Origin of the sequence: Streptomyces bullii (assembly GCF_042657145.1) — a bacterium.
GTDB classification, from domain to species: Bacteria; Actinomycetota; Actinomycetes; order Streptomycetales; family Streptomycetaceae; genus Streptomyces; species Streptomyces bullii.
This window is the reverse complement of sequence record NZ_JBHSNY010000004.1, coordinates 287613-341110: the sequence shown is the minus strand read 5'-3', so window position 1 is coordinate 341110 and position 53498 is coordinate 287613. Positions and strand designations below refer to the sequence as shown.

Annotated in this window: 43 protein-coding genes and 3 pseudogenes (1 of these 46 only partly in view); 15 read left to right on the top strand and 31 right to left on the bottom strand. The window is 69.3% G+C overall.

Annotated elements, in window-relative coordinates:
* Nucleotides 1–127: 127 nt before the first annotated feature.
* Nucleotides 128–523: a cell division protein SepF gene (locus ACFPZJ_RS12890; RefSeq protein ID WP_381020687.1), complete on the bottom strand. Its 396-nt coding sequence runs from the start codon at nt 521–523 to the stop codon at nt 128–130.
* Nucleotides 524–717: 194 nt separating this feature from the next.
* Between ACFPZJ_RS12890 and ACFPZJ_RS12885 the strand changes: the two genes are divergently transcribed.
* Both ACFPZJ_RS12885 and ACFPZJ_RS12880 read left to right on the top strand, forming a co-directional pair.
* On the top strand, nt 718–4776 hold the full coding sequence (locus ACFPZJ_RS12885; RefSeq protein WP_381020686.1) for a molybdopterin-dependent oxidoreductase: 4059 nt from the start codon (nt 718–720) through the stop codon (nt 4774–4776).
* A 143-nt stretch (nt 4777–4919) separates the two neighbouring features.
* Complete coding sequence (locus ACFPZJ_RS12880) at nt 4920–6623, top strand: hypothetical protein (RefSeq protein WP_381021302.1); 1704 nt, start codon at nt 4920–4922, stop codon at nt 6621–6623.
* Nucleotides 6624–6629: 6 nt separating this feature from the next.
* Here ACFPZJ_RS12880 and ACFPZJ_RS12875 read toward each other — a convergent pair whose 3' ends face one another.
* On the bottom strand, nt 6630–7145 hold the full coding sequence (locus tag ACFPZJ_RS12875) for a YceI family protein (RefSeq protein ID WP_381020683.1): 516 nt from the start codon (nt 7143–7145) through the stop codon (nt 6630–6632).
* A 139-nt stretch (nt 7146–7284) separates the two neighbouring features.
* On the opposite strand from ACFPZJ_RS12875, the gene ACFPZJ_RS12870 reads away from it, so the two are divergent.
* Together ACFPZJ_RS12870 and ACFPZJ_RS12865 are read left to right on the top strand one after the other, a co-directional pair.
* On the top strand, nt 7285–7776 hold the full coding sequence (locus ACFPZJ_RS12870) for a MarR family winged helix-turn-helix transcriptional regulator (RefSeq protein WP_381020681.1): 492 nt from the start codon (nt 7285–7287) through the stop codon (nt 7774–7776).
* Between the two features lie 80 nt (nt 7777–7856).
* Nucleotides 7857–8440 (top strand): annotated as a pseudogene (locus ACFPZJ_RS12865) (FAD-binding oxidoreductase); the annotation flags it as partial.
* A gap of 216 nt (nt 8441–8656) precedes the next feature.
* Here ACFPZJ_RS12865 and ACFPZJ_RS12860 read toward each other — a convergent pair.
* Nucleotides 8657–9364, bottom strand: coding sequence for a GNAT family N-acetyltransferase (locus ACFPZJ_RS12860; RefSeq protein ID WP_381020679.1), 708 nt, complete (start codon nt 9362–9364; stop codon nt 8657–8659).
* 540 nt (nt 9365–9904) lie between these two features.
* Between ACFPZJ_RS12860 and ACFPZJ_RS12855 the strand changes: the two genes are divergently transcribed.
* Nucleotides 9905–11167: an MFS transporter gene (locus ACFPZJ_RS12855; protein WP_381020677.1), complete on the top strand. Its 1263-nt coding sequence runs from the start codon at nt 9905–9907 to the stop codon at nt 11165–11167.
* A gap of 122 nt (nt 11168–11289) precedes the next feature.
* Here the strand turns inward: ACFPZJ_RS12855 and ACFPZJ_RS12850 are convergent, their stop codons facing one another.
* From ACFPZJ_RS12850 to ACFPZJ_RS12790, 13 genes are all read right to left on the bottom strand, one after another.
* Nucleotides 11290–11673: a hypothetical protein gene (locus ACFPZJ_RS12850; protein WP_381020676.1), complete on the bottom strand. Its 384-nt coding sequence runs from the start codon at nt 11671–11673 to the stop codon at nt 11290–11292.
* A 12-nt stretch (nt 11674–11685) separates the two neighbouring features.
* Nucleotides 11686–14193 carry a GH32 C-terminal domain-containing protein gene (locus ACFPZJ_RS12845; RefSeq protein ID WP_381020674.1) on the bottom strand — a complete coding sequence of 836 codons (2508 nt, stop codon included), beginning with the start codon at nt 14191–14193 and terminating at the stop codon, nt 11686–11688.
* Between the two features lie 149 nt (nt 14194–14342).
* The gene (locus ACFPZJ_RS12840) at nt 14343–15779 is read right to left on the bottom strand and encodes a glycoside hydrolase family 32 protein (RefSeq protein ID WP_381020664.1); all 1437 of its coding nucleotides are present in this window, start codon (nt 15777–15779) and stop codon (nt 14343–14345) included.
* Between the two features lie 117 nt (nt 15780–15896).
* Nucleotides 15897–16814: a carbohydrate ABC transporter permease gene (locus ACFPZJ_RS12835; protein WP_381020661.1), complete on the bottom strand. Its 918-nt coding sequence runs from the start codon at nt 16812–16814 to the stop codon at nt 15897–15899.
* 1 nt (nt 16815) lies between these two features.
* A complete protein-coding gene (locus tag ACFPZJ_RS12830) occupies nt 16816–17655 on the bottom strand; it encodes a carbohydrate ABC transporter permease (RefSeq protein WP_381020658.1) in 840 nt (279 codons plus the stop codon).
* Between the two features lie 193 nt (nt 17656–17848).
* Entirely contained in the window at nt 17849–19129 is a 1281-nt protein-coding gene (locus ACFPZJ_RS12825; RefSeq protein ID WP_381020655.1) for an ABC transporter substrate-binding protein, read from the bottom strand.
* 133 nt (nt 19130–19262) lie between these two features.
* Nucleotides 19263–20297 carry a LacI family DNA-binding transcriptional regulator gene (locus ACFPZJ_RS12820; protein ID WP_381020652.1) on the bottom strand — a complete coding sequence of 345 codons (1035 nt, stop codon included), beginning with the start codon at nt 20295–20297 and terminating at the stop codon, nt 19263–19265.
* Between the two features lie 246 nt (nt 20298–20543).
* Entirely contained in the window at nt 20544–21338 is a 795-nt protein-coding gene (locus ACFPZJ_RS12815; protein ID WP_381020649.1) for an SDR family oxidoreductase, read from the bottom strand.
* 325 nt (nt 21339–21663) lie between these two features.
* Nucleotides 21664–22869 (bottom strand): NosD domain-containing protein, encoded by a 1206-nt coding sequence (locus ACFPZJ_RS12810; RefSeq protein WP_381020646.1) that lies wholly within the window; start codon nt 22867–22869, stop codon nt 21664–21666.
* A 29-nt stretch (nt 22870–22898) separates the two neighbouring features.
* The gene (locus tag ACFPZJ_RS12805; RefSeq protein ID WP_381020643.1) at nt 22899–23084 is read right to left on the bottom strand and encodes a hypothetical protein; all 186 of its coding nucleotides are present in this window, start codon (nt 23082–23084) and stop codon (nt 22899–22901) included.
* Nucleotides 23085–23128: 44 nt separating this feature from the next.
* On the bottom strand, nt 23129–24067 hold the full coding sequence (locus tag ACFPZJ_RS12800; RefSeq protein WP_381020640.1) for a carbohydrate kinase family protein: 939 nt from the start codon (nt 24065–24067) through the stop codon (nt 23129–23131).
* Complete coding sequence (locus ACFPZJ_RS12795) at nt 24064–25545, bottom strand: glycoside hydrolase family 32 protein (protein WP_381020637.1); 1482 nt, start codon at nt 25543–25545, stop codon at nt 24064–24066. Before ACFPZJ_RS12795 ends, ACFPZJ_RS12800 begins: the two co-directional genes overlap by 4 nt.
* Nucleotides 25546–25572: 27 nt before the next feature.
* Entirely contained in the window at nt 25573–26949 is a 1377-nt protein-coding gene (locus tag ACFPZJ_RS12790) for a glycoside hydrolase family 172 protein (RefSeq protein ID WP_381020635.1), read from the bottom strand.
* A gap of 419 nt (nt 26950–27368) precedes the next feature.
* On the opposite strand from ACFPZJ_RS12790, the gene ACFPZJ_RS12785 reads away from it, so the two are divergent.
* The 5 genes from ACFPZJ_RS12785 to ACFPZJ_RS12765 all read left to right on the top strand — a co-directional run bounded on the left by ACFPZJ_RS12785 (nt 27369) and on the right by ACFPZJ_RS12765 (nt 33135).
* A complete protein-coding gene (locus ACFPZJ_RS12785) occupies nt 27369–28370 on the top strand; it encodes a LacI family DNA-binding transcriptional regulator (RefSeq protein ID WP_381020632.1) in 1002 nt (333 codons plus the stop codon).
* A 191-nt stretch (nt 28371–28561) separates the two neighbouring features.
* A complete protein-coding gene (locus ACFPZJ_RS12780) occupies nt 28562–29860 on the top strand; it encodes an ABC transporter substrate-binding protein (RefSeq protein WP_381020630.1) in 1299 nt (432 codons plus the stop codon).
* The gene (locus tag ACFPZJ_RS12775) at nt 29850–30812 is read left to right on the top strand and encodes a carbohydrate ABC transporter permease (protein ID WP_381020628.1); all 963 of its coding nucleotides are present in this window, start codon (nt 29850–29852) and stop codon (nt 30810–30812) included. Before ACFPZJ_RS12780 ends, ACFPZJ_RS12775 begins: the two co-directional genes overlap by 11 nt.
* Entirely contained in the window at nt 30809–31648 is an 840-nt protein-coding gene (locus tag ACFPZJ_RS12770) for a carbohydrate ABC transporter permease (RefSeq protein WP_381020625.1), read from the top strand. The genes ACFPZJ_RS12775 and ACFPZJ_RS12770 overlap by 4 nt, the downstream gene beginning before the upstream one ends.
* A gap of 89 nt (nt 31649–31737) precedes the next feature.
* Entirely contained in the window at nt 31738–33135 is a 1398-nt protein-coding gene (locus tag ACFPZJ_RS12765) for a glycoside hydrolase family 172 protein (RefSeq protein ID WP_381020623.1), read from the top strand.
* Nucleotides 33136–33453: 318 nt separating this feature from the next.
* On the opposite strand, the gene ACFPZJ_RS12760 is transcribed toward ACFPZJ_RS12765, so the two are convergent.
* Nucleotides 33454–33945, bottom strand: coding sequence for a nucleotidyltransferase domain-containing protein (locus tag ACFPZJ_RS12760; protein ID WP_381021301.1), 492 nt, complete (start codon nt 33943–33945; stop codon nt 33454–33456).
* A gap of 194 nt (nt 33946–34139) precedes the next feature.
* Nucleotides 34140–34337 (bottom strand): annotated as a pseudogene (locus ACFPZJ_RS12755) (diadenosine tetraphosphate hydrolase); the annotation flags it as partial.
* A gap of 559 nt (nt 34338–34896) precedes the next feature.
* Between ACFPZJ_RS12755 and ACFPZJ_RS12750 the strand changes: the two are divergent.
* The 5 genes and pseudogenes from ACFPZJ_RS12750 to ACFPZJ_RS12730 all read left to right on the top strand — a co-directional run bounded on the left by ACFPZJ_RS12750 (nt 34897) and on the right by ACFPZJ_RS12730 (nt 41724).
* Entirely contained in the window at nt 34897–35349 is a 453-nt protein-coding gene (locus ACFPZJ_RS12750) for a CU044_2847 family protein (RefSeq protein ID WP_381021300.1), read from the top strand.
* Nucleotides 35342–37441, top strand: a complete 2100-nt coding sequence (locus ACFPZJ_RS12745) for a VMAP-C domain-containing protein (RefSeq protein WP_381020621.1) — start codon at nt 35342–35344, stop codon at nt 37439–37441. The genes ACFPZJ_RS12750 and ACFPZJ_RS12745 overlap by 8 nt, the downstream gene beginning before the upstream one ends.
* 48 nt (nt 37442–37489) lie before the next feature.
* Nucleotides 37490–38494 carry a MoxR family ATPase gene (locus ACFPZJ_RS12740; protein WP_381020619.1) on the top strand — a complete coding sequence of 335 codons (1005 nt, stop codon included), beginning with the start codon at nt 37490–37492 and terminating at the stop codon, nt 38492–38494.
* Nucleotides 38491–39978: pseudogene (locus ACFPZJ_RS12735) on the top strand (SAV_2336 N-terminal domain-related protein); the annotation flags it as partial. The gene ACFPZJ_RS12740 and the pseudogene ACFPZJ_RS12735, both read left to right, overlap by 4 nt.
* 1134 nt (nt 39979–41112) lie before the next feature.
* Nucleotides 41113–41724, top strand: a complete 612-nt coding sequence (locus ACFPZJ_RS12730) for a molybdopterin-dependent oxidoreductase (RefSeq protein ID WP_381021298.1) — start codon at nt 41113–41115, stop codon at nt 41722–41724.
* Between the two features lie 137 nt (nt 41725–41861).
* Here ACFPZJ_RS12730 and ACFPZJ_RS12725 read toward each other — a convergent pair whose 3' ends face one another.
* The 13 genes from ACFPZJ_RS12725 to ACFPZJ_RS12665 form a co-directional block, all read right to left on the bottom strand.
* Nucleotides 41862–42086, bottom strand: a complete 225-nt coding sequence (locus ACFPZJ_RS12725) for a hypothetical protein (RefSeq protein WP_381020617.1) — start codon at nt 42084–42086, stop codon at nt 41862–41864.
* A 560-nt stretch (nt 42087–42646) separates the two neighbouring features.
* Nucleotides 42647–43012 carry an HhH-GDP family DNA glycosylase gene (locus ACFPZJ_RS12720; RefSeq protein ID WP_381020614.1) on the bottom strand — a complete coding sequence of 122 codons (366 nt, stop codon included), beginning with the start codon at nt 43010–43012 and terminating at the stop codon, nt 42647–42649.
* A gap of 365 nt (nt 43013–43377) precedes the next feature.
* Nucleotides 43378–44094: a DUF4839 domain-containing protein gene (locus ACFPZJ_RS12715; RefSeq protein WP_381020613.1), complete on the bottom strand. Its 717-nt coding sequence runs from the start codon at nt 44092–44094 to the stop codon at nt 43378–43380.
* Nucleotides 44095–44417: 323 nt separating this feature from the next.
* On the bottom strand, nt 44418–45377 hold the full coding sequence (locus tag ACFPZJ_RS12710) for a tyrosine-type recombinase/integrase (protein ID WP_381020611.1): 960 nt from the start codon (nt 45375–45377) through the stop codon (nt 44418–44420).
* Nucleotides 45378–45562: 185 nt separating this feature from the next.
* Nucleotides 45563–45769, bottom strand: a complete 207-nt coding sequence (locus tag ACFPZJ_RS12705) for a helix-turn-helix domain-containing protein (RefSeq protein ID WP_079080635.1) — start codon at nt 45767–45769, stop codon at nt 45563–45565.
* A 239-nt stretch (nt 45770–46008) separates the two neighbouring features.
* On the bottom strand, nt 46009–46638 hold the full coding sequence (locus ACFPZJ_RS12700) for a tyrosine-type recombinase/integrase (protein WP_381020608.1): 630 nt from the start codon (nt 46636–46638) through the stop codon (nt 46009–46011).
* A 636-nt stretch (nt 46639–47274) separates the two neighbouring features.
* Nucleotides 47275–48672: a tyrosine-type recombinase/integrase gene (locus tag ACFPZJ_RS12695; protein WP_381020607.1), complete on the bottom strand. Its 1398-nt coding sequence runs from the start codon at nt 48670–48672 to the stop codon at nt 47275–47277.
* Nucleotides 48669–48866 carry a helix-turn-helix transcriptional regulator gene (locus ACFPZJ_RS12690; RefSeq protein WP_381020604.1) on the bottom strand — a complete coding sequence of 66 codons (198 nt, stop codon included), beginning with the start codon at nt 48864–48866 and terminating at the stop codon, nt 48669–48671. The genes ACFPZJ_RS12695 and ACFPZJ_RS12690 overlap by 4 nt, the downstream gene beginning before the upstream one ends.
* 361 nt (nt 48867–49227) lie before the next feature.
* A complete protein-coding gene (locus tag ACFPZJ_RS12685) occupies nt 49228–49587 on the bottom strand; it encodes a MarR family transcriptional regulator (RefSeq protein WP_381020601.1) in 360 nt (119 codons plus the stop codon).
* A 539-nt stretch (nt 49588–50126) separates the two neighbouring features.
* A complete protein-coding gene (locus ACFPZJ_RS12680; RefSeq protein WP_381020598.1) occupies nt 50127–50672 on the bottom strand; it encodes a GNAT family N-acetyltransferase in 546 nt (181 codons plus the stop codon).
* A 9-nt stretch (nt 50673–50681) separates the two neighbouring features.
* Complete coding sequence (locus ACFPZJ_RS12675) at nt 50682–51446, bottom strand: hypothetical protein (RefSeq protein ID WP_381020596.1); 765 nt, start codon at nt 51444–51446, stop codon at nt 50682–50684.
* Between the two features lie 879 nt (nt 51447–52325).
* Nucleotides 52326–53246, bottom strand: coding sequence for an SUMF1/EgtB/PvdO family nonheme iron enzyme (locus ACFPZJ_RS12670; RefSeq protein WP_381020595.1), 921 nt, complete (start codon nt 53244–53246; stop codon nt 52326–52328).
* 15 nt (nt 53247–53261) lie between these two features.
* Nucleotides 53262–53498, bottom strand: partial view of an aminotransferase class IV family protein gene (locus ACFPZJ_RS12665; RefSeq protein WP_381020592.1) — the 3' end only. 567 nt of this gene lie beyond the right edge of the window; 237 of the gene's 804 nt are visible here — the last part of the coding sequence; the start codon falls outside the window, past its right edge — the gene reads right to left on this strand; the stop codon is at nt 53262–53264.

Genomic DNA, 53498 nt, shown 5'->3' with positions numbered 1-53498 from the left:
CGGACGGGCGGACGCGGCACCGCGACGCATGTCTCCGCTGGCCGGCCGAGCTGTGGCAGGGGACAGCGGCGGACCGGCGCGGGCGCAGGACCACGCCGTGCCGCCGCCCGCACCCATGCCGGGCGCGTCACACCCCGGGCACCCCGGCCTGTTCCATGAGCCCGGTCACCTCGGTGCCGGCCGGGGACAGCAGGAAGACGTTGCGGTCGACGCGGTGCATGCCGCTGGCCAGGCCGAAGACGACCCCGGTGCTGAAGTCGAGGACCCGCTTGGCGACATCGGTCTCCGCGCCGGTCAGGTCGAGCAGCACGGGCACACCCGCCATCAGTGTCTCGGCGACCTCGCGGGCGTCCGCGAAGACGTTCACGCGCAGCACGACGAAGCGTCGCCGCGCCTCCGTCTCGGCCTCGGGCACGGCCCGGTGGTCGACCGCGGACGGCCAGGCGTCCCGGCCCCGCAACGGCACGACCTGGGCGAGCCCCTCCCACTGTTCGTCGGTGACATCGTGGCTGTTCACCGGCATGCTCCGTCCTGGGTCGTACTGGCTGTCTGCATCGGGCAATTCTTGCGCATCGTCACCCGTTCGGCCCAACAGCGACACGTTGCGCCATCTCGGTGCACCTCACACCGGCCTCGGGGCCGGTGTGTGACGGGCGTAACCCCTCATGATCGAGCCGTGTGACAGTGGCGTAACGGGCGATTCGTACCGTCGGGGGCATGACCTCGACGCCCCGGCCCCAGCAGGAGACGCAGCAGGTACGCACCGTCTGCTCGTACTGCGGTGTGGGCTGCGGCCTCGTGCTCGACATCGGCAGGGGCCCGGACGGGCGGCGCACCGTCCTGAAGGCGTCCGGCGACAAGGCGCACCCGGCGAACGAAGGCAGGCTGTGCACCAAGGGCGCGACGACGGCCGAGATGCTGGCCGCGCCCGGCCGGCTGACCACCGCGCTGGTCCGGGACGACCGGGGCGAGGAGCCGGTTCCGGCGCCGTTGGCCGACGCGATCGCCGAGACCGCGGCACGGCTGCGGGCGATCGTCGACGAGCACGGGCCGGACGCGGTCGCCTTCTACGTCTCCGGGCAGATGAGCCTGGAGGCGCAGTACCTGGCGAACAAGCTGGCCAAGGGGTTCGTGCGGACGAACCGAATCGAGTCGAACTCGCGGCTGTGCATGGCGAGCGCGGGCATGGGCTACAAGCTGTCGCTGGGCGCGGACGGGCCGCCGGGATCGTACGAGGACTTCGACCGGGCCGACGCCTTCCTGGTGATCGGCTCGAACATGGCCGACTGCCACCCGATTCTCTTCCTGCGGATGATGGAGCGGGTCAAGGCGGGTGCCCAGCTGATCGTCGTCGACCCGCGCCGCACCGCGACCGCCGCGAAGGCGGACCTCTTCCTTCAGGTCAGGCCGGGGACCGACCTGGCCCTGCTGAACGGCCTGCTGCACCTCCTGCACACGAACGGGCACACCGACGCCGAGTTCGTCGCCGCGCACACCGAGGGCTGGGAGGCGCTGCCCGGGTTCCTCGCCGACTACACCCCGGCGGCGGTCGCGGAGATCACCGGGCTCGCCGAGGACGACCTGCGCGAGGCGGCCCGGCTGATCGGCGCGGCGGGCAGGCAGTGGATGAGCTGCTGGACGATGGGACTCAACCAGTCCACGCACGGCACCTGGAACACCAACGCCCTGGTCAACCTGCACCTGGCCACCGGGGCGATCTGCCGCCCCGGCGCCGGGCCCTTCTCCCTGACCGGCCAGCCCAACGCCATGGGCGGACGCGAGATGGGTTACATGGGTCCGGGGCTGCCGGGCCAGCGGTCCGTCCTCGTCGAGGAGGAGCGGGCGTTCGTCGAGGAGCTGTGGGAGCTGCCGCCCGGCACGCTGCGCGCCGACGGGGTGGGCCAGGGCACCGTGGAGATGTTCCGGAAGATGGCCGACGGCGAGATCAAGGCGTGCTGGATCATCTGCACCAACCCGGTGGCGTCCGTGGCCAACCGCCGTACGGTCATCGAGGGGCTGGAGGCCGCCGAGTTCGTCGTCACGCAGGACGTCTTCGCCGAGACCGAGACCAACGCGTACGCCGACGTCGTGCTGCCGGGCGCGATGTGGACCGAGGCGGAGGGCGTCTTCGTCAACAGCGAGCGCAACCTCACGCTGACCGGGGCCGCCGCGGACCCGCCCGGGGAGGCGACGGCCGACTGGCGGATCATCGCCGAGGTCGCCCGCGCGATGGGGTACGAGAAGGGGTTCTCGTACGACAGTGCCGAGCAGGTCTTCGAGGAAATCCGGCGGGCCTGGAACCCGAAGACGGGCTGGGATCTGCGCGGGGTGACGTACGAGCGGCTGCGGGAGATACCCGTGCAGTGGCCGGCCGCGAGCGAGGACGGGCCGGAGCGGAACCCGATCCGGTACGTCGGCGAGGGCGGGCTGCGCTTTCCGACCGCCTCCGGGCGTGCCGTCTTCTTCGCGCGGCCGCATCTGCCCGCCGCCGAAATGCCGGACGACGACTACCCGTTCACGCTGAACACCGGCCGGGTGCAGCACCAGTGGCACACCCTGACCAAGACGGGCAAGGTCGCCAAGCTCGGCAAGCTGAACTCCGGGCCGTTCGTGGAGCTGCACCCCGAGGACGCCGCCGCGCTCGGCGTCGCCGAGGGCGATCTGGTGGAGGTGGCCTCGCGGCGCGGGCGGGCCGTGCTGCCGGCGGTGGTGACGGACCGGGTGCGGCCGGGGTGCTGTTTCGCGCCGTTCCACTGGAACGACCTGTTCGGCGAGTACCTGAGCATCAACGCGGTGACCAGCGACGCGGTGGATCCGGTGTCGTTCCAGCCGGAGTTCAAGGTGTGCGCGGTGTCGCTGGCGAAGGTCTCGACGCCCGTACGGCAGGCACCCGTACGGGAAGCGCCTGTACGGGAGACGCCCGTTGAGGCGCTGGCGCCGACGGCCGTCACCCCGGGCGCCGCGAACCCGTTCGGCCTCGAACCGTCCCCTCCCCCGGTCCTGTCCGCGCAGGAACGCCAGTACCTGACCGGCTTCCTCGCCGGGCTCGGCTCGGGCGCCCCCGGTGTGCCGGTCCTGCCGCCGGACGCGCCGTTCTCCCCCGAGCACGCGCTGTGGGTCAACGGCGTGCTCGCCGGGATGTACTCGCGGACGGCGGCCGCCCCCGAGCGGGAACGGACCGGCCGCGAGGTGGTCGTGCTGTGGGCCTCGCAGACCGGCACGGCCGAGGAGTTCGCCGCCGCGACCGCCGAGCGGCTGGGCGCGGCCGGGCACCGGGCGACGCTGGTCGGCATGGACGAGGCCGATGTCGCCGGCCTCGCCCGCACGGCGGACCTGCTCTTCATCACCAGCACCTTCGGCGACGGCGACGCCCCCGACAACGGCGCCGGCTTCTGGGACGCGCTGTCCACGGAGCGGGCCCCTCGGCTGGAGGGACTGCGGTACGCGGTGCTGGCCTTCGGGGACTCCTCGTACGACGACTTCTGCGGGCACGGGCGGCGGCTGGACGCGCGCCTCGACGAGCTGGGCGCGGTGCGGCTGGCGCCCCGTACGGACTGCGAGCCGGACTACGAGCCGTCGGCGGGCGCGTGGCTGGACCAGGTGCTCACCGCGCTCGGCGGCACGCGGGCCGCCCCCGTCGAGAAGCCGGCGGGCAGGCCCAGGCCCGCCCCCGCCACCGCCCGTCTCGTCGGCAACCGGCTGCTCAGCCTGCCGGGGGCGGGCAAGGAGGTGCGGCGCTTCACGTTCGACACGAGCGGGACGGACCTGACGTACGAGGCCGGGGACGCGCTCGGTGTGCGGCCGGTCAACTCGCCCGCCCTGGTGGACGAGTGGCTGGCGGTGACCGGGCTGGAGGCCTCGACGGCCGTGGAGGTCGCGGGCGTCGGCGAGGTCCCCTTCGCGCAGGCCCTGCTCCGGCACCTCGACATCACGAGGATCACCTCTGACCTTCTCCGGTTCGTCGCCGACCGCACCCGGGACGACCACGCGCTGCGCAGGCTGCTGCGGCCGGACAACAAGGACGGTCTCGCGCAGTGGAGTTGGGGCCGGCAGGCCGTGGACCTGGTCACCGAGTACGGGGTGCGGGCGCGTGCCGAGGAGTGGGCCGGGGTGCTGAAGAAGCTCCAGCCGCGCCTGTACTCCATATCGTCCAGCCCGCTGGTGGACCCGCACCAGGTGGCGTTGACGGTCTCCGTGGTGCGCTACGAGAACGTGGACGGCCGGCCGCGCGGCGGTGTCTGCTCGTCCTTCCTCGCGGACGCCGCACCGGGCACCGAGGTACCGGTGTTCGTGCAGCGCTCGCCGCACTTCCGGCCCCCGGCCGACGCCGCCACGCCGATGGTCATGGTCGGCCCGGGCACCGGGGTGGCGCCGTTCATCGGCTTCCTCCAGCAGCGGCGGGCGCTCGGCCACCGGGCCCCGAACTGGCTGTTCTTCGGGGAGCAGCACCGCGCGAGCGACTTCTACTACGAGGACGAGCTGTCGGAGTTGCTGGCCGAGGGGGTTCTCACCCGCCTGGACACCGCCTTCTCCCGCGACCAGCGCAACAAGGTGTACGTGCAGGACCGGATGCGTGAGCACGGGCCGGAACTGTGGCACTGGCTCCAGGACGGCGCGCGTCTCTACGTCTGCGGCGACGCCTCGCGCATGGCGAAGGACGTCGACCGGGCGCTGCGGGACATCGCGGTCGCGCACGGCGGTCTGGGCGAGGCGGAGGCGGCGGCGTACGTGAAGCAACTCGCGGCGGACAAGCGGTACCTGCGGGACGTGTACTGAGGGGTGCCTCCTTACTCGCCTCCTACCGGACTCTTCACCTCCGTCCGCACTACGCTCACCGGCGGTCGCTAGCGTCCGACGGCGTGTACTCGGCAGAAACCACGCTGGTGGCGGCCGGCGGCCGGCAGTCGCGTCCCACCACGGTGTCCGCCCCGGAAGCCCCGGCTCCCGCGCAGTGGCACCGTGTCCTGACCCTGCTCGCCGACATCAGCCTGCTCATCGGCACGCGTGCGGTGTGGACGCAGGCGGCCGGTCACCGGCCGGCCGTCGCCGCGGTGATCTCGGTGTGCTACGCCTCGGTCCTCGTGTGCGGGGTGCTGGCGCTGGTCGTGCGCCGGACGCGGTCACTGGCACGTCTGGACGGGTGCGTGCTTCTGACGGCGGTGACGCTCGCCGTGTGCGCGTGGGTGATGCTGCACGGCGGCTCCGACGAGGCGGACCTGACCGCCCAGGCCGCCAGGGAACTCGTCGCGGGCCGCCCGGTGTACGGGCAGCCCTGGCCGTGGCTGTTCGGGCACGGTGTGGCGCGTACCCCCACGGTGTACGGCGGCTACGACTACACGTACGGCTATCCACCGCTGGCCCCGCTGCTGGCCGCGCCGCTGCTGTGGCTGGGGCACGGCGGCGCCCCCGCTACCGCGGTGAGCACCGGTGCCCTGATCGCCGGCACGGTGGTGCTGTGGCGGATGCTGCCGGTGCCGTGGCGGCCGGCGGCGACGATGGTGTGCCTCGGCTTCGGAATGCTGCCCTCGTACGGCCGGCTCGGCTACCCGGCGGTCCTCGCGATGGCCCTGCTGATCCCGGTGGTGGTGCGCTGGTCGCGCACCGGGGCGGGCGGACGGCTCGGCACGGCCGGTCTGGCGCGGGCCGCCTGTCTGGGCGCGGCGTGCGCGGCCCAGCAACTGCCGTGGTTCCTGGCGCCGTTCCTGCTCGCCGGGATCTTCGCGGTGCGGCGCGGCGAGCTGGGCGGGCCGGCGGCGGCCCGGGTGGTGCTGCGGTTCGCCGGAGCCGCGGGCACCGTGTGGCTGCTGGTGAACACGTACTTCATCGTGAGCCTGCCGCGTGCCTGGCTGTCCGGGATCGCGCTGCCGCTGACGCAGGGCGCGGTGCTGCACGGCCAGGGCCTGGTGGGCGTCTCGCTGTACCTGACGAACGGCAGCGACCGGCTCGACTGGTACTCCCGCGCCAGCCTGCTGCTGGCCGCGGCCCTGCTCGTGCTGTTCGTGCTGTTCGTACGGCGGCTGGGGTCCGCCGCGACCGTGCTGCCCTGGTGTGCCTTCTGGCTGGCGACCCGGTCGCAGGACGGCTACTACCTGATGATGACGCCGTTGTGGCTGGCGGCGGCGGTGACCGCGCCGGCGTCGGCGTTCGCCACGGCGTGGCAGCCGCGCCTGCGGCCGCTGTCCGGCGCGCGCCGCCCGGCGCGGATCGCGGCGGCGGTGCTGCTGCTCACCCCGGCCCTGGCGAGCGCCGCTGCGGCGGCGACGGGCACCCCGCCGCTGCGCATGCGCGTCACCGCGGTCCGCCACGCCACACCGGCGGCGGTGTCCCGTCTGACCGTCCGGGTCACCAACACCGACGACCGCCCGCTGAGCCCGCACTTCACCCTCACCACGGGCCAGGGCATGGACCCGTACTGGTCCGTCGTCCGGGGCCCTGCCGACGTGCCCGCGCACACCACTGCCTCCTACGAACTCCGGCCGCCCTCGGGCCGGTTCCCGTTGCCCCGGCCGGGTGTCCGCATCCGTCTGCGGGCGTTCACGGCGTCGCCGCAGACGCTGTCGAGCGCGGATGTGCAGCGGGAGGTGCGGCGGCAGGTGCGGCCGGAGGTGCCGCGACCGCGCTGACCGGCCTCAGGCCGTCGCCCGGGTGAAGCGGAGGGTGGCGCTGACGCTGGTCAGGCCGCGCATCATGCCCAGCTGGTTCCATCCCATGCCGAACTGGGTCCGGTCCACGCTGAACTCCGTGTCCAGGGTGAGTCCTTGGGCGTCCGCGTCCTTCAGGCGCGCGGTGAGGGACAGCGGCCTGCTGATGCCGCGCACGGTCAGCTGACCGATGACGTGCACCTGGTCGCCGTCGCGCAGTTCGGCGCTGCGGAGCGCGAAGGTGATCTCCGGGTGGTGGTCGGCGTCGAAGAAGTCGGCGGAGCGCAGGTGCGTGTCGCGCTTGGCGTGCCCGGTGTCGAGGGAGACGACGTCGAGGGTCAGGGTGCCGACGGCGGACCCGTCGGGCCGGACCTCGCCCCGTCCGCTGACGGCGGCGAAGGTGCCCTTCACGGTGACCAGGCCCCACATGGTCCGGTGCCGGATGCCGACGGTGGACGCACTCGCGTCGAGCTGCCACAGGCCTGTCTCCACGGCGACGGTCATGATCTTTCTCCTGTCTGTCAGAGCTGAAGCAGAGCTCCAGTGAGGTGTAGTTCAAATTTGGATGACATGACGCTAGCGGGTAATCCAAATCTGAACAACCCCCCTGGTGTGCACGTGGCCGACCGATAGACTCGAAGTCATGACCGACCCCGAGGAGCACGCCGCCGACCTGCCCGAATGCACGGGCGGCGGCCTGCTGCCGCCCGAGCTGCGCGCCTGGATGCTCGTCCTGGCCGCCACGGGAGCGGTGGAGCAGCGGCTGCGCTCGGTCGTCAAGGACACGCTGGACGTCTCCCACGACGAGTTCCTGGTCCTGTGCCTGCTCGCCGAGCAGCCCGAAGGCGGCCTGCGCATGACGCGCGTCGCGGAACTCCTGGGCCGCCCCAAGACCCGCCTCACCTACCAGATCGCCTGCCTGCAGCACGCCGGCCTCGTCACCCGCAGGTCGGTGTGCGGCGACAAGCGGGGCGTCGAGGTCGCCCTCACCGACAAGGCCCGCCGCCTGCTGGAGGAGGCCTCCCGCCCGCTCGCCGGCACGGTCGTCGAGGCACTGGCCCGGTTCGTGGGCCCGGCCCAGCGCGAGGCACTCTGCGCGCTGGTGCCTGACCTCGCCGAGGAACCCCAGGAGTAAGCGCCTGGAGACCGGCAGTTGCCGGGAGGGTGCTCGGGGTACCCGGCGTCTGCCGTGCGCCGACACGCGAAGGAGGGCCCATGGGCGCGCCGGCCCCGCCCGATCCCGTCGTACGCGCCCCGGACGGACCGCCCGTCGACGCGGCGGCGCTGGCGGCGGCGCTCGCGGAGGCGCTGCGTGAACGGGTCGACGGCGCGGTCCGGTTCGGCGCCGGGAGCCGGGCGGCGTACTCCACGGATGCCTCCAACTTCCGGCAGACCCCGATCGGTGTGGTCCTCCCGCGCACCACCGAGGCGGCGGCGGAGGCGGTCACGGTGGCGCGGGAGCACGAAGCGCCCGTGCTGTCCCGGGGCGGCGGGCCTCGCTGGCCGGGCAGTGCACCAACGCGGCCGTGGTGCTCGACTGGTCCAAGTACTGTGACCGGCTGGAGTCGGTGGACGAGGACGCCCGTACCTGCGTGATGCAGCCCGGCATCGTCCTGGACGAGCTCAACCGGCGGCTGGCGCCGACCGGTCTGCGCTTCGGCCCGGAGCCCGCCACCCACGCCAACTGCGCCATCGGCGGCATGATCGGCAACAACGCGTGCGGCGCCACCGCGCAGGCGCACGGCAAGGCCGTCGACAACATGTCCCGCCTGGAGGTGCTGCTGTACGACGGCACACAGCCCCGGGCACCCGTCCCACGCCCCCAGGACGGACGGCCAGGGCCCTCGCGCTGGCCGGCGCGGGTCTCGCGGCGACGGCCACCACGGCCGGTGTGATCCAGGGGCCGTGGCGCTGACACCGGAGGCCGCGGGCCGGGTGACGGAGCCCGAGCGGGCGGTGGCCCGAGGCGCCGCCGGGGCCGGGCGCGCGCCGGTGGCACCGGGGCCGGCCCCGCGTCACGGGGTGCGGAAGCCGCGGAACCTCACGTGCCTCCGGCTTGCGAAGCCGAGCCGTTCGTAGAGCGCGATCGCGCCGGTGTTGGTCTCGGCCACGTGCAGGAAGGGGCGCTCGCCCCGTGCCAGGATGCGTGCGGCGAGGGCACTGACCAGGCGGGCGGCGTGGCCTCGCCCGCGGGCCTCGGGGGCCGTGCAGACGGCGCTGATCTCGGTCCATCCCGGTGGACGGAGCCGTTCGCCCGCCATGGCCACCAGTCTGCCGCCGTCGCGGATGCCGAGGTAGGTGCCGAGTTCGCGGGTGCGCGGCCAGAACGGTCCCGGTTGGGTCCGGGCTGTCAGGTCGAGCATCTCGGGCACGTCGGCCGCACCCAGTTCGACCACGTCGGTGCCGGTCGCGGCACTCGCCTGGTCGGGGCGGCGGCTGTCGGCGGGCCAGATCATCTGGCGGCCTTCGAGGACGAAGACCGGCTCCCAGTCGGGAGGAGGGAGCGCCGGGCAGCTGAACATGTCGGCGAACGCGGCGCGACCGAGGAGCCGCGCGAGGCCGGTCCAGTCCGCCGGGTCCGCGTCGGCAGGCACCGCGGAGAAGGTCGTGACCCCCGGCAGATAGGTGGCCGCGCGGCCGAGCCGGCGCCCCAGATCTGCGTGGCGGCCGCGCAGCGACTCCCCCACCGGGTCGTCGAGTGCCGCGGTGTCACCGCTCGTCATCGTGCTGTGCCCTTCCCTCCGCGCGCGATCGGCCGAGCGGCGCGCTACCGCCCTGGGCGCCTTTCCCGGTCTGGGTTCCACCGACGGCTCCGGTGGGGACGCCGGTGGCTCCGGTGAGAACGCCGTGTGGTGCAGTCATCACCGCTGTCAGTCTCCTGCGCCCCGGTCGTAGCACCCGCGCCATGCCGTTCTTGCCCCCGCATGGCCATAGCCATCCTTTATACGCACATCCCTCATGATCCTCTACACGGAGCCCTCGGGGCACCCTACGGTGGGGCTGCGTCGTCCCCACTGCTCTCGGGCTTCCTTCGGACATCCCGGCAGCCTCGCCGGGGCGGCGGTCGGCAGAACCGGCCCGTTACGGTACTGCACGACATGTCCGGCCCCGACGGGCGCCCCGCCGCGCTGTTCGTACACCAGCGTCGACGGCTGCCTCGTCGTCGATGTCTCATAGGAGAGTTACGCGACATCCGCACGAACCGCGCGATGACGCTCCCCCTCCCCTCAGCCAGCCGCCGCACCGGAAATGAGAACCGCGCCGTGACCAGCACCGGCCCAGCCACCACCGCCGGGACACCACCCCGCCCCGAGGTGCAGCGCCGCATCCTCACCGTGCTGGTCGCCAGCCAGATCCTCAGCGGGGCGGGGCTCGCGGCGGGCGTCACCGTCGGGGCGCTGCTCGCGCAGGACATGCTCGGCTCCACCGATCTCGCGGGGCTCCCGAGCGCGCTGTTCACGGCCGGTTCGGCCCTCGCCGCTGTCGCGGTGGGCCGCATCTCCCAGGCCCGGGGCCGTCGACCGGGTCTGACCGCCGGGTACCTGACGGGCGCCGTCGGCAGCGCGGGCGTGGTCGCCGCCGCCGTCGCCGACATCCCCGTCCTGCTGTTCATCGCCCTGTTCGTCTACGGCGCCGGCACCGCCACCAACCTCCAGGCCCGGTACGCCGGAGCCGACCTCGCCGCGTCCGGCCACCAGGCCCGCGCCGTGTCCACCGTCCTGGTCGCCACCACCCTCGGCGGCGTCACCGGCCCCAACCTCGCCGCCCCCACGGGCGCCTTCGCCGAACACCTCGGCATCCCCCACCTCGCCGGGCCGTTCCTCCTCTCCGGCGCCGCCTACGCGCTGGCCGCGCTCGTCCTCGCCCTCCGGCTCCGCCCCGACCCGCTCCTCCTGGCCCGCACCCTGGCCGAGGAGAAGGAAGCCGCCGCCGCGACCGACCCGGCGCCCGGCAGCGCCGACGACACGACGGACGGCCGCGCGGGCGTCGTCCTCGGCGCGCTGGTCATGGTGGTCACGCAGCTCGTCATGGTCGCGATCATGACGATGACGCCGGTGCACATACACGACCACGGCCACGGCACCGCCGCCTCCGGCCTCGTCATCGCCCTCCACATCGGCGCCATGTACCTGCCCTCACCGCTGACCGGCTGGCTCGTCGACCGCCACGGCCACAGGAAGGTCGCCGCCGCCTCCGGCATCACCCTCCTCGCCTCCGGCATCCTCGCCGCGATCGCCCCCGGCGACTCCGTCGCCCTCCTCGCGCTCGCCCTGGTCCTGCTCGGACTCGGCTGGAACCTCGGCCTCGTCTCCGGCACCGCGATCATCAACGACACCGTCCCGCTCGCCACGCGCGCCAAGACCCAGGGCCTGGTCGACGTCTCCATCGCCGTCGCCGGAGCCACCGGCGGCATGGCCTCCGGCATCATGGTCGCCGCGACCAGCTACCCCGCCCTCGCCCTGACCGGCGGCGTCCTCTCCCTGGCCCTCCTGCCGGCCGTCGCCGCCACCGCCTACCGCCGATGAGCCCGACGAACCCGGGCACCTCGGGCCGAAACCGGCGCTGTCTGTGGACTGTCGCCCGCCCGGCGGTCGGGGCCGGCCCGTGACCGCCGCTCCAGCCCGTCGGACCGCTGTGCCGACGGCCGTCAGGCCAGGGCGGTGTCGATGGCGGTGAGCCAGTGGTCGACGGGGCCGAGGGTGACCAGTCCGCTGCCCGCGCCGGCGAGTTGGCCCGAGGCCGGCAGCAGACGGGCGCGCACTGTCGTCAGCACGCTCCGGTCGCCGAGCTCCAGGGCGACCGCGGCCTGGAGGCAGCACAGCGCCTCGTAGAGCAGGTCCGCGGGCGGCTCCGGCAGGGCACGCAGCCCGGTGCCGGCATCGGCACGGCAGCCGCCGCGCAGATCGCTCCTTGCCTGCGGGCCAGAGCCGACTGCGGCACGGCCCGAGGCGCCGTGCTGTGCGGTCGGCCCACCGCTGGGCGATGGGCCGACCGGGTGTGCTGTCCGGCACCTCCGTGTCGGACAGCACACCCGGAAGGGCGGTCACTTCCAGATGGATGCCAGTTGCCAGGCCCGCATACCGTTGAGGGTGGCGGTTCCGTTTTCGGCGAAGACGTCGATGCCGGTGCTGGAGGGGTCGGGGAAGACCTGGTCGGTGAGGACGACCTGTTCGCCGCGCTCGTTCTCGGCGTAGACCTCGACCGAGGAGGTGTCGACGAGGACGTGCAGGCGCAGCCGGCCGCCATGGAGCGGGAGGGGGGCGTGCTCGGTGCTGGAGAAGGTGGGGTCGAAGTCGACCGCGCCGGAGGCGGTGCGGTCCAGGTAGACCTCGCCGGTGCTGGTGTCGTAGCCGATCCGGGTGCGTTGTCCGGCGCCGGTGCGGACGTCGAGGCCGGACCGGTCGGCGCTGCCCGGGGTGAGGTCGGCCTGGAGTTCGAGGGTGCTGCCGTGGATGCCGAGCGGGGAGGTGGCGTTCGTGACGGTTGTCGCCGGGACGGTCGTGCCGGTGTCGCGGAGGGTGTTCAGTTCGCTGACCGGCTGCTGGACGAGCTGGACCGTGCCGTTCACCGTGCGCAGGGACAGCTGGCGGGGGAAGGTGTCGGCGCTGCGCCAGGGGCTGGTGGGGATGTTCCCGCCGTAGTTCCAGTTGTTCATCCAGGCGATCATGACGCGCCGTCCGCCGGGGGCGTCGTTGAAGCTGTTGGCGGCGTAGAAGTCCTGGCCGTAGTCGAGCCAGTGGGCGCGTTGGACGCTGGAGAGGGCGGGCTGGTCCGCGGCGGTGAACTGGTCGGCGAGGACATGTCCCCAGCCGGCGGTGTTGGCGTCGACGATCTGTATCCGGACCTGCTTGCCCTTGTAGGCGGTGGTGTCGAAGGAGGCCCAGTCGAGGTTCTCGGAGTTGGAGCCGGTGGCGCTCTGCACGACCTTGCCGTCGACGAGGAGGTTGACGCCGGTCTCGGTGGACTTGGCGTGGGCCTGGGTGTCGGAGAGGACGACCTGGTCGAGGTTGATGTGGCCCCAGCCGCCGGTGTTGTCGTCCACGACCTTGATCTGGGCCTGCTTGCCCTGGAGGTCGGACAGGTCCCAGGACGCCCAGTTCAGGGCCTCGCCGTTGGCGCCGGTGGCAGAGCGCACCACCTTGCCGTCGACGATCAGCTCTACGGCCGTGGGGGCCTCTGAACTCGCGGGGTGGTAGCCGCCGCCGATGAGGAAGTCCAGGTATTTCTTGTCGATGGTGAACGTCGGCGAGGTCAGCGTGCCCGTGGTGGCGTCCCCGTTCAGGTAGGAGTTGACCAGTCCGTTGCCGAGGTAGCCGGACACCTGCTGCTGGTTGGGCAGGGTGCCCTGGGCCGGTCCGGTGCCGAAGGCGTCGCCGGTGGTGGTCCAGTCGCCGATGGGGCTGGTGTAGGTGCTGCCCTCGAAGTCGGCGAGGACTTCGCCGGTCGGTGCCGGCTCGTCACCCAGGACGGCGTTGGGGTCGTACGGGTGGTTGCCGCCGCCTATCCTGAAATTGATGTAGTCGCTGGACACCGTGAACGCGGGCGAGGTCAGCGTGCCGGTGGAGGCGTCACCGCCGTGGAAGCTGTTGGCGACGTACTGCCCGTCGAAGCCGGTGACGGTTCCCTGGCCGTCCAGCGGGCCGGTGGCCGGTGCGGAGCCGAAAGCCGTGCCGGTGGTGGTCCAGTTCCCGTACGAGCCTGACTCGAAGTCCTGCAGCACCGAGCCGCTGGGCGGGGTGTAGGTGCCGTTGTCGTCGGCGGTGAAGCGCTTGCCGTCGAAGTCGCCGATGAAGTACTGGGCGCCGGAGCCACCGGCGATGGCACCGGGGCTGAGGTTGACTGCCAGCACCCACTTGGTCCTCTTCGGGTTGCCGTCCACGGGCAGTGGGAACAGGTCCGGGCACTCCCACACCCCGCCGGTGGCGCCGGCTGGGCCGAAGTCGCTCTGGTGGGTCCAGTGCTTGAGGTCCGGGGAGCTGTAGAAGGCGATCTTGTGCTGGTCGGAAAGGGCGACGGCCATCAGCCAGCTGCGCGTGGGCGCGTACCAGAAGACCTTGGGGTCACGGAAGTTGACCGAGTTGAGGTCGAGGACCGGGTTGCCTGAGTACTTGGTCCAGGTGGTGCCGCCGTCGGTGCTGTACGCCAGGGACTGCCGCTGGATGCCGGTGGCCTTCACCAGGCTGGTGTAGACGGCGACCAGCGGTGGGTTGTCCTTGGTCCCGAAGCCGCTGGTGTTGTTCTTGTCCAGCACGACGCTGCCGGAGAAGACCATCTCGTCGTCGTCCTGAGGGATGGCCACCGGCAGCTGCTTCCAGTGGACGAGGTCGGTGCTCACCGCGTGGCCCCAGGACATGTTGCCCCAGCTGTTGCCGGACGGGTTGTACTGGAAGAACAGGTGATACTGGCCCTTGTACCAGATCAGGCCGTTGGGGTCGTTCATCCAGTTCTGGGCCGGGGTGAAGTGGAACTGGGGCCGGTACTGCTCGTGGTAAGGGGTGTCGGCGGCGGCCGGCGAGGCGGCGAGCACGGCGAGGCCGGACAGAACGGCCATTGCTGCGAGAAGCGTCCGGCGTGGCCGGAGAGTTTTGGACATGGTGGTGCCCTTTCTTCGCGGTCCAGGCCAAGGCGCCGTGGGCTTCTGCGCCTTGATGGGTGCTCTGGGGGTTTGGTCAAGCGAGGCAGGGTGGGGGCTTCAGCTGGTCAGGCGTCCCGTAGATGGCTTGCCACGAGTGGCTGTCGATCGGTGGGACGGGGGCTCAGATCCCATGCCTCCACGGCGAAGTCGCTGCCGCGTCTGCCTGTGACGCGGGCTTGCAGTCGCCATGGTGCGTCGCCGAGCGGATAGAACCTGATCGTGAGGACCTGGCCGGTGGCCAGGTAGATCTCGGCGATCGAACCGTCCACGATGACGCGGAGTTCGACAGGTGTGCCGGGGAACTGCGCGTCCGGGCAGGGCATGGTGTACGTGCCTGTCCGTACGCGCGGATCCAGCGAGGCGTGGCTGCGGTCTACCGTGAGCTGACCGGCGGTCGGGTCGAGGCTGATGTCGAGGTGTTCCGTGCCGTCCGCGGAGGTGACCAGCCGCAGACCGGTCGTACCGGTGGGGTCGGGGGTCAGCACGGCGGTGACGTCGACGGCACGGCTGACCTGCCCCAGCTCAACGGGCCCGGACTCGGTGACGCGTCCGGTGCTGTGCAGGACGCGTTCGCCGCGCAGGGCGAGCAGTTCGCGGGCGGGGCGCTGGCCGACCGTGCCGTCGTCGGCCAGGGTCACCTCGCGCGGGAGGGTGAGGACTCCGGCCCAGCCGGCTTCGTGCGCCCAGGCGTCGTCACGGGCCTCCCATGCCCAGCCCCACAGCAGCCACCGGTCTTCTTCGGGGGCCTTGAGCAGGGCAGGGGCGTAGAAATCCGGGCCGTGGTCCAGCCGTACGGGGGGTGCGGCCGCGGCGAAGCGGCCCTGTTCCTCGCGACCGGTATGGACCGTCACGTGGCTGGGGCCGCCCTGGGGGGTCCAGTCGCTGACGATCAGGACGGCACGGTCGCCGAAGGTGGCGTACTGGGGGCATTCCCAGCCAACCGGGTCGGCGGTGGCGGCTGCGCCGCTGGTGTGGAAGGGGCCTCGATAGGTCCAGTGCTCCAGGTCGCCGGACTCGTAGAGCAGCGCCGCGCCGCGGCCGTCGGCGAGGGCCGAGCCGACCAGCATCCGCCAGCGGCCGTCCTGCTGCCAGACGTAGGGGTCCCGGTACATGGTGGTGCCGGAGGGTGGCTGCGCAATGAGCAGCTGAGGCCGTTTGGCCCAGGTGTGGCCGTCGTCGGGGGATTCGGCGGTGGTGACCGGCTGCCACCAGCGGCCGGTGCGGTTGGCGGAGTAGAAGGCCACCATGCGGCCCTCGACGGAGACTGCGTTGCCGGAGTAGCAACCGTCCGCGTCGTCACCGCCGGGGGTGGGTGTGAGGGCGACGGGCAGCTCTTCCCAGGTGATCAGGTCGGGGCTGCGGAAGTGGCCCCAGTGCATGTTCGCGTGTTGCGGGCCGTACGGGTTGTACTGGAAGAACACGTGGTAGTGGCCGTCGTGGAAGACCAGGCCGTTGGGGTCGTTGATCCAGTTGCGGGGCGGTCGCAAGTGTACGGCGGGCAAGTGGGGGTCGATGGGCAGCGTGGACACGCGAAGCCTTTCAAAGGGTGCGCGAAAGCACAGCGTGGGGGCAGAGAGGAAAGGTGAACGGGCCGAAGGGGCGGGCATACGCTCCCGCTGTCAGCCCTTGACGCCGCTGGAGGCGATGCTGTTGACGAAGGCCCGCTGGAAGGCCACGAACAGCGCCAGCACCGGCACGGTGATCATCGACGAGTAGGCCATGATCTCGCCCCACGAGGGGTTGGTCTGGAAGAAGTACTGGATGCCGATCATGACCGGTCGCAGGTCCTCGCTCTGCACGACCATCAGCGGCCACAGGTAGGCGTTCCACATCGGCAGGAAGGTCAGGATGGCCACCGTGGCGACCGCCGGACCGGACAGTGGCATGACGATGCGCCGGTAGATGCCGAACCAGCTCGCCCCGTCGATGACAGCTGCTTCGTCGAGTTCCTTGGGGATGCTCCGGAAGTACTGGTGGAACAGGAAGATGGAGAAGGCGTTGCCGACGAAGGGCAGGATCTGCACCTGGTAGGTGTCCAGCCAGCCCTCGGTGATGGTGACGTGGAAGCCGTTCACCTGCAGCCAGGGCAGTTTGTTGACCCACCAGACCATCGGTACGGCGAAGACCTCGATCGGCACGATCAGCGTCGCGATGACGGCGGTGAGCACGATCTTCCTGCCGCGCCAGCGCATCCGGGACAGGGCGAACGCCGCGAGGCTGTTGACGAAGATGCCCAGGGCCACAGTGATGACGGAGATCCCGATGGAGTTGAACAGGAAGCGGGCGGCGGGCACCCGGTCGAAGACGCCGGTGTAGTTGTCCAGGGACAGATGGCCGACCGGCAGGAACGCCTTGATGCTGCCGAGGTCGGCGAAGATCTGCTGGTCGGGCTTGAGCGACGACACCAGCATGAACACGATCGGAAAGGCGAAGAACAGCGCGAGCGCGATACGGATCGCGTACAGGCCGATCGGGCGCAGCACGGACTTGCGACGGCGCCGGGGCACCTGGGCGGAGGCGGGGGATGCTGAAGTCATGTCAGTCCTTCTCCCGGGTGAGGAAGCGCTGCACGAGGGAGACCGCCAGCACCAGTACGAAGAACGCGAGGGAGATCACCGACGCGTAGCCGATCTGCTGCTGCGCGTATCCGGTGCGCAGGGCTTGGTAGATGACCGTGCTGGTGGAGTCCAGGGGGCCGCCCTGCGTCATCACGTTGACCTGTGTGAACAGACCGAACGCGGCGATGGTGATGGTGATGAGCACGAAGGTGCGGGTGGCGCGCAGGCCCGGCCATGTCACATACCAGAAGCGCACCCAGCGGGTGGCTCCGTCGATGTCGGCGGCCTCGTACAAGTCCTTCGGGATGGTCTGGAGACCGGCCAGCCAGATGATCATGTGGAAGCCGACGCCCTGCCAGACCGACATGAGGATGATGGCGGGCATGGCTGTGGAGGGGTTGTTCAGCCAGTCGGGTCCGTGTACATGGCCGAAGGTGAGCTGGGAGATGAGGTGGTTGATCAGCCCGGTCCGCTGGTACAGGAAGGTCCACATGATGGACACGACCACCATCGAGGTGACGACCGGGATGAAGTAGATGGTGCGGAAGAAGTTGACGCCCTTGATCTTGGCGTTGACGAGCAGCGCCAGAACCAGCGCCAGACCGCCCTGCAGCGGGACGATGACGGCGGCGAAGTAGAAGGTGTTGCGCAGCGACTTGTAGAACTCCGGGTCGTCGAGCAGGGTGCGGAAGTTCTGCAGGCCGGTGAACTGCGCCGGGACCGGGGAGACCAGGCGGGCGTTGGTGAAAGCCAGCGCGAAGGTCAGCACCACCGGGATGACGAAGAACAGCATCAGCAGGAAGACGGCGGGGCTCACCATGCCGAGGGCGGTGAGGCTTTCCCTGCGGCGTGCGTGGATGCGCGTCGTTCGTCGGGCCGGGGTGTCATCCCGGGCGGCGCCGGGTCGGGTGGGAATTTTGGACAGTGTGGCGGTCATGGGACATCCAGGCAGGTCATGCGTCCCGGCGGAGGCGGAGGGGAGGAGCCGCGACCGCCGGGACGGGCGGGGGCGGTCAGCTGCCGGAGTAGTGGTTGTTCTGCTTCAGGTTGTTGTCGATCTGGCTGACCGCCTCGTCGAGGGCACCCTTGACGTCGGCGCCGGCCAGGATGTCCTGGGCCGTCTTGGTGAAGACCGTGGAGATGTAGGGGTAGGCCGGGGTGACGGGCCGGACCACCGCGAACTTCTGGGCTTCCTGCACGAAGAAGTTGAACTTGTCACCCGGCTTGTAGCCCGGCACTTGTGCCGCTGCCGCGTTGGTGGCCGGCACAGTGTTGGTGGCCTTGGCGAAGTCCACGAAGTACTTGGTCTGCCGGGAGAAGTTCAGGTAAGCCTGGGCGCCTGCCTTGTTGGAGCACGTCGAGCTCATCCCCCACTGCCAGGACGCTCCGCCGATCTTCGGACCGTTGCCGAAGTCCACCGGCGGGAGGATCGCCAGGTCGTCGCCGAGCTTGGCGGTGTCGCCCGCGGCGGACCAGCTGCCGTCCCAGGAGATGGCGCTCTTGCCGTTGAGGAAGTCGTCGTTGGGGCTCTTGCCGGACTTCTGCGCGGTGTAGCCCTTCGTGACCAGCGAGCGGAACCACTTGCCCCACTCGATCGCCTTGTCGCCGTTCAGCGCGCCCTCGGCTGTCTTGTAGGTCGACCGGTCGATCAGGTCGCCGCCGAAGCTCTGCAGCATCGGGGAGTAGGCGTACGGCCACCACTCACCGGTGTTCCCCGTCGCCAGCTCCAGCGGATAGGCGAACTTGCCGCTCGCCTTCAGCTTGGCGAGCGCCGCCATGAACTCGCTCTTCGTCCAGGGCTTGTCGATGGTGGGAATGCGGATGCCGTACTTGTTCAGCACCGACTTGCGGGCGTACAGGGTCAGCGCCACATCGTAGAAACCGAAGGCGTAGGTCTTGTTCTGGTACCTGCCGACTGTGCTGGGCAGCTGGTCCTTCACGGCGACCTTCCCCGAGGAGAGGTCCAGCGGCGCGAGGTATCCGCCCCAGGCCCAGTTGGGCACGTTGGGCCCGTCGACGTCGAGAATGCAGGGCAGCTTCTTGGCGGAAGCGGCGGCCACGACCGAGTCGTTGTACGAGTCCTGCGGGAACGCCTGGATCTTGACCTTGTACTTGCTCTGACTGGCGTTGAAGTCCTTGACGATCTGCTGGACGACCCCGTACTCGGCGGCGTTGCCGGCGTTGTGCGTCCACAGGGTCAGGGTGTTGCCGTCGGCACCCGACGAGCCGGCACTGCCACTGCCGCCACAACCGGCCACGAGCGCCGCCGCGGCCAGGGCGGCTATGCTCGACACCGCGAGGCGCCTGGTTCTCGATTTCGCAGGGTTCACTGGGGTCCTCCAATTTCACTGGGCACGGTCCGGCAAGACCGCGCCGGCGGCCGGTGCTGACGGCCGCCTGTATCGGTGGTGCTTCGCCGTTCCGGGGTCAGAGTCGGGGCGGCGAAGCGACCGATGCCCGTGCCACCAGCGGGCAGGGCAGCTTTTCCTGGGCGGCCGGGCCGACTTCCTGTCCGGGTGCGCCGGTGAGCGCGAGCAGCTGTGCGACGGCGCGCGCCCCCATCTCGTAGTGCGGCAGGGCCACGGTGGTCAGTCCGGGGAACATGCCGTCGCAGATCAGTTCCTGGTTGTCGAAGCCGATGACGGACAGGTCCCCGGGGATCGACAGCCCCAGTTCGGCGACGGCGTGGTAGGCGCCCATCGCCATCCGGTCGGCGAAGCAGAAGAGCGCGGTGGGCCGTGGCGTGGCCCGCAGCAGCCTGAGTGCCGCCCGGTAGCCGCCGGCGGCGTCGCTGATCTCCGACACCACCAGCCGGCGGTCCTCGGCGATGCCTGCCTCGGCGAGCGCACGCCGGTAGCCCTCGAGGCGCCCGTGGGTGGCAGGGATGTCGTCGACGTTGTTGATGAAGCCGATGCGGCGGTGGCCGTGGCGGATCAGTTCGCTCACCGCCGTCCACCCGCCCTGGACCTCGTCCGGCACCACCGAGGGCACAGTCGGGTCGTCCGTGCGGGCGTCCAGCAGCACCGTGGGAACCGAGCGCAGCCGCTCCGGCACCGATACGACCCGGTGGTACATGGACGCGTAGAGCACTCCGTCGACCTGGCGCTGCAGCAGCAGGTCGATCTCCTTGCGCTCCAGCTCCGAATCGCCCCCCGTGTTCAGCATGAGCAGCAGCAGGCCGTGCTTGGCCGCCTCCTCCTGGGCTCCCAGGATGATCCGCCCGGCGTGCGGGGTGGTGGCGATCTGGTCGCTGACGAAGCCGAAGGTGTTCGACCGATTCAGCCGCAGTCCGCGGGCCAGACCGTTGGGCGCGTAGCCGAGTTTCCGGGCCGTCTCGAGGACCCGCTGCCGGGTCTCGGGGTTGATGCGCTTGCCCTCGACCTCGTTGAGGATGTGGGAGACGGTCGTGGTCGAGACGCCGGCGGCTGCCGCCACGTCCTTGATCCCGATCCGCCTGCCCATGTCGTGCCCAATCGTTTTGGCCAGTGAGTGCGGGACGAGAATGCGCCCTCTCAGGCACCCCTGTCAACGGCTCGTTACGAACTCGTGGCCCGGAGATGTCGGTCGACCGGGCCCGAAAGTGCGCGGCGGGGGTCGGGCCGATCGGCACGCAAGCTTGGGCGGTCAGCGGCCTGCTACGGTCCTGGCGATGCTTTCGGGCTGCTGTGGGGACCAGCCTTCGGGATCTGCCGGCCTTGAGCGGCTCGCTCAGAGAGCCGAGCGGAAGCCGCCGTTGCTGAAGAGATGCTGGCCGTTGATCCACTGGCCCCGCGGGGAACAGAGAAAGGCGACGAGGTTGGCGGGCTCTTCGGGGCCCGCGAGGTGCCCAGCGGGTGTCTGCTTGGTTCCAGAGGCACGGATCTCGTCCGTCATCCATCCCGTGTCGATGGGGCCTGGGTTGATGATGTTGGCGCGGACGCCGAGATGGGCGAACTCATGGGCGGCGGCGAGGGTGATGCGGTCCAGAGCAGCTTTGCTGGCCCCGTAGGGGAGGTTACCGACGACGTGGTCGCTGGTGAAGGCGATGATGCGCCCGGGTTCGGCATCGTCGGTCGTTCCTTGGAAGCGCCGTCCGAACTCTCGGATGAGAAGCCACGTGGCCCGGGCGTTGATGGCGAAGTGCCGGTCGAAGCTCTCCACGGTCGTGGTCAAGAGGTTCAGGTCGCGCTGTTCACAGTGGCACATCACCAGAGCCCTGACGGGTCCGAGGTGCCTCTCGGTCGAGTCGAAGACGGCCGCCGGGACGGCCGGGTCGGCGAGATCTGCCTCGACACCGCTGCACCGTGCGCCCAGGCCCTCCAACTCGCGTGCGAGCGCGGCGGGTGCGTCCGGCTCGGTCGCCCAGGGCCTTTCGTCGTCGTAGGGGCGCCAGTAAGTGAAGGCGACGTCCCAGCCGGTCTCGGCAAGGCGGCGGGTCACGGCGGCGCCGATGTTGGTGGTGCGTCCGCCGGCACCGGTCACGAGGGCTACGGGTCGGGGGCTGGAGGGCGTGTTGTCTCGCATGAGGTGGGATCCTGGTCCGCCAAGGCAGTCGCCTCAACTGGATATCGGCCCCTGCTTCGTGGCACGGGACAAAGACGATCTGCGTCCTGAAGGTGCCGGCGGTATCGCGGGGCACCTTCACATCTCACCCGGCCGCCAAGGGGGGCACGGCCTTTGAACGCGTCTGCCTTCCAGAGCGGACTCCATTGACCGGGAGGGCGGGCCTCATCGGTCCGCCCTCCCGGTCGTCTTCTGTCCGCCCCAAGGCCCAACGGCGGACTCGGGCCTCGTGCACGGCTCTCCTGAGCCGGATCCCCCGTTGATTGGACGCTTGCTGACTCGGTCGTCAGGGCGTGGGCCGCAGGGTGTAGCTGTCGGTGTCGGACCGAATCTGCGAGGTCGTGCCGCAGTCGAGGATCTTGGTGTTCGTCGTGCTGGCGTCGAGGACGACGTGGTTGGTCGCGATGTTGGTGACGCAGTGGTTGTTGGAGATGAAGTTGGCGTCCCCGCCGGCGACCAGGATGAGGGTGGGCGTGGCCCCCGAGGGCTTGACCGAGTCGGCGGGCACGTTGTAGTCGATGAGGTTGGTGGAGATCATGTTGTTGTCGCCGACCAGGTGGATCAGGCCGTAGAGGTCGTCCTTGCCGTTGTCGTTGCCCTGCATGGGCGGGTAGCCCTCCGGGACGCGGTAGAAGTGGTTGGAGCTGATCAGGTTCTCCTTGTTGGTCCCCTCGGTGTCGATCATGCCGGGGTAGAAGGCTTGGAACCGGTTCGCGGTGATGACACAGCGGTTCGAGTTCTTCAGGTGGACGACGCTGCGTCCCCGGGGGAACACGTTGTTGCCGGTGACCAGGAGTCCCTCGGCGCCTTCGGCGAAGACGGAGTAGCCGGTGAAGCCGCCCCCGATGTGGTTGTTCGTGACCTTGACCGCCTGGGACGCCCCGGTCAGCTCGATACAGCTTCCGCACTCGACGATGAAGTTGTCCGTCGCGTCGAAGGCGTCCGCGCCGTTGTTGACCAGGGCGCGTTCCAGGTAGACGAAGCCCATGCCGGTGACCTTGCACGCGTCGTTGTCGGACGCGAAGCGGATACCGATCTTGCCGTTGGTGTAGGAGTTCTGCGTGGGTGTGAAGCTCACGCCGTCGAGGCAGAAGTCGCGGAACTCGATCGAACTCAGCCGGGGGTCTCCCGTCCGCTGGACGATGAACGCCTCTGAGTTGCCGTCCGTGTTCTCCACCTTGATGTGGCTGGCACCCGGCCATATCTCCCACCAGCCGGAGGTGTCCGAGGTGTTGTACCGGATGTTCAGGGACGTGAAGCCGTGTCCGGATCCCTTGATCTGGAGGAAGCTGATGTCGACGGTGACCCGGGTCTTGAGCGAGTAGTGGCCCGGCGGGATGTAGATGACCGCACCCGGCCTCGAGGACTGCGTGGTCTGCTGCGCCTTCACGTCGGCGATGATGCTGTTGATGATCTTGCCGATGTCGGTGTGGGCGGTGGTGGCGGGGTCGTCCGGAATTCTCCAGGTCGTGACGTCGTAGACGGTGGACATGACTTACCGGCCTTTCAGCTGACTCTGTTTCAGAGGACGCCGATGAGGTGCTGGTGCGATCGCTGCGCGGCGATGGGGGTCACCGGAGTAGGGGCGTGGGAGGCGGCGGGAACGATCGTGTCGGTCCGGGCCGTGTGCAGCAGGGCGACGGCCGGCACGGCGGTGAGGGCTCGCAGGACGGTACGGCGGGGCAGGGAATCGCGTGGTGTTGGCATGACTCCTCCGGTTGTCGGGGCACGGTTACGCCCGCACGGGCGCGCTAGCGGGCGACGGCTGCGGTGCGCAGTTCGTCGAGGGTTGGCGGCTGGGCGCCGGCGCGCGTGGTGGCGAGCGAGCCGGTCACGACGCACTCCCGTAGCACCCGTTCCAATTCCTGCGGGCCGGTCGGGATCCGTGCACCTTGGGTGCCGTCGGGGTGCGGGCCGAGCAGGGCGGTGAGCAGTGCGGACTGGAAGGCGTCTCCGGCACCGATGGTGTCGATCACCGCTGTTGGTGAGGCGGGGTCCGAGACCTCGGTGGCTGCGCTGAAGGCGATGGCGCCTCGGGCGCCTCGAGTCAGCACTACCAGGCGCGGGCCGTGCGCGAGCAGTGCCCGGGCCGCCTCCTGCGGGGCGTGCTGCGGCCACAGCCAGGCCAGGTCCTCGTCGCTGGCCTTGACGACGTCAGCGGCGCGGGCAAGTCGCTCAACAGCGGCGCGACAGGCCGCGCGGTCGGGCTGTACGGCTGGGCGGACGTTGAGATCCGCGGCCACCACCCGGCCCGGACGGCCATGCAGCTGCTTGCAGGCGTGGAGCACCTGGGCGGCGTCGGGCTCCACCACGACGGCCAGCGACCCGGTGTGCAGCAGGGCGGTGTCCGGTTCGATCGGGATGTGCTCCGGGTCCCAGGCGGCGAGGAAGTCGTACGCCGCCGAGCCGGTCGCGTCGTCCACGTAGGCCAGCGCGACCGTGGTGCGCCCCGAGGCGGCCGGGACGCGGAGCACGTCCAGGCCGGTGACGGCCAGCTGCCGGCGCACCAGTGCTCCAGGCGGGTCGTCGCCCCAGCTGGTGATCAGGGTGACGGGATGACCGAGCCGGTGCAGAGCTATAGCCACATTGGCGGGGCTGCCGCCGGGAATGGGCCGGATCGCGTCGGCACCGGCGCGCCAGACCAGGTCGACGAGGCTCTCTCCGACGACCACGTTCGGGCAGGCTGTCACGATGACCTACCGTTGCCGTCGCTTTTGTCCTCGATGCTGAGCGGGTTCAACTGCCACCCGTGAATCTCGAAGTCTGCGGCCCCCTGTCCGGCCGACCGGGCCTGCAGGTGCCAGGGCTCCTCGCCCAGGGGATAGAAGCGCAGGGTGAGTGCCTCGCCGGTGCCGAGGAAGATTTCGGCGATCGAGCGGTCGACGACGACGCGCAGCTCGGCGAAGTCGCCGGGCTCGGTCGTGCGTGGGATGCGCCAGGAGCCGTGCTGGGCTCGTGGCTCGCGTGAGGCGTGGGTGCGGTCGACGACGAGCTCGCCGGTGGCGGCATCGAGGGCGATGTCCAGGTACTCGCTGCCGTCGGGCGAGGTCACCAGGCGCAGGCCGGCCGTAGCGCCGCCGTCGGCGGAGCGGTGCAGGCGGGCCGTCAGGTCGAAGCTGCGTCCCGTGGTGCCCAGGTCGCACGGCGACCCGGTGGTGACCTGGCCCTTCGCCTGGAGGATCTGCTCGCCGCGCAGCGCGTCGAGTTCGCGTGCGGGGCGCTGGCGGACGCTGCCGTCCGGGTCCAGGGTGACCTCGCGGGGCAGGCTGAGCAGCCCGGCCCATCCGACCTCGTCCGTCCAGGTGCTGGGGGCGCCGACCTGGGCCGCGTCGCGGGCCTCCCAGGCCCAGCCCCACATCAGCCACCTGCCGTCCGGGGCGTGCAGCAGTGCGGGGGCGTAGAACTCGGGCCCGTGGTCGAGGCGTTGCGGAGTCTCGGCGGCGAAGTGGGTGCCGTGGTCGCGGCCCGGGTAGGCCGCGGTGTGGGAGGCGCCGCCCTGCGGGTCCCAGGCGCTGAGCAGCAGCACGCCGCGGCCGTCGCCGAAGTCGGCGTACTGCACGCACTCCCAGCCCTCTTCGGTGTCGCCCTCGCCGGGCAGCGGCTCGGGAGCGCGGGCGAGGAAGGGACCGGCGTACTCCCACTGCTCCAGGTCGTCGGAGAGGTACTGCTGAGCCGCGCCCCGGCCGTCGGTGAGGCCGGAGCCGACGAGCATGCGCCAGCGCTCGCCGTCCCGCCACACATAGGGGTCGCGGAACATGGAGGTGCCGTCGGCCGGCTGGGGGATGAGCAGGCCGGGGTGCTTGGTGAAGGTCAGCCCGCCGTCGTGGGAGACGGCCGAGGTGACCGGCTGCCACCAGCGGTCGTCCCGCTTGGCCGAGTAGAAGGCGATGAGCTTGCCGTCGGTGCTGACGGCGTTGCCGGACCAGACCCCGCCCTCGTCGTCGCCGCCCGGGGTGGGAGCCAGGGCCACCGGCAGGAGCTCCCAGCGGATGAGGTCGGGGCTGCGGAAGTGGGCCCAGTGCATGTCGGCGTGGCGGGCGCTGTGCGGGTTGTACTGGAAGTAGACGTGGTAGTGGCCGTCGTGGAAGACCAGACCGTTGGGGTCGTTGATCCAGTGTGCCGGCGGGCGGAGGTGGGCCGCCGGGAAGTGCGGATCAGATGCGGGCACTGGGTGCGCCTTTCCTGCTTCGGCGGGTCAGCGGTTGGTGCGCTCGTCGTAGCGGCGGCGGACGGCGGCGGCCTGCTGGACGTTGGCCTCGGACTCCTGTAGCGAGCGCTCGCCGCGCTGCCGGGTGCGTTCGGCCAGGCGCTCCATGTGGCGCTCGAAGCGGGCCCGGTACTTCTCGCGCATCACGGCGATCTCCTCGGCGACCCGGCCGGTACGCGGCGCAGGAGTCGGCATGGGCTGGCCGGCCGGGCGCACGGGCAGGCGCTGCTCCAGCGGCAGGATGGTGGCCTTGGGGGAGGGCAGGGTCTGGTACCAGTACGCGGTCGAGGCCCAGTCGTCGGCGAGGTGGTTGCCGTGGCCGTGCTCGATGGAGACCTTGATGCGTTCCTCGAAGCGGATCGGATCGGCCACGTGGAAGCGGTAGTTGACGGAGTAGCCGGGGACGTCGGCCTCGTGGAGGATCGCGCCGTGGTAGAGGTAGGCGTTCTTCTGCATCCCCCAGGCGTGGTTGAAGTAGTCCTCGGTGCCGGTGCCGTGCAGGGAGGGCGGCCAGCTGGTGGAGCCGTCGGGCAGGAAGTCGTCGTCGATCCAGATCATGTCGTTGCCCTCGCCCCACCAACTGCCCTGCCGGTGGTGGACGGAGAGGTTGCAGCCGACGTAGTGGCCCTTGCCCTCGGTGTCGAGGATGACGTAGTTGTCCTCGCCGGTGACGTCGACGATATTGACCTCGGGGCTGTTGGTCTGGATGTCCGGGGCCCAGCCGTTGCAGGGGTTGCTGCGGCTCCAGCGGGCGTGGAAGTAGAGCGTGTCCTCGGGCAGTTCCTGCGGAAACAGCTCGTAGTCGATGTAGAAGTACTGCTGGATCGGCAGGTCGTTCTCGTTGACCAGCTCGATGCGGGCACGCTTGTCGAACGGCATCGGCGCCCAGCAGTTCAGAGCCGCGCTGCCGCCGAAGATCAGGGACTCCTCCGGTTTGGCGGAGACGGTGAACAAGGCCGACTGGTAGCTGTTGGGCATGCAGTGGCCGATGCCGAAGAAGTCGCCGAGCGGGACGAGTACGGCGGGCTCCTCCTCGTCGTCCCAGGTGATCCGGATGAGGACCTTGCGGTAGTAGTCCGGGTCCGGCTCCTCCCAGTTCACGCCGAGCGCGTTGTGGATCTCCATCACCGGGGCCACGGTGTCGGCCTCCAGCGGGTCGATCAGACCGGGGCCGAGGGTCTTGCGGCAGAACTGGGTCATCCAGATGTGCGTGATCTGCCCCGGTCCCTCCAGGTCGGCCAGTACGCGCGAGGAGTGCGCGGGGGTGGTCCAGTAGTCCTGGTTGCGACCCCTCTGGTCCCAGCTGGAGACCCGCGCTGTGCGGGCGGCCTGGTGACTGGTCAGATGGGCGAGCGGCATGGACATGGCCGAGCCTTTCGGTGGGGTGGGGCGAGTGGGGCGCCAGGACGCCTGGCGAAGCCGGGTCTTCGAGACCCTTCGGGCGCGTGGGCGCCTGGTGGCTCAGCCAAGCCGGGGTCGAAGTGCGATAGAGGTGGCCTCGCCCGGCTGGCCCGGGCAGGGTCAGTGGTCATTCGTCGGCGCATCGAAACGTTTGCGCGAAACGTTTGTATGTCCGGATCACGGAGGTGTCAATGCCTTCGCCGAAGCTTTACGGCACCGACCGGAACGTGCTCCGAGGTCGACTCCCCCTCGTGTCGCCCCCCTCGTGTCCACCACCGCTCGGAAAGTCTCCGCAGGCTTATTGACACCCCCGGATGCCGGTGAGAACGTGACGCAAACGTTTCACGCAAACGTTTCGATGCGCCGTGTGAAGGAGGTGCCTGATGGCCACCATCGTGGATGTCGCCCGGCTCGCCGGCGTCTCCACGTCGACGGTGTCCCATGTGGTCAACGGCACCAGGCCGGTGAGCGAGGACACCCGGCAGCGCGTGCTGCATGCAATCCAGGTCACCGGCTACCGGCAGGACAGCGTGGCACGGTCCCTGCGCCGTGCGCGAACCGACTCGGTCGGCCTGGTGGTCTCCGACGTCGGCCAGCCGGTCTTCGCCGACATGGTCCGCGGGGTCGAACACGAGGCCACCGCCGCGGGCTACACGCTGCTGCTCGCCAACTCCGGAGAACAGCCGGAGCGCGAGGCGCGCTCGCTGGACGCCCTGGTCTCCCGCAAGGTCGACGGACTGATCGTGGCGCCGGTGGCCCACTCGTCCGGTCAGGAACTGGACGCCATCAGGCGCCAGGGCACCCCTGTCGTGCTCATGGATCGCCTCGGAGGCGTCCGCACCGACCAGGTGGGAGTGGAGAACACCGGCCCACTGCGTGACCTGGTCCTGCACATGATCGACCACGGGCACCGCCGTATTGCGCTGGCCGCCGGCGACCTGGCAGTTCCCACCATGGCCGAGCGGCACCAGGGCTATCTGGAGGCACTGGAAGAGGCCGGTATCGAGCCGGACCCGCGCTTGGTGGTCACCGGCCCCGGGCTAGCAGACGACACGCGGGCCGCCGTACGGGCCCTGCTGGAGGGTTCCGACCGGGTCCCCGCCGTCATCGCCAGCAGCACGGAGACGGCGACCGGCGTACTGCAGGCCGCCGCCGACTTGGGCCTGCGCATCCCCGACGATCTCCGGTTCGCGATGTTCGACGGCTTCCCCCACGTCGACCTCGTGCAGCCACGGATCACCACGATCACTCAGCCGGCCTTCGAAGTCGGGAGCACCGCCATGCAGCTGCTCCTACGCCGGCTGAACGGCAAGTCAGTCAAGAACAAGACCATCCGCCTCAATCCCACCATCACCTACCGCGATTCCTGCGGCTGCGGACGCTGACCCGCGGCGCTGACCGCCGCGGGGGCGATGCCGGCACCCGCCCCACACCCTGACCTCTGCGGGAAACCTCCCACGCGCCCTCTGGCTCCCCGCCGAACTCCCCCCGCTCCAGGCTTCCTTCGGCGCTCCCCACCTCTGCCGACGGCTTGCCTCCTCTCCCTCCCTTCTTGCCCAAGAGCACGGAGACCACCATGAACAGAACGACTCCGGGACTGTCCCGGCGAGGCTTCCTGCAGATCACCGGCGCCACCGGGCTGGCCGCCGCAGTCACCGCCTGCGGTGCCGGCGGGAGCTCGTCCGGCGGCTCCACTGGCAAGCTGACCGTGCTGTGCGAGTCGGGAGGCCACGCCGAACTGACCAAGATCGCTGCAGCGTTCAAGAAGCAGACGGGACACGGCGTCACCTTCGTCGAGCTGCCCTACGACGGCCTGTACAACCGGCTCAACAGCGAACTCTCCGCGGGCTCCGTGTCGTTCGACCTGGCCGCGCTCGACGCGATATGGCTGCCGACCTTCGCCAACGCCCTCCAGCCGCTCGACGACCTGTTCACCTCCGCCGTGCGGGCCGATCTGTTTCCGTCCCTGGTGGACGGGGCCCGGATCAAGGGCAAGTACGTCGGCATGCCGGCGTGGACCAACACGGAGATCCTCTTCTACCGCAGGGACCTCTTCGAGAACGCCGCCGAGAAGGCGGCCTTCCAGAAGAAGTACGGCTACGAACTCGCGCCGCCGAAGACCTGGCAGCAGTTCCAGGACACGGCGAGCTTCTTCACCCGGGGCACGAAGCTCTACGGCACCGACGTCAAGGGCGCCGTGGAGACCGAGTGGCTCGCCCACGTGCTGCAAGCCGGATCCCCCGGCGTCGTGCTCGACGACTCCGGGAAGGTGATCATCGACAACGCGCAGCACGTCGCCGCGCTGAAGTTCTACTCCGACCTCAACAACCGCCTGAAGGTGAGCCCGCCCGGCGCCGCACAGATGGACTGGGCCGGTGCGCAGAACCTGTTCAACCAGGGCAAGACCGCGATGATGCGGTTCTGGGCGCACGCCTACCCTCTGATCCCCAAGGACTCCCCCGTCCACGGCAAGGTCGGCGTCGCGCCGATGATCGAGGGCAGCGCCGGGATCGGCGCCATCCCGGGCCCCTACTACCTGTCCATCCCGAACGCGGGCAAGAACAACGACCTGGCCAAGCAGTTCATCAAGTTCGCCTACGACAACAACAAGCTGGCCATCGACTCCTCGCTCGGCCTCGCGGCCCGCAAGTCCGCGTACACCGCCTACGCCGGCAAGCCCGGTTACGAGCACTTCAAGGCCCTGCTGACCACGCTGGACGGCCCGGCCACCAAGTCGCGCCCCGCAAGCCCGAAGTGGCAGCAGATCGTGGACACGGTCCTGGTGCCCACCATCCAGAAGTCCCTCACCGCCGGCGCGGACTACGCCGCGCTGCTCGCCAAGGCTCGTCAGGAGGTGGAGAGGCTTGTCCAGTAGCACCCAGCCCCTGGTACGCAAAGTGGTCTCGCCACCGGCGAAGGCCGCGGGGCGCCCGCGCAGGCGGCCGATGACGGACAAGCAGTTCGCCCTCGCGCTCATCCTGCCGGCGGCCGCGTTCCTCGCCATCTTCGTCGCCTGGCCGCTGGTCAAGCTCGTCATCGACAGCTTCTACGACATCGCCCCCCTGGCGGGCACCCGCCGCTTCATCGGCCTCGCCAACTACACCGATGCCCTGACTTCGCCGGATTTCCTGCACGCGTCACTGCGCACCCTCGCCTACACGGTGATCGTCGTGACACTGGAGTTCGCCCTCGGGCTCGGTGCCGCCCTGCTGTTCAACTCCCTCGGACAGCGGTCCCGGGTGCTGCGTACCGTTTTCCTGTACCCGCTGATGATCGCCCCCGTGGTCGCCGGTCTGCTCTGGCGGTTCCTGCTGATCGACAACTTCGGGCTCGTCAACGCGCTCCTCGTGAAGATCGGCATTCTGAACAGTCCCTCCGACATCGGCTGGCTGTCGGATCCGCACATCGTGCTGGCGTCGGTCTCGATCCCCGATATCTGGCTGACCACGTCGTTCATGACCCTCGCGCTCTTCGCGGGCCTGCAGAACATCCCCGGCGACGTCCTGGAAGCGGCCCGCCTCGACGGCGCCAACTACCGCCAGCAGCTGTTTCGGATCATCCTGCCGCTGCTGCGGCCGGTCATCGCCGTCGCGCTGATCGTCCGCGGCATCGACGCGGCCCGCGCTTTCGACACCATCGTCATCCAGACCAACGGCGGCCCGGAGTCGGCGTCGACCACGCTGAGCCTGCTGATCTACCGCACGACCGTGCGCTTCGGGGAGCAGGGTCTGGCCTCGGCGATGGGCACCCTCTACTTGCTGGCCGTGCTCGCCGTCGCCTTCGTGGCGATGCGCATGATCTGGCGGCCCGGAAAGGGAGAGTCATGACCGCCGTACTGGACCGGATCGCCACCAAACGGTCGCTGCTGTGGGCGCTGCTGTTCGTGGTGGTGGCCCTGTACGCCTTCCCCTTCCTGTACCTGCTGCTCACCTCGTTCAAGACGCCGTCGGACGCCCTCGCGGTCCCGCCGACGATCCTGCCGAAGACGTGGAGCCTTCAGAACTTCACGCAGGCACTGGACACCCCCGGTGTGACCGCCGCATTCATCAACAGCGTCACCACCGCGGTGCTCAGCACCGTCATCTCCCTCGTCCTCGCGGTGCCCGCGGCCTACGCGGTGAGCCGGTTCGGGACGGTCAGCGGCCGGGTGTTCATCGTGGTGGCCCTGGTGACCAGGATGGTCCCGCCGGTCGCCATCGGCGTGCCGCTCATCGGGATGATGAAGACCTTGCACCTGACCGACACCCCGCTCGGGACGGCCATCGCGCACACGACCATCTCGCTTCCGCTGTCGATCTGGCTCCTGGTCAGCTTTTTCGAGGCCGTGCCCGCCGAGCTGGAGGACGCGGCCAAGGTCGACGGGTGCAGCCGGTTGGGCGCCCTGATCCGGGTGGTCCTCCCGGTCGTCTCGGGCGGCGTCTCGGTCACGGCGATCTTCGCCTTCCTGGCCTCGTGGAACGAATTCCTCTTCGCCCTGCTCCTGACCGCGGTGAAGGCCCAGACCGTGCCGATCCTCATCGCCAACTTCCAGACCCAGTACGGCCTGCAGTGGGGACCCATGACGGCGATGGCCACCCTCTACTCGATCCCGGTCATCCTGCTCACGCTCGTCCTGCAACGGCGGATCGTGGCCGGCCTCACCCTGGGCGCGGTCAAGGGCTGACCGGACTGCGCCTACATCATCCCCGGCACTCCCCCGGGGCCAGCCGCACAAGGCGGTCCCGGCTGCACAACCGAAAGGACACCTGATCCATGTCCGTCCCCTCCTTCTCCCTCGGCGAGGACCTGCTCGGCCGCGCCGCCAAGCGCCGCCGCTCCCGCTCCGCCCGCGTCGCCAGCTGGGACCACACCGGCCTCAACGAGGACGCCTTCATCGTGATGCCGGGCGAGACCGCCGTCCTCGCCGACCTGGAGGGCCCCGGCGCCATCACCCATCTGTGGTTCGTCCAGGGCTGCCGCGTCATCCTCGGCCCCGGCCTGTTCGACGCCCGTCAGGCGGGCACCGCCATGGTCGAGTTCAACAACGCGCTCGGCTACAACTGGGAGGTCAACGACCCCGACTACTACCGCAAGGTCGTCATCAAGATGTACTGGGACGACCAGGAGCACCCCTCCGTCATCGCCCCGCTCGGCGACTTCTTCGGCGTCGGCAACTCGATGCCGGCACGCTTCCAGTCGATGCCCTTCACGGTGTCCGTCAAGGACGACTCCGAGCGCGTCTACGGCGGTCCCGCGGCCTTCAACTGCTTCCTGCCGATGCCGTTCAACCGCCGTGCCCGCATCGAGGTCGAGAACCAGGGCGAGCACCCGTACGTGCAGTACTTCTACATCGACTACGAACTCTTCGCCGAGGATCTCCCCGACGACACCCTCTACTTCCACGCCCATTGGCGCCGCAACAATCCCTGCAACGGCTGGGGCCCCGACCTCCAGGTCAACAGCCTGGAGACACAGCTGCCCAACCTGGACGGCAAGGAGAACTACGTCATCCTCGACACCGAGGGCGCCGGCAACTACATCGGCTGCGTCCACACCGTCAACCACTTCACCAGCACCTGGTGGGGCGAGGGCGACGACATGATCTGGATCGACGAGGACTTCAACAAGGACGGCACCACCAGCTGGCCACCGTCCATGCACGGCACAGGAGGCGAGGACTACTTCAGCCACGGCTGGGGCATGCAGAAGATCAACTACCCGTTCCAGGGCACGATCATCCACGAAGAAGACGTCCCCGGCCTTCAAATCCATTACCGCTTCCACCTCGCCGACCCCGTCCGCTTCAACGAACGCATCCGCGTCACCATGGAGCACGGCCACGGCAACCACCTCGCCGACGACTGGTCGACCACGGCGTACTGGTACCAGACTCTCCCCGCCCCTCGACTCGACATCCTCCCCGTTGAGCAACGCCTCCCCCGCAAGGCCGAAGGCCCCAGCATGAAGGACCTCCCCACGGTCGACCGCACCACGCTCACCCTGGAGCGCCAGCGGATGCACGCGCAGCGCGACGCCCGCATGGCCGACTTCACCGCCCAACGCGACGAGTGGTTCGAACGCCGGGCCATCGAGTCCCGTGAACGCGCCGTGAAAAACAAGGAGTTCGCTGCCGAAGTGCGTGCCAAGTTCCTCGCCAACGCAAACCGCTGATCTCTCTCGCTGCCAACCCTCGGGTTCCGTCGGGGCGGTAGCGGCACCAGCCTCTACGGGCCAGCTCCGGCGAGGCGCATCCATGATGGTGCCGGGGCCGCCCCGCTGGAAGCCACTGGTCAGCACCAAGGTGGGCACCACACGACCCCACCCGTTTCCCGGCAGCATGCGCGCAGCGATTGTCGACGAGCAATCGGAAGCTTTTCATCACCGATGAGCTCGGCTGTCTGCCGCTGCCCGAGGACGGTGCCTCAGCCGTTCCAGGTGGTCAACAGAGTTATCTCAAGTCCAGCACATATGGGTGCCGTGCCGAGCTGGTCAGAAGTGGGTGACGATACCGAATGCCTGTCGGAGCTGGGCCATGTCGTGGCGGTCGTGGTCGGCCGGTTCGTAGCCCTGGTGGAAGTAGACCTGCTGCTCGGGTGACAGGCAAGGAACGGTGATCCCCTGGATCGTGCCGGTGACGAAGCACGAGGCGGGATAGACGAACGGGTGTTCAGGGTCGGGTGACGCCTGGGCTGCGGACCCGTCAGTGGCGAAGGTCAGAGGGTGCAGATCGATTTCTCGACCGTGGGGGTCGGTGACGACGAACCGCACGGGCCTCCAGTCGAGCGTCTCAGCGAATCCAGCATCGTCGAGAGCGGCCATGACGGCGGACTCTTGGTCTGTGCGGTGCTTCAGGTCCAGGTCACGGTGCTGGCGGGTTTGCTCACCGATCAGGGCATCGATGCCCCAGCCACCGCCGATCCAGATGTCGATGTCCGCATGCCGCAGCACGGCGAGGATGGAGAGTACGTCGTCCGCTTGCATCACCTCGCGGACGTTAACGTTGATCACCTCGCCGGGCGAGTGGTTTTGCTGCCGCACGGGGAAGCCGCCCGCTCCACGATCACCAACCGCGTCACTGACATCGTCCCGCTCAGACGCCTCCAGCGAGCTTCGGCTGACCGACACCGATCACCGGGCCCGCCGACCTGACGGTCGGCGGGCCAACAACGGTCAGGTCACCAGCGCAGCTCGTCCAGTTCGCCTCCGATCGCATCTCGCAGCACGTCATGCTGGGGACCAAGCCTGAACTGCTCATCACTCCACCGCTCACGCGGATACAGCCACACCGGCCTGCCCACCAACTCGGCTGGCTCCCACTCGTACCGGGGCCAGACATGCGCGTGCAAGAACGAGTCCATGTGCAGCAGGATTTCAGCGTCAGATACCGCCCGTAACACCCACACGGCACATAATGCGCACGCACAAAACCGCAGATCAGGAGCCCTTCGCAGCCGGTTCGAGGATGGCAACGCACTCCACGTGATGCGTCATCGGAAAGATGTCGGCCTGGACGCAGTCAGGAAAGCAGCAGGTCAGAGATGCTTTTGGGTCCCGAGTGAGGACCGCCGGGCGCCCGGAGCGTCAAATGAGCGTCATGGTCCTACGTCGGTTCGGTATCGGCAATCACGGGGCCAAGGTGATCCACATGTAGTGATCGCCGAAGAGTCACGTCTGCTGGTGCGCGACGTAGCACTTGGCGAGGAACTCGACGAAGTGAGTGCCCTGGTCCGCCGGACCCTGATAGTTCTTGACCTCCGCGCAAAACTGGTCGCCATGGCACGGAGCGCCCCGCATCGACCCGCCCAGTCCGGGATTCTCACCCCACCGGCAGTACAGCAGCCCTCGCGCCGGACCTCCGCCAAGAGAAGACCGTGAACAGGCCCGCGCGTCGGTGCCGGGAAGTAACCTGAACAACTCAGGTGTGTGACCGTGATGTTGTCGCCCGAGCAAGGTGCGGACGGCACGGAGATCGGCGACGGGAGCGGCGGAGCTGTGGCGTACCGGGTGCGGGAAGTGGAGATCGGCGGCGAGACTGTCCTCGCCCGAGTGGAGACGCTCGACCCGGACGAGGTGGATCTGCGTAAGCGGCTCACCGAATACGGCGAGGAGGAGGAGGTCACGGCCCTCGACACCCTGATGGAACGGGTCGACAGCGTCCAGCGGGTGATCCGGTCGGTCGGCACCTCCGTGCTCGAAGCCGCCCGCGAGGCCGCCCACCCCGACGAGGTGAGCGTCTCGTTCGGTGTCGAGCTGGCGGCCAAGTCCGGCAAGGCGGTCGCGTTCCTCGCCGACGGCGAGGCCAAGGCCGCCCTCAACGTCACGCTCACCTGGCGGCCCGGCGATCGGAACAACGGCACGACCGCCGGTGCGCAGGGGAATGCCTGACCAGATTCCGCGCCTGGACCGGCTGGCCAGGGCGGCAACGGCGGCGATCGGTGCACAGGACGGCAAGCACTGGGGATCCGCCGGGCTGATCGCACCCGGCTGGGCGCTGACCGCAGCCCATGTGGTCCGGGCCGCGGGGGCCGCCCCGTACACCGTGACCCTGTGGAACGGCCGCTCGATCTCGGCGAGGACCGGCTATCTGCTGTCCGGGGTGCCCGACAGCGGCCCTGTCCCCGCAGAGTCGGACATCGCTCTCGTACGCCTGCTGGAGGACGACACCGATCACGCCTGTGTCTGGCTCAGCGACCGCGGCGACCCGCCCTCGCGCGAGGTGCGGGCCTACGGCTGGTACGTCGCCGGCGGCAAGCGCGGCGAGGAACTGCTCGACTGGAACGGCGTCTGCGTGGTCGCCGGGAACGACGGTCCCTACAGCTTCCGCCTCGGCCCGCAGACGGAGATTCCGAAAGGGTCTTCCGGGGGACCGGTCATCGACCTCTCGCAGGGCGCCCTGGTCGGCCTGACCAAGGCCAGCAGACGCACGTCCGAGGGCGACATCAAGGACGGCGGCCGGGCCGTGCGCAGCACTCTGCTGCGGGAGTTCGTCAGCCCCGTCGTCGTGGACCCCGATCATGTCCTCGGGCCGGACCCGTACCACGCCCTGGTCTGCGCCCATGACCGGTGGCACGCCGAAAGCGACCTCCGCGACGGATGGACGGACATCCAGGGCGAGCTGCCAGGCAACGGTCTGCCGGACAGCACCACCTCCTGGTCGCCGGGCGACCGGCTGGAGCTGTTCGAGCTGCTGGCCGCTCTCCCAGCGCCCGACGACCCGACGCTGGTGCGGAGCCTGCTGCGCGTGGTGTTCCACAACCGCGCGAAGTTTCCGGCCACCACCGCCCTCCGGCACTGGCGGGACGGGCACGGCGAGATCCATCAGTACCGGATGCAGTTCACGATCGAGGCCCTGCCCTATCTGCGGTACGCCAAGCTCGTCGCCCTCGCCGTCGCATCGACGCCGGGCGCGGCGTCCACGGCAGCCGACCTGGACCGCTGGGTGGGACGCCGCATGCGCCGCCTGGGCCTGGAGGCCGACGTCAGCGTGGGCGAGGTCACCCTGCCCGGGCGGGTCGACGGAGACATCACCGTGCAGGGCGGAACGAACGCCATGGGGATCCTGGTGCACTCCGGCGGGCATGCCCAGGACCCGCCGCTCACCGCAGAGCCCGTACAGGTCGGCATCCTCGACGCCCGGCCGGGTGACGGGCCCAGCGTGCTGCTGGAGCTCGAACCCGCCCTCTGGTCGCCCTCGGTCGCCTTCCACTGGCGGCTGCGGGTCCTCGACCCCGAGCAGGACGACGACGCGGTCGTCGACGCCGACGAGAACGGCGACGGGGTTCCGCCGGACGACCTGCCGCTCCGGCTCCAGCGCCCGCTGGCCCGGCTCTTCCTCCAGCTGGACACCCCCGAACGCCACGCCCCGCTGGAGGTCGTCCTCCCGACCGAGCACTTCGACCTCGCCGTACAGCACTGGCTGCCGCAGGCCGCCGTCACCGATCTGGACCTCTCGGACCCCGCCTGCTGGCCGCTGGGCGTACGCCGGCAGGTCGTCGTACGGGACGCGTCCCGCCGAGGCGGCGTCGACCCCCTATGGGAGATGCGGTGGAAGGAGACGGCCGCGGCGGCGCCGCTGCGTGCCCTGCCGACGCCGCAGCCCGGCCGGCTGCTGCGCCGCGCCGGTCTCGCCGGTGCCGGGCCCGACCAGGTCCCGGTGGTCTGCCGGCCGGCCGCCGACGCCACCGGCCGCGAGGTCCTGCGCCTGGCTCTGGAGAGCGGACACGGCGTCTTCCTGTGGAACGCCGGGCCCCACCCTCCGGACGGATGTGACGAGCGGTGCCGCAGCTTCAGCGGCAACGCCGCCCGGCTGCTGGCGGACGCTGGCTCCGCAGCCGAGCTGCCCGAGCGGCTGCGCGTCCTGCGCGAGCGGATCCACCGCCGCGATCCGCACGCCTACTGGGCCAAGCCCCTGGCCCTGATGTACGACGACGCCGACCGGCCCCTCGCCGAGCCCGCAGGTGTTCTCGACGCACCCTGACCCTCGCCTGCACTCCGCCGCCCCCGCTTCCCGCACCGAAGGAGTTCCGTGAACAGCGACTGGTTCATCTACCAGGGCGTGAGCGAACCGCACGACGGCATCAGCCGGCTGCCCCCGCCACCCCCCTGGCGCACGTTCGACGGTGAGCTCGCGGGGTCACCGCCGGCCCCCCCGCTCGACAGCGCCTCCACTCGCCGGCTCGGTACGTCCCGGGGCCGGTTCGCTGTCCGTGGCCCGCTTGACGAACTCGAACTGATCAACGCGGCCCTGTATCTGCGCCGCCCGCTGCTGATCACCGGCGACCCCGGCACCGGCAAAAGCACGCTCGCCCACTCGATCGCGCACGAGCTGAAACTCGGCCGCGTGCTGCAGTGGCCCATCGTCAGCCGCAGCACGCTGCGCGACGGGCTCTACCAGTACGACGCCATCGGCCGGCTCCAGGAGTCCCAGCTGCCCGGCACCACCGACACCGGCATCGGCCGCTACCTGCGGCTCGGTCCGCTCGGCACCGCGCTCCTGCCCTCAGAGCGGCCCCGCGTGGTGCTGATCGATGAACTCGACAAGGGCGATGTCGACCTGCCCAACGACCTCCTCAACGTGCTGGAGGAGGGGGAGTTCGCCATCTCGGAGCTGGAGCGCGCTCGCCGGGACGACGAAGGCGGGACGGTTTCCGTACTCACCCACGACGGGTTGTCCGCGACGGTCGTGGACGGGCGCGTGCGCTGCCGTGAGTTCCCCGTGGTGGTGATGACCAGCAACGACGAACGCGACTTCCCCGCCCCGCTGCTACGCCGCTGCATCCACCTCGACATGCGCACCCCGAACGCCGACCGGCTCGCAGCAATGGTCCAGGCACACTTCGGCAGCGCGTCCGCGGAGGAAAACGAGGACATCATCGAGCGGTTCCTCTCCGCGTCGCCCGGCGGGCTGCGCGCCGCCGATCAGCTCCTGAACGCGATCTATCTGACGCAGTACAGCGCTCAGGAGGATCCTGTGGGGCGCGAGCGCCTCGCGGACCTGCTGATGCGTCCGTTGGGACCGGGCCGGCCATGAGCACGGAGCCGGGAACGCCCGGAGGCGCGCGGCCGGGGGAGAGGGGGACGCCCCCGCGCCAGGACACCGCACAGGCCCGCCCACCGGTGGAGGAGCTGGTGCGCAGGCTCACCGGCGCGGGCCTGTCCACGGCCCCTGACACGGTCGCGGACGCTCTGTGGCTGGCCCGGTTCGTCACTCCTTCCCCCACGGGACCCGGAGACGCCGGGACGGAGGCGCCGCCCCCCGCGCCCGGGAACGCGCCCGCCGCGTCCGCCGACGCCCCGCCGCCCCCGCCGCTGCCCGACCTCGGTACCGGCCCGGAGAAGGAACATTTGGTGCGCGTGCGGGCGCAGGCCGGCCAGGCCGCCGCCCCGGTCGGCGTCCAGCTGCCGGGCGGCACCGCGTTGCCGGACACCCAGCCGCTGCGCCGCGCCCTGCGCCCGCTCCGGCACTACAGCCCGCCGACGGGGGCGCCCTCCGATCCCGCGCTCGACGAGGCCGCCACAGCCGAACTCGCCGCCGAGACCGGCTTCCTGCTGCCCGTACTGGAGAGACGGGACCGGCCCGCGGCGCGTCTCCAGCTCCTCATGGACGTCTCCACCTCGATGGCGCCCTGGCACCAGCTGCTGCGCGAACTCCGGCGTGCCTGCGGACGTTCGGGCGCCTTTCACGACATCGCCGTGCACTACCTGCACGAACTCCCCGGCACCGGGACGGTCGTGGTCTCTGGCTCCCCCCGCCCGGACTCCGTGTCCACCCCGGCCACCGGACTCCGCGACACAGCCGGGCGGACGATCACCCTGCTCCTCTCCGACTGCACGGGCCCTCTCTGGCGCAGCGGCCGCATGCAGCGCGACCTCCACCGGCGGGCGCAGGCCGCACCCGTCGCCGTACTCCAGCCGCTGCCGCAGCGCATGTGGTCACGCACCCACCTGCCGCCAGTCCCGGGCACCCTGCGACGGCAGGAACGCAGTGCCCGCTGGGACTTCCGCGCCCACGGCCAGGAGCCGCCCGATCCGGCGTCGAACGCACTCGCCGTCCCAGTCCTCTCGCCGACGCCTTCGGCGCTCGGGGCCTGGTCCCGCGTGCTGGCGGGCACTACCCCGGTGGTCAGAGGAGCCGCCGCCTGGGTGCTTCCCCGCCACCTGGCCTCCCGTGCACCGAGGGCCGCTACGGCCGTGAGCGACCCCGCACGCCTCCTGCGCGCCTTCTTCACGGCCGCCTCACCCGACGCCGTCCGGCTCGCGCACTACCTGGCGACCGCCCCCCTCATCCTTCCGGTCATGCGCCTCGTGCAGCGGGTGATGCTGCCCCACACCGGCCCCTCCGAGCTGGCGGAGGTGCTGCTCAGCGGCCTCCTCGTACGCCGTCCCGAGGCATCGGCCGACATCGACGACATCTTCTTCGACTTCCAGGACGGTGTGCGGGAGCAACTGCTCCACAGGGTCGACCGCGGCGAGGCCGCCCTCGTCCTGCGCGAGGTCTCGCACTACGTGGAGCGCCAGTTTGGCCGTGGCACCCGGAACTTCCCGGCGCTCGCCGCGACTTACCTCGACGGCACCACCGGACACATGAGCGACGCGGCGGGAGCGGGCGAGGAGTACGCGCACCCCGCCGAGCAGGCGTTCGCCCACGTGGCAAGCCAGGTGCTCCGGCGCTTCTACCCGACCGCGAGCGATTCGCCCCTCCCTGCGTCGGCGGAGTCCGCCGGACCCGTCCGGCTGCTCAACGCCGAGTGGTTCGCCCACTTCCGGCGCGCTGACCGCCATCTGCACCGTTACGACGAGGACGGTGCCGTACGCGATCTGGAGGAGGCCATCCGGCTGCTCCGCGTGTTGCGGGAGAGCCCGTGCGACAACATGCGGTCGACGTGGCTGCGCGGGCTCCTCTCCAGCGCGCTGCTGCGCCGCTGGCGGGCCCTCGGCATGCCGGAGGATCTGACCGACGCGGTGGAGACGGCCTACGAGGGCGCCCGCCTGCGGGACCTGAACCGCCCGGTCGTGCCTGGCGACTTCGTTACCACCGGCGCCCTGGGGAACGCGCTCGTCGCGTTGGCGGGCGAGCACGACAGGACGGAGGACTGGACGCGACTCGTCCCCCCGGAGCTGCTGGAGGGCCCGCCCGGGCATCCCGGCCCGTCCTGGGCGGTGTACGGGCTGCTGACGCGGGCGGCGGACGCCTACGGAGTCGTGGCGGGCCATCCCGATCAGGAGGCCCACACGGAGCACGCCGAGCGCAGGGCCGCCACGATGGTGCTGGCGGCCGACGCGCTGGCCCGGATTCCCGCCGGGGAGGCGGGGGACGACAACACGCTCGCCGTCGACTACGAGGGCTGTCTCGCCGGCGCCCTGGCTCTGCTCGAACACGGACCCGCCAAGGATGCGGCTCTCCTGGCGACGACCGCGATGAAGCTGACCCGTCACTTCAACGGGCAGGGCCCGCTCACCCGCGCCGAACGGCCCGATCTGGCGGAGGGCCACGCCCGCAAGGCCGCCTCGGCACTGGCCGAGCTGCTGGCGGACCAGACCGAGCGGCTGGGCCCCGACCACCACGACACCCTCGCCACCCTTCGCAGGCTCTCCTTCTGGCAGCGGTGGACCAGGGACAGCGACCGCCCGCGCGAGGCGCAGGGCCCGATCCACACCCGTACCCGCGACGAGGCCCTTCCACCCGGACAGCGTTCGGTGGCGGGCTGGCCCACGCGCCACTACGGCCCCGTCCCGAAGTTCAAGCCGGAGCGTTGGGAGTTCCGCGTCTTCGGTGCCACGGCCTCCGGCGACAAGTACATCTGGAACTACGAGGAGTTCACCGAGCTGCCGCTGTCGACGGTCGTGGCCGACCTGCACTGCGTCTCCGGCAAGACCGTCCCGGACAACGAATGGTCGGGGGTGGCCACGTCGACCCTGCTGGCGCTCGCCCCTCCCACGCCGGACGTCACCCACGTCATGGTCTGGGCCGAATACGGCTTCAGCGCCAACCTCCGCCTGCACGAATTCGCCTCCGACCAGTCGCTCCTGGCTCGGTTCCGCAACCGGGAGACCCTGACACCGGAGCACGGATTCCCCGTCCGGCTGGTGGTACCCCCGCTGTACGGCTGGAAGGGCCCCAAGTGGGTCCGGGGCATCGAGTATATGACGCGTGACCGCCGGGGGTTCTGGGAGGAGCGCGGCTACCACAACATCGGCGAGGTCCGGCGCGAGCAGCGCTACAGCTATCAGGAGGAGCCGGGTGAAGGGCCGGTCCTGTAAGGGCGCCTCACCCCACCGTCAGCACTGCGTTCCCCCGCACTCCTCTCCGGTGTGGCCGACGGCACGCCCTGGCCTTGGGTGACCACCTGGAGACCCAGTAGGGGATTAGACCAGCACACCGGCGCCCGCGGGCAGGTTCAGTAATTGCCCCTCGTAGGAGGCCCCAACGCGCCTCGATCGGTGCCTCTTCCCCGCTGGCCGACCGTCTTGCGCAGGTCACAGGCAAGGACGTTGATGTTGACCATGGCGGCCAAAGAGACAGGCAGCGGGCCCTGTCCCATCTCGACGGCCTGGACAGCCTCCGCGCCGGCCTGCCCCTTCTCGATCGTGAAGCGCCATGCCCGGGCGCGCACCCTGCTCATCAGAGAAGGCTAAGGTTCGTTTGCCTTGCGTCTATTCGTGCGTCAGCACGTACGTCTGGAGTCGCCAAAGCCCACAGCGTGGCGCCCTGGGGCACGCTGCGGCACCGCTTGCCGCCATGCGGTAGCCGCCAACTTGGACGTACACCGCGGGACCGGTGGCCGATGCCGACCCCCAGCAGCCAGCCCGCTGCGAGCAGCCGGGCCTCCCGACCGTGCTGTCGGTCCCGCTCGCGCCTCCCAGACACCCGCGATCGCTCGCCACACACCGGCGAGACACGGTTCGAGACACATCTCCAGCCTTCGGTCGTGGCAGGTTGAGAGGGCAGGTTGGTCACGACTCCAGCTGCAAAACGAACCGAACAGGTGTCCCCACACATGGGGTCACGGCAAATTCCCCGGCCACAGGACGGTTCCGCCTGGCCTCAATAATGGCGCCGAAGGATCTTCGCTAACTGGTGGGAGGGGAAGAGGAGGCAACGTCCGCGGACTCGGCCGCCCATCATCCACGAGCAGATCTTCCTGCTGTAACCCGCACCTACAACGGCCAGCCCGCTGGGTGGCTACGGGGCCTTCGACCTATGCCGCCAAACGGCATGCTCCAGTGCACCCTTGTCGTGCCCGAGAAGTGCGGCGGCTTCCTCATACACTGCGCGCAACTGGTCGTATGGGAGTTCCGGAACACCAGCATCCATGGCGAAGGCGCGCAGATGTACGTCAACGGCGACGTGCGAACGGCCGACGAGATTGCCTATGTAGTCGATGCTCTTCGGCCCCACTCCCTTGACCGTGCGCAGAGCGGCGCGATTGGCCTGATGATCGAGCCAGGTGTGAAGGTCCTCGCGGGTATCGACCCCGTCGGCAGCGAGGAGGTCGGTGATGGCGTGAGCCGTCGCGACCTTCTGTGCGTGGTTGAACTTCATGGCCACGGCAAGGTCTTCCGTAACGAGCCGGCGCTGGAAGCCGCGGACTGTTCTTGCATCAGCCCAGCTCAGTTGCGAATGGAGGAGCCGTGGTCGGAGAGTCCTCTCGTAGTTGCACCGTGGCTGGAAGCTGACGTCGCAGATGACAGCACCCATGTGGGTCCATCCGCCGGGCTGGAGAAACGGTCCGCTGCCAAGGAGGTGTCGAACGTGGTCGGCGAGCCGTTGGGCAGGGCTGGATGCGAGCATAGGGCAAGGATGGCGCTGCCGTCTGGCAAGCTGGTGGGAAAGTTCAAAACTATCGAATGGATGGAGCAGGGGGCCGTTCCATCGGGCAGCTCCCTCCATGCTGGGAAGACTGCCCATTTCGGCTACCGGGTCTCCGTCGAGACCGGGGCGAGGCGGAATAGGCACTGGACCGTGTTGAACTCGATCACCTCAGCGATGAAGCGGAACTTGTCGCCAACTTCAATGGTGGCAGGGACTTGCTTGCCGGTCAGGTGGAGGTCGGCGGTGTTGACGTCCTCGTACTTGAAGTTGGGACCGTCCGTCGTCTGCGGCCCCTTGTCGCCCGGGCCGAGAAGGAAGTCGTAGCGGGTCCGGTCATCCGCGTGGGCCGCCATGTGCCTGATTGACCCGTCGAAGGCGACCGTCTGCCCCTCGTGCTTGGTTGCGAAGTTCACGTTCGCTTCGCCACACGGATCCGCCTTCAACAACGTCGCGAACTCGGGACTGTTCTGCGCCGTGATCACCTCAGCGGTGGTCGGCTCGTCTGTGGGCGGCGTAGCAGAAGGCTTCTCACTGGCGGCCGTCGAACTGGCTGACGCGCCCTTCTCCTCGTCGCCGTCGCCGAGCGCAACGCCCGTGCCGATGACGGCAGCCAAGACCACGAGGCCGGCGGCCCCCGCCCCGATCAGACGCCACGGTAGTGGCCTCTTCGGCCGACGGAAGTTGAGGGTGGTGCGAAGTCTGCCTGGGAGCTGTTCCACGAGCTCCCATCCGTCCTTCTGCATCTTCGAGATCACCAAACCGTCGGTGCCCCGAACCGTCTGCACGGCCTTGTACTCGTACTTGATCTCATCGGCCATGCGGCTCTCCGCCCCCTGAAGCGAACTGGTCATACCAACTGGGCGCGAGCATAGATGACTTCGCGAGAGACGAACGTCGCCTTCGGCCCCTGCTCTCCCGCTCGACCGGGTCGCTCGCTGCCGTGCCTGAGCAGCGCGTCTCGGTTGCGGATGCAGGGCATAAAGACGACGTCGATGCCTACGCCTGTCCGTGGTCGTTCGACACTGACGGCCGCAGGGTGCTCCCCCACGAAGAGCCGCCCGGCTCGAACTCGCGATCGTGATCGTGTTCCGCTCGCAACCGGCTTCGCCCCTGTCCAAGCAGGACAGGGGCGAAGGAACGCTTATGCGGCGATCGTGAGCGGGGTTTCCATCCGTTCCCAGGCCCCGAGGACGGCCTTGTGCGCATCCGGCTGCAGGTGAGCGTAGCGCTGGGTGGTCTGGAAGCTCTCGTGGCCGAGGAGGTGCTGGACCTCGTAGAGGGAGACTCCTTTCTGGACCAGCCATGAGGCGCAGGTGTGGCGCATGGAGTGGGGCGGGTAGTGCGGGACAAGTTGCTGCTCGCCGTCGTCATCGAAGTAGCGGGCTCCTTCGATGGCTGGCCACCAGGTCTGTCGGCGCCAGTTACCGTCATCGAGAAGTCGTCCGGACCGGCCCTTGGTGACGGTGGTGAACACCACGGCGTCCCGGTCGAGCCGGTATATGTGACGTTCAAGTGCTTCCAGGACATGGGCCGGGAGTGGGACCTCCCGGCGGCTCCTGGAGCTCTTGGGATACTCCTTGATGCCCCGCTTGGTGTTGACCTCGACCACGAAGAGGCGCGAGCGCCGCTGGTCGATGCGGTGACGGTGAAGGCCGGAAAGTTCGCCCCAGCGCAGTCCGGTATAGACGCCCAGTAGGCACATCGTCTTCCAGGGGGCGGGAAGCTCGTCGAGGATGCTCTGCGCCTGGTCGGTCGTAAACCACTGTGGCGGCTTGACGGCGATCTGAGGCAGGTCGATGCGGCGGCACGGGCTCAACGCGATCACATCGTCATCCACGGCCGCGCGCATGATGGACGAGGTCAGGTTGTACGCCCGCTTGATCGCGGCGGCGCCCACGCCCTTCTCCACCAGGGATCGGATCCAACTCTGGACGTCCATGCGAGTAACGGCCCGCATCTCCCAGTCCGCCCAGTAGGGCATGACGTGGTTTTTGATGGTGGAGGCGTCGCCGCGCAGGGTGCGGGGCTCAACGATGCGGGCATCCCACCAGCGATCGTGCCACTCACGGAAGGTGATTTCGCCGGCGCGTGGGTCGCGCATGCCTCCGCGGGCGGACTGTGTCTCCATCTCGGTGCCCCAGGCGCGGGCCTGCGCCTTGAGGGGGAACGACTCGCTGTACCGGTCTCCTGCCCGGTTGCGTACAGTCGCTTGCCAGTTGCCGGACTTCAACTTGCGGAGGTACAGGTTCTACTCCTTGTTCGATGACGGGGCCGCCATGATCGGGGTCAGCGGCGAGTTGTCGGCATGACAACGGCGCGACGGCTGAGGAACTCGTCAAGGCTGGCCGCTGGGACCCGCACACGGGAGCGACCTGGCCCGGTGCGGAGGTCGACGACAGGCAGGTCGCCGGCTGCGATGAAGCGATAGACGGTTCGACGGTCGACATCCAGGGCGGCGGCGACGGTGGGGATGGACAGCAGGCGTGCGGGCATAGCGGGGCCTCGAAGTACTGGGGGAGGGCTGGGCGTCCGGCGAGACAGCCATCTGAGCGTCGGCCGGTGTAAGGGCCGGTCGAGAAACCCTGTCGAGGGGTGAAACGCGTATGGCGAGCCTCGGCCGAATGGAGGTTGGTCACACGGCGGCTTCATCGCGCTCAGGAGTTCATACCGAGAGGGCGGTTGTGCCCCATGCGTCCCGCGCTCTGGAGCTCAGCCAGGGCGCGGGGCGAAATTCACGACTTCAGTGAATCGGGGAGGCCCATGATGGCCTCCAGGCGGTCCCAGTCGATCTCGGCGTCTTCCACACGGAAGCAGTGCGGGTAACGCAGGGCCAGCCAACTCGGAGTCACACCGGCCAACTCAGCAACCGTGAAGGGTGAGATGCCCATCCCGAGCCACTTCACCAGGCAGGACTCCCGGAGAATGGAGATGGGCTCCCCCAGGCGCCACGAGTACCGATCGTCCCGCGGCAGGACGGCCTCTTGGGCCTGCGCCCATACCTGCTGGTATACGGGAGTCGAGGCTGAACGTCCGCGCAGGTCGGGAAACAGGAGATCGTCCTCCTGCAGGCCGGCCTCGCTTATCCATGCCCGCAGAAACTCGACGGACTGCGAGCGGAGGGGAACCTCCCTCGCTTTCCCGCTGTAGCGGACGGTCAGCTTGCCCAGGCCACGCTCCGGGAGCACCACGTCGCTCACTCGCAGCTCACGGGCTTCGCCCGGGCGCAGAGCCTGCTCGGCCACAACACGCATGAAGGGGTACACCGAACGTTCAACACCCTCCCGTTCACCCACCCACTCAAGCAGCGCTCGAACCTGCTCCTCGGAATACAGCCACTCTTCTTCCATGACTTCGACGGACATACTTTTGAACTCCTTGCGGGAACGACGGAACACACCCGGCAGATCAGCGGGTAGTTCAATGGTCTGGAGAAACGCCGGTTTGGCTAACCGGCGATCGTCGGCTATGTTGCGCCCGACTCGATAGTCTCAGCCCCTGACGCACACACGTGAAAGCAGCGCGTAGTCGCGCTGCTGCGGACTGTTCTAGGTTTGCTTGCTTCGCCGCGTCATTCCAGTCAATTGCGCCCTCAACGTGTCTGCCGTCGGCGAATCAGCACAATCAAGCACCGCGTCGGGGTACTGCCAGCTCCACCAGCGCCGGGCAGTGAGCAGCCAGGGACAGAGCGGGCGCCTTCTAAGCGCTTGGCCGCAGGTTCGAGTCCTGCCGGGGGCGCCACTGACGCCACGTCAGGTGGACGTTATTTTGCCTGGTCAGACTGTGTCTGACCTTCGCAAATTTCCAGCGTACGCCGGTTCGCCGAACCGTGCTGGAGTCCGGCTGAAACCGGCTGAGCCTGGGGCTCTACGGGCGTCTGTCCCCCATACGTCCCCCAGCCCCAAGGCCCGAATGCATCCAAATGGCCCCGCGGGGCAACGCCGAAGGGCGGTGCGGGACCCCATCCACGGGGGTCCCGCACCGCCCTTCTCGCATCCGCGCTACTTGGCCTTGCTGACGTACCTGACGTCGTAGATCTGTTTCAGGTAGTTGTCCCGCTGGCCGACGATGCACCGCGCATAGATGGCCAGGAGCACGGGCACGCTGTTCCCGGCCCACTCGGCGACCTGGGCCGGGGGTATGCCCTTGTTGAGCCACGCGGTGAGGCAGGTGTGGCGGCAGTCGTACACGCGCTTACCCGCCGGCGACTTGTACTCGTGGGGCTGGAGGACCTCCGCTCGGGCCTTGTCCCAGACTCGCCGGAAGACCGAGCCCGCCAGCCTGCCGCCGAACTCTCCGGGGAAGAGGAGATCGGTCGGCTTGAGCTTGTACTGGACGATGACCTCGCGAAGGAAAGCGACGAGGTCAGGGTGGATAGGCACAGTGCGGGTGTCGCCCTCCGCCCGCCCCTTCAGGTCACGGTCATCGTGGGGCTCTCCGCTGTCGGTCCATTGGCTGCCGACCTCCGGCCGAGCGCTGTGGACGATGAACTCGCCCCAGCCCGCCTCCGCCGGCAGCGTGGCGTCGCTCACATGAAGCGCGACGGCTTCCTCCGGGCGGAGACCGGCATAGCAGAGGGTCGCGAAGAAGGCCCGATAGAGGGGCCCCCGCCGCAGGGGGCGCGTGCCGATCCAATCGAGGAGGGCGGTGACCTGCTCAGGGTTAAGCAGAGAGCGCTTGTCGATGGCCTGAGCGACCTTGGGGGCACCCCCTCCGCTTCCCTTGCCCTTGGGCAGGGGGTTCTTGCGGAGGATGCCGTGGCGGACGGCGTACTCCATCGCCAGGTTCATGATCCGCCGGTTGCGGGACACAGAGCTGGCCGCTGCGGCAGAGCCGTCCAGCAGTGTCCCGAGAGCGGAGACGACCGAGTCGACACGGTCCGACTGCTCCCACGCTGCCATCGACAGCGTATTGCGCTGAACCCAGTCGAGGATGACGCGCACTTCGTCGGGCACCGGCTCCTCGGGATTGGTACGGCGCTTGGAGTTGAAGGCCCACTCGCGCAGCGCCATCCGCACCTTGACCGGATCGAACTGCCTCGGAGGCGTCCGGAGCAAGGCGATGGTCGCGGGGGTCATCGCCTTGGCCACGTTCTTCCGCTGGTTGGCGGAGAAGTGCGGCCAGGACTTGTCGACGAACTCGACCGCGAAGTCGTACCAGTTGGTATCCGCAGCCTTGCTGGAGTACGAGATCGGCAGGCCGGTCTGATTACTGAAGGGTTCGCCACGCTTGACTGCGGTCAACAGGTCGGAGCGTCGGGCATCCGCGAGTGCTTTGGTCGGGTAGGTCTTGCTGTGCTTTTTGGTACCGACCTTCCAGACCACCTTGTAGGTGTATCCGTTCGCTCGCGTCCGGCGCTCGATGTTGTAGATCCGTACGTCAAACGTGCCATCGATCAAGATGCGTCCTCACAATCAGTAAGCCAGTTTTCGAAATCGCTACGCCGTATCCGAAGGGTGCCGTTGGGAAGTCGGATACAACGTGGCCCTCGCCCCTTCTGTCGCCAGTCGTAGAAGGTGGATCGAGCTATTCCCAGCTCGCCACACACGTCATCGACGGTCAGCTTTGCCCCGGGTTTCACCGCTACCGTCATGCCTGCACCTCGCAGACGCTGAGGGCAAGGGGCAGTGTCGCTTCAGGACGAAAAAGGGAAGGGGGTATCGCGGATCGGCACATGGAAGGGGTTCCTTGCGGAGAGCGAGGAGCGACAGGGTCCCAGCAGCACCTCGCGCGATCTGCGCCAGGACGGCCGCCTGCCGACGGCACGCGCTGCCTCGCGCTGCCTACGGCAGAGAGCCGTAGCAGAGCTGCCTCGCGCCTCCTCTCGCTAACGCGAAGCTGCCTGCGTCCGCAACGGCTCCACCGCCAAGCGCAGCCGAAAAGCGAACACCCCAATGGTCGCGACGATCGCCGGTTTGGCTAACCGGCGATCGTCGGCTATGTTGCCCGGCGCATCACACACTCGACGTCTCGTTGCCCTCCCCGTCCACAGGTGGGAGGAGATACGAGCGCGGGTCGCCGGAAACGCCGTCCGAAGTAACGGTTAGCAGACCTTCGTGGGCGAGCCGGCCGAGATTCGCCATGGCGCGGCGCTCAGGAATCCCAAGAGCCTGTGCCACTTGCCTAGTTGTGACACCGGGATGCCGTGCCACGTGCGCGAGGACAGCACGGTCGCTGCGGTACGCACGCTGCAAGAGATCTTCGCCGAATAGGCCGGCCGCACGGACGGAGACGCAGAGGCCCGTTGAGACCGCCAGGTGATCACCGGCCGTTTGTCCGATCCAGGCATTCAGGCCGCCGAGGACAAAAAGCACGGGTTCGGTGAATCGGGCAGATCGGATAGCGGACTCAGACAGGCGGACCTCCCAGGTTGGAGCCCTATCAGGGGGCCGAATCGCGCGAGGTATGAGTTCCGGTCATTTGCGGAAGCTTGAGCGAATCGAGCAGCACCGACTGGCATGGTGTATCGCTGGACGTTTTACGTTGACATAGCCCTCGCGCACCTATCCATTCTTTCGGCGCTCTTTCCTGTCTGCCGTGGGCGAATTCACCGCTCCCAGGTGCGGTCCGCCGAGTACTCCGTCCTGCGCTCGACGTCCTGCCTCACCCCGTCACACCACCTTGAAGTGGTGGACCAGGACCGGGGGCCGGTTGGCGGGGCGGTGGTTCTCGGCACGGTGGTTGCCAGAGGCCACGGCGACGTTGGAGTGCGCGAGCACGACCGCCCGTAGCGCAGCAACCCAGCCATCACTCGTACGGCGCGCTCGCGGCGAGGGCGCAGCGGCCGGGACACAGGCCAGGAATGTGGCGAGGGCGGCATGAGGAGGCCGCCACAATCTCAACCGCCAGTTCCTTAGCCCGACCATTCGTGGTCGAGGATGGCGTGCACGACGGAGTCACGCCACCGCCCGTCCTTGAAGATGTGCTCGCGGATCGTGCCCTCCTCGACCATGCCCGCAGCTGCCATGGTCTTCGCCGACGCCTCGTTGATCGGGGAGCGCGCTCCCCAGATGCGGTGAAGGCCAAGGTCCTCGAACCCGAGGGCGAGAAGAAGGCGTACGGTCTCAAGGCCGTAGCCGACACCCCACGCATCGGGGCGCAGCGCGAAGCCGAAGGTGGCTGCGCGCTGCTGGTGCGGGTCGAGTGCCATCCGCCCGAACCCGATCACTTCGTTCGTCTCGCGCTCCACGACGGCTAGCGCGTACTCGTTGCGCGGCTCTTCCCTCGCCGAGGTAATGGACCGGGCCACGATGTGGGCAACCTGGTCCCGAGTGCGCGGCTCGAACGACAGGTGCTCTGTGGCCTCCAGGCTGCCGTAGATGGCGAACACCGCGTCGACGTCCTGGACGGCGAGTTCACGAAGGCCGAGCCGTGGGCTGGAGCGCGTGACCGGGTGCATGCCCGGACCCTACCCTCGCGGCAGGGCCGGCCGACTGACAGGGAACACCTCAATCTCTGCACACAGGTCTCGTGCTGCGATGGCATCGTGCGCGGGACTGCGGGTGAGGGCCTGGCGGACGCGTCCGGCGGAGACGACGATGCCGTTGTTGCGATGGGAGATCGGGAGGTCCAGAACGGGCCGGATCGCCTCGGCGGCACCCTCGACGTCGCCGCCGAAGAGGCGGATCAGCGCCAGGTCGCACTGAGATCCGGCGAGGTCTCCGAAGGCCCAGTTGGGAGACCTGGGGTCGCTGAAGCCCTGCACAGCTCGCTCGGCTTGTGCTGCGAGCTGCGAGCCGCCGTGGCCGAGCAGGGCCTCCGACTCCACCGCGTAGTAGAGCTGCTTCTCGGCGGGGTAGGTCAACAGACCACCGAGTTGATCCAGGTCGTCGGGTACCACGCGCTCGCGCCTGTCGTCGGCCTGCTGATTGAGGGCCCGCACAGTGTCTGCGTCGCCGAGGGCAGCGGCAGCGCGTGCCTGGAGGCCCAGGAGCCAGAGGCCCACGGTGCCGTGCAGGTTTGCCGTGGTCTCAGCGCCCTGAGCCGCGTAGTGATAGGCGTCGCTCGGCTTGTCCTCCCAGTAGGCGATGAGCGACTTCAGGCCGTCGGTGAGCGCGATGAGTCCAGGGTGCTCGGCGTCCCGCGCGCACGCTGCGGCGACTCGGGTCATGGTCAGCGCCTGGTGCGGGATCTCCATGTCGTTGAAGCCCTTTGCCACCAGGAACGACAGCACGGCCGCCTTGACGTTGAGGTCACGGAGCTGCGAGGGGCGTACCCTGCCGCCTTCCAGCAGGCAGAAGACCTGGTTCTGGGTCTCCAGGAGGTCTTCCCAGATGGTGGACAGGGGCTCCCGCGGGTAGGCGACGACCAGTCCCGCTGCACCTCGTCATCAAGCAGGCCGAGCGTGTCGTCGCCTACTGCTTCACGGTCTTTTCCGAGCAGGAAGTCCTTTGCGCGTCGTACAGCCATCGCGCCCGTCCTTTTCATCTCGTCGAGGTCCACGTCGGTGTTGACGCGGGGGTGAGTTGGTGACGCGCCGGCCAACGGAACGAAGTTCGGTTTGGAGCCCTCGGGGACTTCGGTCCAGAGGCTTTCGATGCTGTGGCCAAGCATGTCCACGATCACGGGCCGGAAGACCCGCTGCGGCTTGCGGCCCTCGTAGATCCATCCTTCGATGGTCTTCGGGGCTGGCTCTGCGTTAGTCACTCCGAGCCGCGTCGCTGCCTTCCGATAGTGCGGAAGGAAGTCGTCGGGGGTCCGTATGCCTCTCTCTTCGAGAAGGCGCCGGAAGAACAACAACTCTGCCTCCCATAACCACGCGCCGGGCAGGTCACTGCTCCGACAGTAGAACGCTGTCTCGGCCAAGTTGCCCTCCTTCGAAGGTACTTATTGCCTCCGAGGTGAGTCCGAGGGAAGACCGAGGTTCTCCGTCAACTCGGCGTAAAACGGCCGAGGTTGGTTAGGGGGTAGCTCCCTCCAGGATCGGATTGCAAGGCTCGTCTGTGTCATCGCCGAGAGTGCCTAACCGAGCACAATCTGACTGGGAGTCCCCGTGAACCCGCCCACGCAGTACCCCCCTATTCACGCCGTGGGGCGGCGCGCCGGCACCGAGCTACGCGGGCGCGACGCAGCGGAATCCGGTGTCGTTGTCCTTCATCGTGGAGTTGGCCGCGTTTTCGAGTGCCGGCGCGGCGCGCTCGAACGGGCTGCTGAACGCGGACCCTTTCAGTTGGTAGCGGTCCGACCCGTCGGTTCCCGGTGTAGAGCACCACTCCCACACGTTGCCACACAGGTCGAAGACCCCGTAGGGACTGACGCCGGACTGGTAGCGGGCGACGGGCGTGGTACCGCCGATGCCCGACTCGGCGGTGTTGCACTTCGCAGCGGTGGGCTCCTCACCCCACGGGTAAGCACGTCCCTTCGGGCCGCGGGCGGCCTTCTCCCACTGCTCTACGGTGGGCAGCGCCTTGCCCGCCCAGCGCGCGTACGCCGTGGCATCGTGCCACGTCACCCAGACCACAGGATGATCGTGCAGGCCGCTGGGGCAGCGCTCGCCGGGCCAGTGCCGCGGCGGCTGATGTCCGCTGTCGCGGACGAACTGTTCGTAGTCGCGGTTGGTCGTGGGGTACACGTCGATCCGGTAGGCATCCACCCAGATGGCCGCGCCCCTGGGGCCGGACAGGTAAATACCCTCCTCAACGAGCACCATGACCTTGCCGTCAACCGGGTGCCGCGTGGTGCGCGGGTCACGGCGCAGCAGTTCCTCGGTGCGTTCGTCGTGCCCGACGGCGGCCTGCTCGGTGAGGGACTGGGCGAACCGCCACTGGGCATCGGGGGGCGCGGTGGAGAGCAGGGTGTCCAGCGCGGCCTGGTTGCCAGGGTGGGGCTTGATCGAGGCGCCCCGGTTTTCCCAGTTCACGAGCTGCCGGTAGCTGATGCCAACCTTGTCGGCGAAGTCCTTGCCGTTCATGCGCAGTGCCTCGCGCAGCAGAGCGACTTCCCGTCCGGTCCATCGTGTGGCCCCCGTCACCACGCTGCCCCCCGGCGTCTACAGGGTCTCGCCAGGGATGGAGAGGTACGTCTCGCGGAGCGCGTCCAGCACGGGGTGCTCCGCCGGCAGTTCCTTGTCGTCGATCGCCGACAGGGAACGGACGCCGATGCTGGTGTTTGTGGCGAAGACTGCGGCCATGCACTTGGCCTGGTCGAGGGTGACAGGAGCGGTGCGGTGCTCGAGGCCGTTGGCGTGCCTCTGGAGGAGCGCCATGGTCACACCGGGCAGCACGGG

Bases quoted from the DNA above. Each gene is read 5' to 3' on its own strand.
- ACFPZJ_RS12830 (WP_381020658.1), bottom strand. From the start codon at position 17,655: ATGGTGAGCCCCGCCGTCTTCCTGCTGATGCTGTTCTTCGTCATCCCG.
- ACFPZJ_RS12750 (WP_381021300.1), top strand. From the start codon at position 34,897: ATGTTGTCGCCCGAGCAAGGTGCGGACGGCACGGAGATCGGCGACGGG.
- ACFPZJ_RS12725 (WP_381020617.1), bottom strand. From the start codon at position 42,086: ATGAGCAGGGTGCGCGCCCGGGCATGGCGCTTCACGATCGAGAAGGGG.
- ACFPZJ_RS12715 (WP_381020613.1), bottom strand. From the start codon at position 44,094: ATGGCCGATGAGATCAAGTACGAGTACAAGGCCGTGCAGACGGTTCGG.
- ACFPZJ_RS12690 (WP_381020604.1), bottom strand. From the start codon at position 48,866: ATGACGGTAGCGGTGAAACCCGGGGCAAAGCTGACCGTCGATGACGTG.
- ACFPZJ_RS12870 (WP_381020681.1), top strand. From the start codon at position 7,285: ATGACCGACCCCGAGGAGCACGCCGCCGACCTGCCCGAATGCACGGGC.
- ACFPZJ_RS12760 (WP_381021301.1), bottom strand. From the start codon at position 33,945: ATGCAAGCGGACGACGTACTCTCCATCCTCGCCGTGCTGCGGCATGCG.
- ACFPZJ_RS12890 (WP_381020687.1), bottom strand. From the start codon at position 523: ATGCCGGTGAACAGCCACGATGTCACCGACGAACAGTGGGAGGGGCTC.
- ACFPZJ_RS12745 (WP_381020621.1), top strand. From the start codon at position 35,342: ATGCCTGACCAGATTCCGCGCCTGGACCGGCTGGCCAGGGCGGCAACG.
- ACFPZJ_RS12845 (WP_381020674.1), bottom strand. From the start codon at position 14,193: ATGGCCGTTCTGTCCGGCCTCGCCGTGCTCGCCGCCTCGCCGGCCGCC.
- ACFPZJ_RS12835 (WP_381020661.1), bottom strand. From the start codon at position 16,814: ATGACTTCAGCATCCCCCGCCTCCGCCCAGGTGCCCCGGCGCCGTCGC.
- ACFPZJ_RS12770 (WP_381020625.1), top strand. From the start codon at position 30,809: ATGACCGCCGTACTGGACCGGATCGCCACCAAACGGTCGCTGCTGTGG.
- ACFPZJ_RS12680 (WP_381020598.1), bottom strand. From the start codon at position 50,672: ATGCACCCGGTCACGCGCTCCAGCCCACGGCTCGGCCTTCGTGAACTC.
- ACFPZJ_RS12810 (WP_381020646.1), bottom strand. From the start codon at position 22,869: ATGTCCACCGTCTACGACGTCACGACCTGGAGAATTCCGGACGACCCC.
- ACFPZJ_RS12785 (WP_381020632.1), top strand. From the start codon at position 27,369: ATGGCCACCATCGTGGATGTCGCCCGGCTCGCCGGCGTCTCCACGTCG.
- ACFPZJ_RS12765 (WP_381020623.1), top strand. From the start codon at position 31,738: ATGTCCGTCCCCTCCTTCTCCCTCGGCGAGGACCTGCTCGGCCGCGCC.
- ACFPZJ_RS12860 (WP_381020679.1), bottom strand. From the start codon at position 9,364: ATGACGAGCGGTGACACCGCGGCACTCGACGACCCGGTGGGGGAGTCG.
- ACFPZJ_RS12705 (WP_079080635.1), bottom strand. From the start codon at position 45,769: ATGCCCGCACGCCTGCTGTCCATCCCCACCGTCGCCGCCGCCCTGGAT.
- ACFPZJ_RS12820 (WP_381020652.1), bottom strand. From the start codon at position 20,297: ATGGGCAGGCGGATCGGGATCAAGGACGTGGCGGCAGCCGCCGGCGTC.
- ACFPZJ_RS12790 (WP_381020635.1), bottom strand. From the start codon at position 26,949: ATGTCCATGCCGCTCGCCCATCTGACCAGTCACCAGGCCGCCCGCACA.
- ACFPZJ_RS12710 (WP_381020611.1), bottom strand. From the start codon at position 45,377: ATGCGCGACCCACGCGCCGGCGAAATCACCTTCCGTGAGTGGCACGAT.
- ACFPZJ_RS12885 (WP_381020686.1), top strand. From the start codon at position 718: ATGACCTCGACGCCCCGGCCCCAGCAGGAGACGCAGCAGGTACGCACC.
- ACFPZJ_RS12815 (WP_381020649.1), bottom strand. From the start codon at position 21,338: ATGCGAGACAACACGCCCTCCAGCCCCCGACCCGTAGCCCTCGTGACC.
- ACFPZJ_RS12780 (WP_381020630.1), top strand. From the start codon at position 28,562: ATGAACAGAACGACTCCGGGACTGTCCCGGCGAGGCTTCCTGCAGATC.
- ACFPZJ_RS12875 (WP_381020683.1), bottom strand. From the start codon at position 7,145: ATGACCGTCGCCGTGGAGACAGGCCTGTGGCAGCTCGACGCGAGTGCG.
- ACFPZJ_RS12700 (WP_381020608.1), bottom strand. From the start codon at position 46,638: ATGTCCGTCGAAGTCATGGAAGAAGAGTGGCTGTATTCCGAGGAGCAG.
- ACFPZJ_RS12805 (WP_381020643.1), bottom strand. From the start codon at position 23,084: ATGCCAACACCACGCGATTCCCTGCCCCGCCGTACCGTCCTGCGAGCC.